This is a genomic window from Herbiconiux moechotypicola (assembly GCF_024979255.1).
Classification (GTDB): Bacteria; Actinomycetota; Actinomycetes; order Actinomycetales; family Microbacteriaceae; genus Herbiconiux; species Herbiconiux moechotypicola.
Window position 1 is genome coordinate 228,420 of sequence record NZ_JANLCN010000004.1, and the last position, 57,671, is coordinate 286,090.

A 57,671-nucleotide genomic window follows, 5' to 3' on the forward strand; every position below is an offset into this window, starting at 1 on the left:
GTGGAGCACCACGTCGTCTCCGACGCCGAGGCCGAGGCGAAGCTCGAGGCCGAGGCCACCGACGCCGAGAAGGCCCCGTCGGCCAAGTAGCCGCGACCGCCTGCCGAGCGGGCCGGTCACACCGGCCGGCCCCCGGCGAGACGCCACCCACACATCCCACAAGGAGTCAGAAACACATGGCAACAATCAGCCTGGCTGATGTCAAGGCGCTGCGCGAGCAGCTCGGCACCGGCATGGTCGACACCAAGAACGCCCTGGTCGAGGCCGACGGCGACATGGAGAAGGCGATCGAGATCCTGCGCCTCAAGGGTGCGAAGGGCAACGCGAAGCGTGCCGACCGCTCCACCAGCGAGGGCCTCGTGGCCGCGAAGCAGGCCGACGGCGCCGCCACGCTCATCGAGCTCGCCTGCGAGACCGACTTCGTCGCCAAGGGCGAGAAGTTCATCGCCCTCGCCGACGGCGTGCTCGACGCGGTCTTCGCCGCCGGTTCCTCCACCGTCGAGGAGGCCCTCGCGGCCCCCGCCGGCGACAAGACCGTGGCCGACCTCATCAACGACGAGGCCGCCATCCTGGGTGAGAAGATCGAGCTGCGCCGCATCGCGCGTCTCACCGGCGACGCCTTCGAGATCTACCTGCACAAGACCAGCAAAGACCTGCCCCCGCAGGTCGGCGTGGTCGTGGCCTACTCCGGTGCCGACGCCGAGACCGCTCGCTCCATCGCGCAGCACATCTCTTTCGCCGACCCGCAGTACCTCTCCCGCGACGACGTGCCCGCCGAGGCCGTCGAGAAGGAGCGTGCCATCGTCACCGAGATCTCGAAGAACGAGGGTAAGCCCGAGGCTGCTCTGCCCAAGATCGTCGAGGGTCGCGTCACCGCCTACTTCAAGCAGGTCGCCCTGCTCGAGCAGGACTACGCGAAGGACAACAAGCTCTCGGTCTCCAAGGTGCTCGCGGATGCGGGCATCACGGTCACCGGTTTCGCCCGCTTCAAGGTCGGCGCGTAACACACACCACGAACACGGGCTCGGGTCGAAAGACCCGGGCCCGTTTTCTCTGTAGCCTGAACGAGGGCACGACGAAGGGATGCACGACGGATGTCAGAGCCGGACGGCAAGCGCAGGGTACTTCTCAAACTCTCGGGTGAGGCGTTCGGAGGCGGCGCACTCGGGGTGAACCCGGATGTGGTCTCCGGTCTCGCGAAGGAGATCGCCGACGCGGCGAAAGAGGTCGAGGTGGCCGTGGTCGTGGGCGGCGGAAACTTCTTCCGCGGCGCCGAGCTGTCCCAGCGCGGCATGGACCGCGGTCGCGCCGACTACATGGGCATGCTGGGCACCGTCATGAACGCCCTCGCCCTGCAGGACTTCCTCGAGCAGGCCGGCGCCGAGACCCGCGTGCAGTCGGCCATCTCGATGACCCAGGTGGCCGAGCCGTACATCCCGCGCCGTGCCATCCGGCACCTCGAAAAGGGCCGCGTCGTCATCTTCGGCGCCGGCGCCGGGCTGCCCTACTTCTCCACCGACACCGTCTCCGCGCAGCGTGCGCTCGAGATCCGGGCCGACGAGGTGCTCGTGGCCAAGAACGGCGTCGACGGTGTGTACTCCGCCGACCCCCGGTTGGTTCCGGATGCGGTCAAGCTCGACACGCTCACCTACAACGACGCCCTCGTGCAGGGCCTCAAGGTGGTCGACTCGACCGCGTTCAGCCTGTGCATGGACAACGGGATGCCCATGCACGTGTTCGGCATGGAGCCGGCCGGCAACGTGGCGAAGGCCATCAGGGGCGAGCGCATCGGCACCCTGGTCGCCACCAGCCACTGACCGTCCTCGGGCGCCCGGCGCCCACTGACTACACTTGACAGCACAGATCCACCGAAGGAGTTCCCCGTGATCGCGGATGTACTGGCCGACGCCACCGAGCGCATGAACAAGACCGTCGAGGCGACGAAGGACGACTTCGCCAACGTGCGCACCGGCCGCGCGAACCCGGCGCTGTTCCAGAAGATCATGGTGCCCTACTACGGCACCCCCACCCCGCTGGCGCAGCTGGCATCGCTGCAGAACCCCGAGGCGCGGTCGCTGATCGTCACCCCTTACGACAAGGGCGCCCTGCGCGATATCGAGCAGGCGATCCGCGACATGCCGAACCTGGGCGCGAACCCCACCAACGACGGCACGATCATCCGGGTCACGCTGCCCGAGCTCACCGAGGAGCGCCGCAAGGAGTACGTCAAGATCGTGCGCACCAAGGCGGAGGACGGCAAGGTGTCCGTGCGCAACATCCGCCGCAAGGCGAAGGACGAGCTCGACGCGCTGAAGAGCGAGGTCGGCGACGACGAGGTGGCCCGTGGCGAGAAGGAGCTCGAGGCGGTCACCAAGAACCACGTCGACGCGATCGACGACGCCCTGAAGCGCAAAGAAGCCGAGCTCCTCGAGGTCTGACCTCGACGGTCTGCCATGAGCCACGACCCCGGGCCGTCCGGCGTTCCCCCGCACTCTCCCGAGCGGCGAGCCAAGCCGCTCTCGCGCGCCGACATCCAGGCGCAGGTGCGGGCCCGACGCGAGCAGTTCGAGGAGGCCAACGAGAAGATCACGGCGCGAACCGGCCGCAACCTGCTCTCGGCCATCGCGATCGGGGTGGTGCTGGCGGGGGTCATGATCCTCAGCCTGGTCGTCATCAAAGAGCTCTTCATGGTGCTCGCCGCCGTGCTCGTGGCGTTCGGCACACTGGAGCTCGCGACGGCCCTCCGGCACGCGAACATCGTGGTGCCCCGGGTTCCCGCGATGGTGGTGGGCGTGGCGATGGTGCCGGCGGCCTACTACTGGGGCGCCGAGGGCCAGTGGCTGGTGTTCGCGGCCGGGGTCGTGGTCGTGGCGCTCTGGCGGCTGGTCGACGCCCTGGTGCGCCGTCCGAGGCCGAGCGGGCTCGCTCTGCTCCGTGACCTCGGGGCGGGTGCGTTCGTGCAGGTGTACGTCTCGTTCCTCGGCAGCATCGCCGTCCTCCTGGTGTCGCACGAGGGAGGCCAGTGGTGGGTGATGTCGTTCATCGTGATCGTGGTGCTCGTCGACGTGGGCGCCTACGCCACGGGGCTCAACCTGGGCCGGCATCCGATGGCGCCGACGATCAGCCCGAAGAAGACCTGGGAGGGGCTGGCCGGTGCGGTGGTCGCGGCCCTCGTCGGAGGCGTGCTGCTGGCGGTCTTCCTCCTCGGTCAGCCCTGGTGGGTGGGCCTCGTCTTCGGCGCCGTGATCGCCGCCACCGCGACGGTGGGAGACCTCGCGGAGTCGCTCATCAAGCGCGACATCGGCATAAAGGACATGAGTTCGTGGCTCCCCGGTCACGGTGGATTCCTCGACCGGCTCGACTCGATCCTGCCCTCGGCGGCGGCCGCGTACGTGCTCTGGGTGGTGTTCGCGAGCTGACTGCCGCGACTTCACGGGAAGAGTTCGGCACAATAGAGCCGTGAGCACACCTTTCCCGCGCACCCGCAACTCCGTTCTCGGCTACGACGTCGAGGAGGTCGACGAGTTCCTCGCCCTGGCGCGCTCGGCTTACGACGGCCGTGATCCTGCGAGTGGGGGCCCTGCGCTCTCCAGTGAGGCCGTGCGCGGCACGGCGTTCACCATGCAGAAGGGCGGCTACGACGCCCGTGCGGTCGACGCGGCGCTGGAGCGGCTGGAAGACGCGTTCGCCCTGCGAGAGCGCGACCGCGCCTACCGTGCCGTCGGCGACGACGCCTGGTACCAGCAGGCACGCTCCCGGGCCGCCGAGATCCTGCAGCGGCTCGAGCGCCCCGACGGCCAGAAGTTCACCCGCGCCGGGTTCCTGCGCCTGGGCTACGACCGGCGAGACGTCGACGCCTTCTCCGACGCCCTCATCGAGTACTTCCGGGCCGGCGCCGACGTGACGGTGACGGATGTGCGCACCGCCTCGTTCAGGCCGCGCCGCGGAGGCTACAGCGAGGCGCAGGTCGATGCCGTGCTCGATGCGGTGGTCGACGTGATGCTCGCCGTGCGCTGACCCCCGGAAGGGGGGTGAATATTTCGATCGTGTAAAGAAATCCTCATTCAGCGTGTACCCCCCTTGGGGGACACGGTTCTTGTGTGTTAGCCATGTCTCCATGAATTCCGCACACATTCACGCTCGCCGGGCACTTGCCTTCTCGGCGGCAGGGGCAGCATCCGTCCTCGTCCTCGCCGGCTGCGCCGCCGGCTCCTCCGACCCCGCCTCGGGCGAGGGCATCATCATCGGCACCACCGACAAGGTCACCACCCTCGATCCCGCGGGCTCGTACGACAACGGGTCGTTCGCGGTGCAGAACCAGGTGTTCCCGTTCCTCATGAACACCCCCTACGGCAGCCCCGACGTCGAACCCGACATCGCCGAGAGCGCCGAGTTCACGAGCCCCACCGAGTACACGGTCACCCTCAAAGAGGGCCTCACCTTCGCCAACGGTCACGAGCTCACCTCCTCCGACGTGAAGTTCACCTTCGACCGCCAGCTCGCCATCGCCGACGAGAACGGCCCCTCCTCGCTGCTCTACAACCTCGACAGCGTCGCCACGCCCGACGATCTCACGGTCGTGTTCACCCTCAAGAACCCCGACGACCAGGTGTTCCCGCAGATCCTGTCGAGCCCCGCAGGCCCGATCGTCGACGAGGAGGTCTTCTCGGCCACCGAACTCACCCCCGACGACGAGATCGTCGACGGCGGGGCCTTCGCGGGCCAGTACGCGATCACCTCGTACGACTTCAACAACCTCATCTCCTACGAGCCCTTCGAGGGCTACGACGGGGTGCTCCCGCCGGCCGAGTCGGCGGTCACCGCCAAGTACTACGCCGACTCGTCGAACCTCAAGCTCGACGTGCAGGAGGGCAACATCGACGTGGCGTTCCGGAGCCTCTCAGCAACCGACGTCGACGACCTCGCGTCGAACGAGAACGTGACGGTGCACGACGGCCCGGGCGGCGAGATCCGCTACATCGTGTTCAACTTCGACACCCAGCCGTTCGGCGCCACCACGCCCGAGGCCGATGCCGCCAAGGCGCTGGCCGTGCGCCAGGCCGTGGCCGACCTGATCGACCGCGACGAGATCGCCGACCAGGTGTACAAGGGCACCTACACGCCGCTCTACTCCTTCGTGCCGGCGGGCCTCACGGGCGCCACCGAGGTGCTCAAGGAGAGCTACGGCGACGGCTCGGGCGGCCCCTCCGTCGAGAAGGCCACCGAGACGCTGACGGCGGCGGGCGTGACCACCCCGGTCGAGCTCAACCTGCAGTACAGCCCCGACCACTACGGCCCGTCCTCGGGCGACGAGTACGCGCTCATCAAAGACCAGCTCGAGGCCTCGGGACTGTTCACGGTGAACCTGCAGTCGACGGAGTGGGTGCAGTACTCCAAAGACCGCACCGCCGACGTCTACCCGGCCTACCAGCTGGGCTGGTTCCCCGACTACTCCGACGCCGACAACTACCTCACACCGTTCTTCCTCACCGAGAACTTCCTCGGCAACCACTACTCGAACCAGGAGGTCAACGACCTCATCCTGCAGCAGGCCTCCACCGCCGACCCGGCGGCGCGGCAGGCGCTGATCGAGGAGATCCAGGCCAAGGAGGCGCTCGACCTCTCCACGGTGCCCTACCTCCAGGGCGCCCAGGTCGCCGTCGCCGGAACCGACGTCGACGGGGTCACGCTGGATGCGTCGTTCAAGTTCCGCTACGCGCCGCTGACCAAGGGATGACGACGGCGCTCCTGCCGAGCGACGCACCCAGCCCGGTCGCCCCCACGCCCAAGAGCGCTGGGGGCGGCCTCGGCCGGTACCTCGTCGTGCGGTTCCTGCTGATCTTCCCGACCATCTTCATCCTGGTCACCCTCGTGTTCCTGCTCATGCGCACCGTCGGCGACCCGATCACGGCCGCCCAGGGCGGAAGGCTGACCGCCGACCAGCTGCAGGAGCGCATCCACGCCGCCGGCTACGACCGGCCGATCATCGTGCAGTACCTGGAATACCTCGGCCAGGTGTTCACCGGGAACTTCGGCACCACCATCAGCGACAACCGCCCCGTCACCGAGGTGCTGCTCACCTACGGCGGGGCCACGCTCGAGCTCGCGTTCTACGCCCTGATCGTGGCCTTCCTCGTGGGAATCCCGCTCGGTCTCGTGGCGGCGGCGTTCCGCGACCGGGTGCCCGACGCCGTGCTGCGCGTCTTCGCCATCCTCTGCTATGCCACGCCCGTGTTCTTCGCCGGCATGCTGCTGAAGCTCGTGTTCTCGGTGTGGCTGCAGTGGCTGCCGGTGGCCGGGCGCGCCTCCACCCGCACCGAGCTCGCCATGCAGACCCTCGACGGCAAGACGGGCATCTACCTCGTCGACGCCATCGCCCTCGGCAGCCCCGCCGCCATCGGAGACGTGCTCTCTCACGCGGTGCTTCCGGGCATCGCGCTCGGCCTGCTCACGGCGGGCGTCTTCCTCCGGCTGGTGCGCACCAACGTCATCGGCACCCTCGGCACCGACTACGTCGACGCCGCCCGCTCGCGGGGAGTGCGCGAGTCGAGGCTCGTGCGCACGCACGCCTACAAGCCCGCCCTCATCCCCATCATCACGGTCATCGGCCTGCAGATCGCCCTGCTGCTCGGCGGCGCGGTGCTCACCGAGACCACGTTCGAGTGGAAGGGCCTCGGCTTCCAGCTCGCCGCCTACCTCGCCGCCCGCGACTTCGTGGCGGTGCAGGGCATCGTCGCGCTGCTCGCCGTCATCGTCGCGGTGACGAACTTCATCGTCGACGTGATCGCGGCGCTGATCGACCCGAGGGTGAGGTACTGATGGCATCGCTCCTCTCGCGCCTGCCGGTGCTGAAGCAGCTCCGCCAGAGCGTGGGGCTGCAGCGCGGGATGCTCGTGACCGGCCTCGTGATCACCGGCGTCTTCGTGCTGGTCGCCGTCTTCGCGCCGGCGATCGCCCCGTACGGCTTCGCCCAGCTGCGTGGCGCTGACGGCCCCTTCGGCGCGCAGCAGCCCCCGAGCGCGGAACACATCATGGGTACCACCGTCGGCGGCTACGACGTCTACTCGCGCGTGCTCTGGGGTGCGCAGACGGCGGTGCTCGTCATCCTCGTCGCCGTGGTGTGCTCGATCTTCGTCGGCATCCTGCTGGGACTGGTGTCGGGCTACCTGGGCGGCTGGCTCGACCGCGTGCTCGTGGTGATCGGCGACGCGATCTACGCCTTCCCGTCTCTGCTGCTCGCGATCGTGCTCTCCATCGTCATCTCGGGCGGGCAGTCGAGCCTGTGGGGCGGCATCCTGGCGGCCGCGCTCTCGATCACCGTGGTCTTCATCCCGCAGTACTACCGCGTGATCAGGGCGGAGACCATCCGCATCAAGGCGGAGCCCTATGTCGAGTCCGCGAAGATGCTCGGGGCGTCTCCGCTGCGCATCATGTTCCGGCACGTGCTGCGCAACGCCACCCGCACGCTTCCGGTCATCTTCACGCTCAACTCCTCCGAGGCACTCCTCACCCTCGCCGGGCTCGGGTTCCTCGGGTTCGGCATCGAGCCGACGGCAGCTGCGGAGTGGGGCTACGACCTCAACAAAGCGCTCTCCGACGTCACGAGCGGCATCTGGTGGACGGCGCTCTACCCCGGACTCGCGATCGTACTCGCGGTGCTCGGCATCACCCTGGTGGGCGAGAGCCTCAACGATCTCGCCGATCCCCGTCTGCGCGGCCGCAAGCGGGTGAAGGCGCGCTCGGGTGCGGTGTCGATGACCTCGGTCGACACCACGTTGCCCTCCGACCTCGAGATCCGTCAGGAGAACGCATGAACCCGGCCGAGAGCGTCGTCGAGATCGACGACCTGTCCGTCTCCTTCGCCACCGACCACGGTGCCGTGAAAGCCGTCGACGGCGTGAGCCTGCGGGTCGCCCGTGGCGAGGTGCTCGCGATCGTGGGGGAGAGCGGCAGCGGCAAGACGGTGACGGCGAAGAGCATCCTGGGCCTGCTGCCCGAGACGGCCACGACGGGCGGGGCCGTCCTGCTGTCGAGCCGCTCGGGCGACGCCGTGAACGACGTGGTGGCCCTCGACGGCGCGCGGCTGCGGGCCGTGCGCGGCTCCGACGTGGCGATGGTGTTCCAGGAGCCGTCCTCGGCGCTGAACCCCGTGTTCACGGTGGGCTGGCAGATCGCCGAAGGGCTGCGGGCGCACCGCCGGCTGTCGAGGGCGGAGGCGAAGCGGGAGGCCGTCGAGATCCTCCGCACGGTGGGCATCCCCGACCCCGAGGTGCGGGTCAACCACTACCCCCACCAGTTCTCGGGCGGGCAGAAGCAGCGCGTGGTGATCGCCGCGGCGCTCGTGCTCGGCCCCGGGCTCATCGTGGCCGACGAGCCGACCACGGCCCTCGATGTGACCGTGCAGGCCGAGATCCTCGACCTGCTCCGGCGGCTCCGCGACGAATTCGGCACCGCGATCGTGCTCATCACCCACAACATGGGCGTGGTGGCCGACCTCGCCGACCGGGTCGCCGTCATGTTCCAGGGTGAAGTGGTGGAGCAGGCCGAGGCGCACGCGCTGTTCGCCCACCCACAGCACGACTACACGAAGCGACTGCTCGCGGCGGTGCCGCGACTCGGTGCCGGGCGTCTCGTCGCCCACGATCGGGTGGCTCCGGATGCGCGTGGGCGCGCGGAGCCGGCAGGCCGCCCCGTCGTCGAGGCGTCGGGCTTGGTGATCGACTATCCCGGGCGCCTGGGTCGCCGCGGTTTCAGAGCCGTCGACGAGGTGAGCTTCCGCATCGGCGCGGGGGAGGTGCTGGGGCTCGTGGGGGAGAGCGGATCTGGCAAGACCACGATCGGCCGGGCCATCGGCGGGCTCACCCGCATCACCGGTGGCTCCCTCCGGGTGCTCGGCCACGAGATGCTCGGCTTCTCGGAGCGGCGCTTCAAGCCGGCGCGCGCCGACATCGGCTTCGTCTTCCAGGACCCCGCGGCGAGCTTCAACCCGCTCCTCACCATCGCCGAGGCCGTGGCGGAGCCGCTCGTCATCCACGGTCGCGCGGCGAGTCCGGCCGCTGCGAGGCCACGCGTCGACGAACTGCTCGAAGCGGTCCAGCTGCCGAAGGGCTACGGCGACCGCTATCCGCACGAGCTGTCGGGAGGCCAGCGCCAACGGGCGAGCCTCGCGCGGGGACTCGCGCTCGACCCCACCCTGCTGATCGCCGACGAACCCACCTCGGCGCTCGACGTGTCGGTGCAGGCGCGGGTGCTCGAGCTCTTCGCCGAGCTGCAGCACGACCTCGGGTTCGCCGCCCTGTTCATCAGTCACGATCTCGCAGTGGTCGATCTGCTCGCCGACCGGATCGCGGTGCTGCATCGCGGACGCCTGGTGGAGGAGGGCCCCGGAGCCGAAGTGCTCGAGCGCCCTCGCCACGAGTACACCCGCCGGTTGATCGCCTCGCTGCCGGTCCCCGATCCCGTGGAGCAGGCGCAGCGGAGGGCGGCGCTCGCCGCCCTGGGGTGATCGCCGGCCACCGCGCCCGGACACCGCAACGGATGATGGGCTAAAATCGGTCGAATCGTGGCTAAGCACTCCCTGACCGAGGTGCGCCCGCAGACCGTCACCGGCCCGCGCGGCGCCGGTCGGCGCACCCCGAAGGCGAGCCGCATCGCCCTGCAGGTCATCGGCCTCGTCGCGGTCACCGCGTGTGCCTTCGTGACGGTGGTCGCCCCCAACCTCGACGCCGAGCCCGCCTCCGCGTCGTTCGAGGGCACCTTCGCCGAGGGGTCGGTCGTCACCCAGACCCTCGACGTGAGTGGCTCGGTCGCCGCATCGGTGTTCCGCGACGGGTACGCCGTCACCGAGGCGCCGAAGCCCGTGATCGTCGTGGAGACGAAGTCGAGCTCCTCCGACTCCGGCTGCCCCGACCCGAACGCCGCCGTCGCCGACCCCGCGGGAGCCCAGGCCGTGGCCGCTGACCTCGCCGCCGCCCGTGGGTGGACGGGTGCCCAGTTCGACGCGCTCATCGCCCTGTGGAGCCGCGAATCGGGGTGGCGCGTCAACGCGCTCAACAAGTCCAGCTGCGCCTACGGCATCCCCCAGGCCCTGCCCGGGTCGAAGATGTCGTCGGCGGGTGCCGACTGGCTCACCAACCCCGCCACGCAGATCACCTGGGGTCTCAACTACATCCAGGGCCGCTACGGCGATCCGCTCTCCGCACTTGCGCATTCCGACGCGAACCACTGGTATTGATTCGATGACCGTGCTGAAGAAGTCGACTCGCCCCGTGCTGCGCGCCGGGGTGCAGGTGCTCGCGTTCGGCGTGGCGGCCTCCTTCGTGGCGCTGTTCGCACTGCAGCCGGCGCTCACCCAGGCGAACGCCTCCGAGGCCTATGCGCCCGACATGTCCTCGAGCTACGGCAGCGTGCAGTCGCTCGAGATCTCGGGCGCCCAGGCCGCCTCGGTGCTGCGCGACGACTACACCATCACCGATCCGCCGCCTCCGCCCGCCCCCGAGCCGGTGAAGGTGGCCGTGTCGGCGAGCGCCGCGGCCGAGTCGAGCAGCGGTGGCGGCGGCTGCGAGAGCTACGTCGTGCCCACTCCCGGCGAGCCCGCCGCGGGCAGCTACCAGGACATCGCGTGGACCTCGCTCAAGGGCTACGGCTTCGGCATCCAGCAGTACTACTACCTGCTCGCACTCTGGAACCGCGAGTCGGGCTGGAACCCCGCGGCCCACAACGCCTCCTCGGGCGCCCACGGTATCCCGCAGGCGCTCCCCGGCTCGAAGATGGGCCCGGGATGGGAGTCCGACCCCAACGTGCAGATCGACTGGGGCATCCGGTACATCCTCGGCAGCTACGGCTCTCCGTGTGAGGCGTGGGCGCACTCCGAGGAGAACAACTGGTACTGACCCGCTGCGTGCACGGATGCATCCTGAGCGTTCACTAGTCTGGGGAGCATGAGACCCGAGCTCGTCGCGGTGGTGTGCCTGATCATCGTCGTCGGCGTCTCGGTGCTGGCCCCCAAGCTGCGGCTGGCCACGCCCATCCTGCTCGTCGTGATCGGCATCGGCATCTCGGTCATCCCCGGTGTGCCGCCGGTGCACGTGCCGTCGGAGTGGATCCTCGCGGGGGTGCTGCCCCCGCTGCTCTACGCTTCGGCCATCAATCTGCCGCTGGTCGATTTCCGCAAGAACCTCGGCTCCATCTCGATCCTGTCGGTGCTGCTCGTGATCGTGAGCGCGCTCATCACGGGTTTCCTGCTCTTCATGGTGCTGCCCGACCTCAACATCGCGGCCGCGATCGCGCTCGGTGCCGTCATCAGCCCCACGGATGCGGTGGCCGCCACCTCGATCGGCAAACGGCTCGGTCTCCCGCCGCGGCTCATCGCGGTGCTCGAGGGCGAGAGCCTCGTGAACGACGCCTCGGCGCTCGTGCTCCTGCGCACCTCGATCGCGGCGACGGCGGGCACCATCGCCTTCGCCGGCTTCGGCGGCTTCGCGATCGACTTCGGCTACTCCTCGGTGGCCGCGGTGGCGATGGGGCTCGTGGTCGGCGTGGTCACCGTCTTCGTGCGCTCCAAGCTCCCTGACCCGGTGCTCACCACCGCCGTGTCGTTCGTCATCCCGTTCCTGGCCTACATCCCCGCCGAGGCGATCGGCGCATCCGGGGTGCTCAGCGTGGTGGTGGCCGGCCTCTACACCGGGCACATGGGCGCCAAGCACTTCACGGCGTCGGCCCGCATCAGCGAGCGGCTGAACTGGCGCACCATCCAGTTCCTGCTCGAGAACGGCGTGTTCCTGCTGATGGGGCTCGAGATCAAAGACATCTTCCTGTCGGCGCTCAGCCCCACGGCCGAGGCCGACGGACTCGACGCGATCGGCTCGATCGGGCTCGGACTCGCCGCAGCGGCCGTGCTGTTCGTGCTGCGGTTCCTCTTCGTGGGGCCCTTGCTCGTGGTGCAGCGCGCCCGGCTGCACAAGCGCGACCCGCTCTCCACGGAGGCGCGAGAGGCCACCGGCTGGCGAGGTGGTCTCGTGGTGTCGTGGGCCGGGATGCGCGGGGTGGTCACGGTCGCGGGCGCCCAGTCGCTGCCCGAGAGCATCCCGTATCGCGACCAGCTCGTGCTCATCGCGTTCACCGTCTCGATCGCCACGCTCGTGTTCCAGGGCGGAACCCTGCCCTGGCTCATCCGTGTCACGCGGCTGAGGGGAGTCGACGAGGCGGCCGACCATGCCGAGTTCGCGACCCTGGTCGACGAGCTGCGGGCCGCCGGCCAGCAGGTGCTGGAGGAGCCCGGGCTCAGTCTGCCGAGCGGCGAGGTGATCGACGAGGGTGTGATCGACCGCGTGCGCGGAGACGCGGAACTGCGCAGCGAGTCGGCCTGGGAGCGCGCGCGTGCCGCCGACCCGGAATCGGAGGGCAGCGCCCCGCACCGGCAGTACCGGGTGCTGCGGCTCGAGGTGCTGAGGGCGGAGCGGGTGGCGCTGCTGGACGCGCGTCACCGCGGGGCATACTCATCGCGCATCCTGGTGCGGGCCCAGCTCATGCTCGACCAGGAGGAGTCGCGGTTGCAGCAGAGCGATGGATCGGGCTCGCACGGCTGAGCAGCGGGTCGACCGCTCTCGCGCCGACCGCTCTCGCGCCGACCGCTCTCGCGCCGACCGCTCTCGCGCCGACCGCTCTCGCGCCGACCGCTCTCGCGCCGACCGCTCTCGCGCCGACCGCTCTCGCGCCGACCGCTCGTAGACTGGAGCCATGCCCCGCAGCAATCGCCCCCGTCGCCGCGCCGGGGCGCAGCCGGAGGAGGAGTCGGGCCTCGAACGCCTGATGGCGGGCTGGAAGCGCACCGAACAGCGCCGCGACGGCGAGTGGAACGTGCAGCCCGTGAGCGCCGCCTCCGCCGCGAAGGAATACACCTGTCCCGGGTGCGGTCAGGTGATCTCGCCGGGCACCGCGCACCTCGTCACCTGGCGGGCCGACGGGCTGCTCGGCGACGCCAGCGACCTCGCCGCCCGCCGCCACTGGCACACCCACTGCTGGAGGATCGCCGCCTGATGACCGCCACCGAGATCCGATCGGCCACCGAGCTCCCCGCCCGTCGCGAGGAGATCGAGCTGCACACCGACGACGGGCTCACGCTCGTGGGCGAACTCGCGACCCCGCTCTCGGGCGAGCCGGTCGCCACCCTCGTCACCCTGCATCCGCTGCCCACCCACGGTGGCTTCATGGACTCCCACGTGCTGCGCAAGGCGGCCGCACGGCTCCCCGCCCTGGCCGACCTGGCGGTGCTGCGGTTCAACCTGCGCGGCGTCACCTCGCCGCGCGGCACGAGCGAGGGCGCGTTCGACGGGGGAGAGGGCGAGCGGTTCGACGTGAAGGCCGCGATGGACTTCGTCGCCCAGCGGGGGCTGCCGCATCCGTGGCTCGTGGGCTGGTCGTTCGGCACCGAGCTGGCGCTGCGCTACGGGGCGCAGTACCCGATCGAGGGGGCCATCCTGCTCTCGCCGCCCTTGCACCGCGCGAGCGACGCCGAGGTGGCGGCCTGGGAGGGCAACGGCAAGCGCCTCGTCGCGCTCGTGCCCGAGTTCGACGACTACCTCCGGCCGGCCGAGGCCCGCGAGCGCTTCGCCTCGGTGCCGAGTCTCGAGCTCGTGCCGGTGGAGGGCGGAAAGCACCTCTGGGTGGGCGAGGCGCAGGTGCGCCGCGTGCTCGACGAGATCGTCGCCCGCGTGAACGCCCCCGCCTACCCCCTGCCCACCACCTACGACGCCTAGCCGCTCATCCGTTCGCCCCTCCTCGTGAGAGGGGGTCAGCGTTCGTTCTGGATGGGGATGACGACCTGCTTGATGATGAGCAGGAACGACGCCGCGATGGGGATGGCGACCAGGGCGCCGAGCACACCGAGCAGCGTGCCGCCGGCGAGGGCCGCGATCACCACGACCGAGCCGGGCACCGAGACCGCGCGGTTCATGATGTTCGGGCTCAGCAGGTAGGCCTCCACCTGCATGTAGACGATGTAGTAAATGGCGGCCACAAGCGCGGTGAGGGGTGAGCCGAGGCCCGGGATGAGGCACACCAGCACGATGATCGTCGAGCCCGAGATGGTGCCCACGAGCGGGATGAGCGAGAGCATGCCGGCGAGGAAGGCCAACACCGCCGAGAACGGCGCCTGGATGATCGACAGGAAGATGAAGCTCAGGATGCCGTTGCAGAGAGCCAGGCTGATCTGCCCCACGACGTAGCGGCCCACCGCGCCGGTGACCTGCTCGCTGAGGTCGGCGAAGCGCTCGCGCTTGGAGGCGGGCACGAGCCGGTAGACGGCCCGCTTCATCCCGTTCAGCGACGCCGTGAAGTAGAGGGTGAGGATGAGCACGATGATCGAGCCGAACACCCCGCTGGCGATGCCGATGCCCACCTGCAGCGCGCCACCGGCCAGGGCGGTCACGTTGCCGGCGTCGGCGAAGTAGTTCACGACGGCGTTGTAGACCTCGTTGACGTCGATGAACCCGCCGAGCTGCTCGGTGAGGTTGTCGCGCCAGTTCTGGTCGAGCACCTGGTTGATGAGGGTGGGCACGAGGTCGATCAGCTGGCTGGTCTGCTCGACGATGATGGGGACGACCGCGAAGACGAGGCCGGTGAAGAGCCCGAGTACCGCGATCAGGACGGTGAGGATGGCCAGCCAGCGTGGCCAGTGCTTCTTCTCGAGCCAGCTGATGATGGGGTCGAGCCCCAGGGCGATGAAGATCGCGACGCCGATGTAGGTGAGGATGGTGGCGAGCGAGACGACGGCGCTGAGGATGAGCAGCCCCACCCCGACGCCGAGCGTGGCGACGAGCCCCAGGGTGAACGCGTTCTGGATCTTCACACTCTGAACGTAGCCTGTGCGGGCTCGCGACTGCATCGGCTATCTTTTAATGTCTTTGTCAGGAGTCCACGTGCGCTTTATCTTCGCCATTTTCGCCTTCATCATCGCCACGGCGCTGATCGGCGCCGGAGTCGCGCAGCGAACCGTGTTCCTGCCGCCGAACACGGTCACCGCCTCGGTGTCGGTGGAGGGCGGCTCTCCCTACGTCATGATCGACTCCGAGACGCTGCGTACGCACGAGGGCAAGCAGACCCTGCAGCTCAGCGGCGCCGACACGGTCTTCGCCGCCTACGGCCGCACGAGTGACGTCGAGGCCTGGCTCGACGGCTCGAGCTACGACACGGTCGGCTACGACGCCGAGACCGGCGAGCTCACCTCCACGACCGTCGAGGCCGACCCGGAGGGCGCCGACAACGTCGCCAGCGGGTCGGCGAACCCCGCGGGCAGCGATCTCTGGCTCGAGCAGTTCACGGCGGAGGGTGCGATGTACCGCACGCTCACCCTGCCGGCCGGCTACTCGGTCATCGTCGCCTCCGACGGCACCCAGCCGGCTCCCACGCAGGTGCGGCTGTCGTGGCCCATTCCGAACGCCACTCCGTGGGTGGGACCGCTGCTGGTCGCGGGTGTCGTGTTCCTGCTCGCGGGGCTCGTGCTGCTCGTGCTCGGCCTGCTCCACATGCGCCGTTCGTCGCGACCCCGTCGTAAGCCCCCGGCGCTGCCGAAGGGCAAGCGGTTCTCGCCGTCGCGCACGAACGCCATCGAGTCGGGCATGCGTCGTGGGCGCCGCTCCATCGCGCCGTTCATCGCGGCCCCGATCGCCTTGGCCTCCGTACTCGCGGTGAGCGGATGCTCGGCCGACTACTGGCCGCAGCCCGCGCCCGCGACCGATGCCGCCACTGTCGCCGCCACGAGCACCCCCGACCCGACGGCCACCCCGGGCGCCGAGGACCCGATCGAGCCGACCGAGGACATCGACACCGACACCCCGATGCCCGCGGTCACCGAGGCTCAGCTCGCGGGCATCGTCTCCACCATCTCGACGGTCACGGCCGAGGCCGACGCGGCGTCGAGCTCCGACGCGCTCGCCGCGCGGTTCACGGGGCCGGCGCTCGAGCTGCGCACCGCGACCTACGCCATCCGGGGCGGCTACCCCGAGTATCCCGCGCCCCAGGCCATCCCGGCAGGTCCGTTGCAGGTGGTGCTGCCGCAGGCCTCGAACTCGTGGCCGAAGACGGTGTTCACCGTGGTGCAGGGCACCGACACGACCGTGCCGCCGGTGGCACTCATGCTGGTGCAGGAGACCCCCCGGTCGAACTACAAGGTCTACTACGAGATCACCCTCGAGCCCGACACCACCCTGCCCCCGGTCGCGGCCGCGAGCGTCGGCACCACCCGGCTCGCGCCCGACACCAAGCTGCTCACCATGACGCCCGACGAGCTCAAGACGGCCTACGCCGACATCCTCGCCGTGGGCGACGCCAGTCAGTACATCGACCTGGTCGATGCCGACGGCGACACCCTGCGCACCCAGGTCGGCGTCGACTACAAGAACCAGAAGAAGAGCGCGCTGCCGAGCACGGCCTCGATCGACTTCGCCCAGGTGGCGGGCACGGGGCAGAACATCGCCCTGGCTACGAGCGGCTCGGGCGCTCTGGTCGCCGTCGACCTCCGCGAGTCGGAGACGGTGAAGCCCGTCGAATCGGGTGCCACGGTGAGCCCGGAGGGCGCCGTGAAGGCGCTGTCAGGGGTCACCGAGACTGCCAAGGGCGCCGAGGCCGTCTACGACTATCAGCTGCTGTTCTACATCCCGCCGTCGGGAGACACCGGCAAGGCCGAGCTGCTCGGCTTCACCCAGGGTCTCGTGCAAGCCAAGGAGTTGCCGTGAGCATGCCCCCGCCACCCGCCGGAAGCCTCCGCGGGGCCGTGGATCTGTCGTCGCTGGTGAACCGGGCGCAGTCGCCCGCGGGTGCGAGCGGCGTGGGTGGTGCGGCTGCCGGCGCGGGCGCCTCCGGGGAGCCAGGCCAGGGCGGGGCGAACCCGCTCCTGCTCGAGGGCTCCGACGCCAACTTCACGCAGATCATCGAACTGTCGAACACGGTTCCCGTGATCGTCGACCTCAAGGCCGACTGGGCCGAGGCGAGCCGCGAGCTCACCGCCGTGCTCACCGCGGTCGTCACGAGCTACGCGGGCCGACTGGTCTACGCGGGGGTCGACGCGCAGAGCAACCCCCAGCTGGCGCAGGCGTTCCAGGCGCAGTCGGTGCCCACGGTGGCCGCGATCGTCGCCGGCCGGCCGGTGTCGCTGTTCCAGGGCTCCTACCCCGAGGAGGAGGTGCGCTCGGTGCTCGAGCAGGTGCTTCAGCTCGCTGCGCAGAACGGGGTCACCGGCACGGTGCCGCTCGGCGATGTCGAGGCCGAGGGCGAGCAAGAGCCCGTCGAGGAGCCGCTGCCGCCGCACCACGCGGAGGCCTACGACGCCATCGCGCGAGGTGACTACGCGGCGGCGATCGCCGAGTACCAGACGGCCATCGCCCAGAACCCGCGCGACGCCCTCGCCGTCGCGGGTCTCGCCCAGGTGAAGCTGCTCTCCCGTCTCGACGGTCACACGCTCGACGACATCCGTGCCGCCGCGGCCACGAATCCCGACGACCTCGACGCACAGCTGCTCGTCGCCGACCTCGATCTCTCGGGCGGCCACATCGACGATTCCTTCGGCCGCCTGCTCGATCTCTTCCCGAAGGCCGCCCCCGACGAGAAGACCACCATCCGCACGCGTCTCCTCGACCTGTTCGAGGTGGTCGGTGCTGACGACCCGCGCGTGGCCGCAGCCCGCCGCCGCCTGGCCGCGCTCCTCTACTGACGGGCTGTCGGCGGGCGGCCAGCGGTCGGCGTCTCCCGCGGCTCCCGCCTGCCGCTACCGCCGCGGCCTGAGGTACAGCGCCGCCAGCGGCGGCAGCGTCAACTCCACCGACGCCGGCCGCCCTGACCACGGCACGTACTCGGCCTCCACCGATCCGTAATTGCCCACGCCCGACCCGCCGTACTCCACGGCGTCGGTGTTGACGAGCTCGTCCCATCGGCCGCCGAACGGCAGCCCCACCCGGTAGGGCCCCACCGGGTTCCCCGAGAAGTTCATCAGCACCGCGATCGGGTTGCCCTGCGAGTCCCACCGCAGGAACGACACGAGGTTCTGCGACGACGACCCGCCGTCGATCCACTCGAACCCTGCCGGCTCGTTGTCGAGCGCCCAGAGCGCCGGATTCTCCTTGTAGACCGTGTTGAGGCGTGACACGAGTCCGAGCAGCTGCCGGTGCACGGGCTGGTCGAGCATCCACCAGTCCAGCCCCCGCTCTTCGCTCCACTCCGAGAGCTGGCCGAACTCCTGCCCCATGAACAGCAGCTGCTTGCCGGGATGCGCCCACATGAACCCCAGGTAGGCCCGCAGGTTGGCGAGCTTCTGCCAGTGGTCGCCCGGCATCTTCGCCAGCAGCGACCCCTTGCCGTGCACCACCTCGTCGTGCGAGATCGGCAGCATGAAGTTCTCACTGAACGCGTAGAGGAACGAGAAGGTGATCTCGCCATGGTGGTACGACCGGTACATCGGGTCTTTCTCGATGTAGTCGAGCGAGTCGTGCATCCAGCCCATGTTCCACTTCATGCCGAAGCCGAGTCCGCCGCGGTCGGTGGGGTGGGTGACGCCGGGCCATGATGTCGACTCCTCGGCGATCATCACGATCCCGGGGGCCGACTTGTAGGCGGTGGCCGTCACCTCCTGCAGCAGGCTGATGGCCTCGAGGTTCTCGCGCCCGCCGTACTGGTTGGGAATCCACTCGCCTTCTTTGCGCGAGTAGTCGAGGTAGAGCATCGACGCCACCGCGTCGACGCGCAGGCCGTCGATGTGGAACTCCTCGAGCCAGTACAGCGCATTGGCCACGAGGAAGTTGCGCACCTTCGAGTTGCCGAAGTCGAACACCAGCGTGCCCCAGTCGGGCTGCTCGCCGCGGCGGGGGTCGGGATGCTCGTAGAGCGCCTCGCCGTCGAAGCGGGCCAGCGCCCACTCGTCTTTGGGGAAGTGCCCCGGCACCCAGTCCATGATCACGCCGATGCCCGCCTGGTGCAGCCGGTCGATGAGGTAGCGCAGGTCGTCGGGGTGCCCGAACCGCGAGGTGGGGGCGTAGTACGAGGTGACCTGGTAGCCCCACGAGCCGCCGAACGGATGCTCGGCGAGCGGCATGAACTCCACGTGCGTGAAGCCGAGCTCCTGCAGGTAGGGGATGAGCTCGTCGGGCAGGCTCCGGTAGTCGAGCCCCTGCCTCCACGAGCCGAGGTGCATCTCGTACACGCTCATGGGGTGCGTGTGAGGGTTCACCGCGGCCCGCTGGGCGAGCCACTCGGTGTCGCCCCACTCGTAGTCGCTGGTGCCGATCACCGACGCCGTGAGCGGTGGCACCTCGGTGTAGCGCGCCATCGGGTCGGCGCGCTGCACCCAGCGGCCGTCCTGCGTGAGCAGCTCGAACTTGTAGTTGCCGCCTGCACCGAGCGCGGGGATGAACAGCTCCCACACCCCCGTGCTGCCGAGGCTGCGCATCGCGTGCCGCACGCCATCCCAGCCGTTGAAGTCGCCGATCACCCGCACGGCCTGCGCGTGCGGAGCCCACACGGCGAACGCGGTGCCGGCCACGGGGGCGTCGACGCCCCACTTCTCCTCGGTTCTGGCCCCGAGCACGGTCCAGAGCTTCTCGTGCCGGCCTTCGCCGATGAGGTGCAGGTCGAGCTCGCCGAGCGTGGGGCTGAAGCGGTAGGGGTCGTCGGCCGTCCAGGTCGACCCGTCGGCGTAGGTGGCCTCCACGACGTAGTCGCCGATGCCCGTGAGGGTGAAGCCCTGCCAGATGCCGCCCCACAGGTGCGTGAGCGCCACCCGGGCGCCCGAGGCGAGCACGACGCTCACCTTCTCGGCCAGGGGACGCAGGGTGCGGATGACCGTGACGGGGTCGCTCACGCCCTCCGCCTGCACGAAATGCTGGCCGAGCACCGCGTGCGGGTCGAAGTACGATCCCGCTGAGATGCGCTGCAGCACGTCGAGCGGGATCTCGGGCAGGGTGAGGGCGTCGGATGCGTTGGGGAGGGCCATCAGGATGCTCCGCCTTCCTGTGCGGCGGCCAGGGCCGCGGGAGCCGGTGCGGTGCGCACCGGGGAGACCACGTGCAGCACGTGCGCGGGGCGGGTGAAGGCGTCGAGCCGCACGTAGTCGTGCTCCGACCACTCCCACTCGTCGTCGCCGAGCAGGTCGCGCACGGTGAAGGTGGAGCCGGGTTCGAGTCCGAGCTCCGCGAGGTCGAGGTGCACGGTGGTCTCACGCACCGAGTGCGGGTCGAGGTTCACCACGACGATGACCGTGTCGGCCACGCCGTCGGGGGTGAACTCGGCGTCGAGGTGCTTGGAGTACACCACGATCGCGTCGTCGTCGCTGCCGTGGAAGCGCAGGTTGCGCAGCTGCCCCAGAGCGGGATGCGCGGCGCGGATCGCGTTCAGCCGGGTCAGGTCGGCGGCGATCGACCGGCCCCCGGCCTCCGCGGCGGCGAAGTCGCGGGGCTTGTACTCGTACTTCTCGTTGTCGATGTTCTCCTCGGCACCCGGCCGGGCCACGTTCTCGATGAGCTCGAAACCCGAGTACACGCCCCAGGTCGGTGCTCCCGTCGCCGCCAGGACGGCCCGGATGCGGTAGGCCGGCACGCCACCGAACTGCAGGTACTCGGTGAGGATGTCGGGCGTGTTCACGAAGAGGTTGGGTCTGAAGTACGCGTCGGTCTCCTGCGCGAGGCTGGTGAAGAACTCCTCGATCTCGGTCTTGGTGTTGCGCCAGGTGAAGTAGGTGTACGACTGCTGGAACCCCACTTTCGCGAGCCCGCGCATGGGGGCGGGGCGGGTGAAGGCCTCGGCGAGGAACACCACGTCGGGATGCGCGGCGTTGACCTCGTGGATGACCCACTCCCAGAAGTCGAGCGGCTTCGTGTGAGGGTTGTCGACGCGGAAGATGCGCACGCCGAGCGCGATCCAGTGCTCGAGCACGCGCAGCGCCTCGGCCCGGATGCCGTCGGGGTCGTTGTCGAAGTTGATCGGGTAGATGTCCTGATACTTCTTCGGGGGGTTCTCGGCGTAGGCGATCGACCCGTCGGGCAGCGTGGTGAACCACTCGGGGTGCTCCTCCACCCAGGGGTGGTCGGGCGAGGCCTGCAGCGCGAAGTCGAGCGCGATCTCGAGTCCGACCTCGGTGGCGGCGGCGAGGAAGGCGCTGAAGTCGTCGAGGGTGCCGAGATCGGGATGCACGGCGTCGTGGCCGCCCGCGGCGTTGCCGATGGCCCACGGCGACCCCGGGTCGCCCGGTTGCGGGTCGAGGGTGTTGTTGCGGCCCTTGCGGAAGGCGTCGCCGATGGGGTGGATGGGCGGCAGGTACAGCACGTCGAAGCCCATCGCCGCCACCTCGGGCAGGCGGGCGGCCGCGGTGCGGAAGGTGCCGCTGGTCCAGCTGCCGTCGTCGTTCTGCACGGCGCCGATCGAGCGGGGGAAGAACTCGTACCACGAACCGGAGCCGGCCCTGGTGCGCTCCACCGTGAGCGCGTGCCAGGGGGAGTACGTGACGAGACTCTGTGCCGGCTGTCGCAGCAGCGCATCCGTCACCGCCCTCTCATAGGCGGGCGCGAGTCGCTCGGGCACCGGCCCCGCGGTCTCGCCTAAGCGCGCGGCCACGCCGGCGAACAGCTCGCGGTCGGCGGCGGTGCGGTCGCTCTCGGCGGCGAGGCGGGCGAAGAGCTGAGCCCCGATCGCGAGCATGAGCTCCACGTCGATGCCCGCCGCGATCTTCACGGTCGCGTTGTGCTCCCAGGTGGCGTAGTCGTCGGAGTAGGCCCGGATGCGGAACCGCCAGTCGCCCACGACGCCGACCTGGGCGAGGCCGCGCCACTCGTCGTCCCAGCTGCGGGTGCGGGTGAGCGGTCGGTCGATCACGCTGCCGTCGGGGGCCTCGAGCTCGAGGTGCGCGCCCACGGCGTCATGCCCCTCGCGGAAGACGGTGGCGCCGAACGGGATGACCTCGCCCACGAAGCCCTTGGCCGGCCAGCGGCCGCCATCGACCTGGGGGAAGACGTCGATGATGGGGATGCGCCCGATGGCGGGAACGAAGGCGGGGTCTGGAGCGGGTGCGGGGGCCGGAGCGGGCGCGGGTGCCGGAGCGGGCGCGGGTGCCGGCGCCTTCGGCTTCGCCGAGGCCGGCGTCGATGCGGGTCGTTTCCGAGTGGCTGCCACACTCAGACCCTACCGACTTCACCGGCCCGTGCAACGGCAGGGTGCGTGCTGTTCACCGCCCGGAAACGAGGCTGCCTTAGGCTGTCGAGGGTCGGCCGGGGGAATCCCGTCTCAGAAGGAGTGCACACGCAGTGAAGGCCATTCGTCGATTCACCGTCCGCTCGGTGCTGCCCGAGTCGCTCTCGTCGCTCGGCGAGCTCGCGGCGAACCTGAGGTGGGCCTGGCACGAGCCCACCCGGCAGATCTTCGCTCACATCTCTCCCGACGACTGGCGGGCGACGCTCGGCGACCCGGTGGCGTTGCTGGGCGCGGTGAGCCCCGAGCGCCTCGAGCAGCTCTCCCTCGACCCCGGGTTCGTGGCCTGGGCCAACAGCCTTCGAGACGACCTTCGCTCCTACCTCAGCGAGCCCCGGTGGTACCAGTCGCTCGAGGGGCCTCGCCCCGGCAGCATCGGCTACTTCTCGCCGGAGTTCGGCATCGCCGCCGCGCTCCCGCAGTACTCGGGCGGTCTCGGCATCCTGGCCGGAGACCACCTCAAGGCGGCGTCGGATCTCGGCGTGCCGATCATCGGCGTCGGTCTCTTCTACCGCTCGGGGTACTTCTCGCAGTCGATCTCGCGCGACGGCTGGCAGGAGGAGAGCTATCCGGTGCTCGACCCCGACGGCCTCCCGCTGTCGGTGCTCCGTCTGGCCGACGGCACGGCGGCCCAGATCGTGCTCGCGCTCCCGGGCGGCCGGGCTCTCCACGCGCGCATCTGGCAGGCGCAGGTGGGGCGGGTGCGGCTGCTGATGCTCGACACCGACATCCCCGACAACGACGACGATCTGCGCAGCGTCACCGACCGGCTCTATGGTGGGGGCGGTGAGCACCGGCTGCTGCAGGAGCTGCTGCTCGGCATCGGCGGCGTTCGCGCTCTCGAGGTGCTGGCCGAACTGACCGACTCCCCGCTGCCCGAGGTCTTCCACACCAACGAGGGCCACGCCGGGTTCCAGGGCCTGGAGCGCATCTCGAACCTCATCGGGGGCGGGCTCAGCTTCGACGAGGCGCTGCAGGTGGTGCGTGCGGGAACGGTGTTCACCACCCACACTCCCGTGCCCGCGGGGATCGACCGTTTCGAGCGCACGCTCGTGGAACGCTACTTCTCCACCGACATGCTCCCGGGGCTCGACGTGGCCGACGTGCTCGCGCTCGGCACCGAGGACTACGAGGGCGGTTCGCCCGAGGTGTTCAACATGGCCGTGATGGGGCTTCGGCTCGGGCAGCGGGCGAACGGCGTCTCGAAGCTGCACGGAGAGGTGAGCCGCGGCATGTTCGCCGGGCTCTGGCCGGGCTTCGACAAGGCGGATGTGCCCATCACCTCGGTGACGAACGGCGTGCACGCCCCCACCTGGACGGATCCTCTGCTGCAGGAGCTCGCCCGCACCAAGCTGGGTACCGGCGACACCACGGCCGCGGACTGGTCGTCCGACGCGGTGACCGACGCCGAGCTCTGGGCGGTGCGCGGAGATATGCGCCGGCAGCTCGTGCACGACGCCCGCCGGCGGGTGACTGAGGCCTGGCGCGAGCAGAGCCCTGACAGCATCCCGCCCGCCTGGTACCAGGGGCTGCTCGATCCGCAGGTGCTCACCATCGGATTCGCGCGGCGGGTGCCCACCTACAAGCGGCTCACCCTCATGCTGCACGATCCCGCGCGCCTGAAGTCGATCCTGCTCAACCCAGAGCGTCCGGTGCAGTTCGTCGTGGCCGGCAAGTCGCATCCCGCCGACGAGGAGGGCAAGCGCCTCATCCAGAAGCTCGTGCAGTTCGCGTCCGACCCCGAGGTGAGGCAGCGCATGGTGTTTCTGCCCAACTACGACATCGGCATGGCTCAGGTGCTCTACCCGGGCACCGACGTGTGGCTCAACAACCCGCTGCGCCCGCTGGAGGCGTGCGGCACCTCGGGCATGAAGGCGGCGCTCAACGGCGGGCTCAACCTGTCGATCCTCGACGGGTGGTGGGCCGAGTACTTCGACGGCGAGACCGGCTGGGCCATCCCCACGGCCGATTCTGCCGGCGATGCGGAGGAGCGCGACTCGCTTGAGGCGGAGGCGCTCTACGACCTGCTCGAGAACCAGGTGGCCCCGCGGTTCTATGATCGCGACGCCGACGGGGTGCCCGCGCACTGGATGCAGTCGATCCGGCACACGCTGGCGACGCTCTCGCCCGAGCTGAGCGCCGAGCGCATGGTGCGCGAGTACGTCGAGCGTCTTTACGTGCCGGCCGCAGAAGCCGAACGCGCGATGACCGCCGACGACCACCAGGCGGCGCGCGAGCTCTCCGAGTGGAAGGCCCGGGTGCGTGCGGCCTGGCCCGGCGTGACGGTGAACCACGTGGAGTCGGGCGGGCTCGACGCGACGCCCCAGGTGGGAGACGTGCTGCACGTGCGGGCGCACGTGCAGCTGGGCGGGCTCGCACCGCACGACGTGGCGGTCGAGGTGGTGTACGGGCACGCCGTGCACGGCGACGACATCTCCAACGCCTCGGTGGTGGAGCTCTCCACCCCGCACGAGCGCGAGGGCGGCGACGTCTCAGACGACCGGGTCTACTCGGGTACGGTCGAGCTCGCGCGAGCGGGTTCTTTCGGGTACACGGTGCGGGTGGTTCCGAAACACGCCCACCTCGCGTCGCCGGCCGAGCTGGGGCTGATCGCCGTCGCCCGGTAGACCTACCGAGCGGTACCGCCGCGCGGCGCGGGGTGGCTGGCCCGGATGAGCTCGAGCTTCTCGGGGAAGACGGCGCAGAGCAGTTCGCCCACGCCGGGGTCGGTGGCCTCGTCGTCGAGCAGTCTCACGCCGAGCACCACGTTCGCGAGCATGCCTCCGCTGAGGAAGGAATTGGCCTCCTCCGGGGTCATGCCGGCCTCGTCGCGCAGGAGGTGGTACACCTCCATGAAGCCCCGGCGGGCGGCGCGGCCGATGACCGGGTCGGCGCCCAGCGAGAATGCGTGCATGAGGGTGAGCAGGATGCCGCGGTCGACGATGAGCTCGAAGTAGGCCAGCCCGAGGCGGCGGCCCACCGGAACGGCGGGATCTCCGGCCAGCGCGGCGCGGAACGCTGCGAGAAGGCGCGCGAGTGCTTCGGAGAGCACCTCGAGGAAGAGCTGCTCCTTCGTGCCGAACAGGCGCACCACGTAGGGCTGGCTGACGCCGGCGGCCCGCGCGACCGCGTCGGTGGTGGTGCCGGTGTAGCCCGATTCGCCGAACACCTCGGTGGCCGCCGCGACGATGAGCGCGCGGCGTTCGTCGGAGGCCATCCGCGGCTTCTTCTCGAGGGGGTCGGTCACGCTTGACATGGTATCAGTCGATTACTTATGGTGTGTCTTGTAATCATTCGATTACCTAAATCTCATCCCAGGGAGCTCAGCATGACGCTCGTCGACACGCCGTCCCGTTCTATCGCCGAGTCGCGCGGGCGCCGCATCCCGGTCTGGCTCGCCATCGTCGCGGCCTCGGTGCCCATGTTCATGGCGACCCTCGACAATCTCGTGGTGACCAGCGCCCTGCCGGTGCTCGGCCATGAGCTCGACGCCTCCATCGAGGAGTTGCAGTGGTTCGTGAATGCCTACACGCTCAGTTTCGCCACCTTCATGCTGCTCGCGGTGGCGCTCGGTGACCGGCTCGGCCGCCGGTCGGTCTTTCTCGCGGGCATCGCCGTGTTCACCGTGGCGTCGGCGCTGTGCGCGCTCGCAGTGGAGCCCTGGATGCTCATCGCGGCACGCGCCGTGCAGGGAGTAGGGGCGGCGGCTCTGATGCCCCTGTCGCTGACGCTTCTCGTCGGGTCGGTGGGTGAGCGGCTGCGGCCGCTCGCCATCGGCGTGTGGGGTGGCATCTCCGGACTCGGTGTGGCCCTCGGACCGCTCATCGGTGGCGCCGTGATCGAAGGCTGGAGCTGGGATGCGATCTTCTGGCTCAACGTGCCCGTAGGTGTGCTGAGCGTTCCGCTGGTGCTGCTCGCACTGCCGAACACCTTCGGCGCGCGTCTGCGGGCCGACATCGTGGGAGTGCTGCTCGCGGGTCTCGGTGTGCTCGGAGTGGTGTACGGCATCGTGCGCGGCAACGACGCGGGGTGGTCGAGTGCCGAGGTGGTGGGTTCGCTCGTGGCCGGGGCGGTGCTGTTGGTGGGGTTCGTGGCGTGGGAGCGCCGGGTGCCCAACCCGCTCCTGCCGCTGCGGTTGTTCCGTGACCGGAGCTTCGCCGTGGCCAATGTGGTGGGACTCGTGTTCAGCTTCGGCATCTTCGGGGCGGTGTTCATCCTCATCCAGTACCTCCAGATCGTGGGTGGGGCGACGCCACTCGAGGCGGGCGTGATGACCATGCCGTGGACCCTGGCGCCGATGGTCGTGGCACCCTTGGCCGGACTGCTCGCCTCCCGGGTGGGAACGCGCGTGCTCATCGTGACGGGGCTCGTGCTGCAGGCCGCGGGCGTGGGCTGGTTGGCCGTCACGATGTCGGCCACGCTCGACTATCCGGCGCTCGTACCCGCGTTCGTGCTGGCCGGAGTCGGCATGGGACTCGTCTTCGCCCCGTCGTCGACCGCGGTGCTCGCGAACATGAGCGCCGCCGACAACGCGAAGGCCTCGGGCACCAACTCGACTCTGCGCGAGATCGGGGTGGCGCTCGGCATCGCCGTGCTCACGGCCGTGTTCACCGGCGCGGGCGGCTCGTTCACTCCCGACGGTTACGTCGACGCCGCCGTTCCGGCCATCGCGACGGGTGCGGTCGCCCTGCTCGCCGCGGCCGTGATCGCCCTGGCCCTGCCCGCGGGTCGGGCGCGCCGAGGCGGCGGCACCGCGGAAGTCGGCTCGGTCGTCACGAGCGGTCGGACCGCGCGAGTGAACTAGGCCGACCGGGCGAGCCTGCCCTTGCGAGTGAGCCAGCCCGCGCGGCTGAGCTAGACCGCGCGGTAGAGCTGCAGCGAGGCGGCCGCCACGTCGACCACCTGCCCGGGGAGGAACCGGGCGGGTGGTTCTTCGTGGTGGTGCACGGGAGGGACGTCGACCGAGGAGTCCCACAGCAGCTCGTAGGCGGTGACGCCGTCGTGCACGGGAAGCGTCACCTGGATCGGCGATTCCACCCCGTGGATGACGGTGAGGATGCGGTTGAACGGCTCGTGCTCCGGCGTGGAGGCCGCTACGTACTGGAGCGTGCGGTTCTCGGGGGAGTTCCAGTCCGCGATCGACATGGAATCGCCTCCGGCGTCGTACCAGTCCATCTGGCTCGCGCTGGGAGTGCGCTCGCCGAAGACGCCGTAGCGCACCGGCCGGAGTGCAGGGTTCTCGCGGCGCAGGCGCAGCAGGAGCTGCGTGGTGCGCCAGAGGTCTTTCTGCCAGGTGCGCCTGTCCCAGCTGATCCAGGTGAGCTCGGAGTCGTGGCAGTAGGCGTTGTTGTTGCCCTTCTGGCTCCGCCCGAATTCGTCTCCCGCCGTGATCATCGGGATGCCCGCGGAGAGCAGGAGGGTGCCCATGAGGTTGCGCATCGCCCGTCGGCGGGCCTGCTCGATGGTGCGCGAGGAGGTGGGCCCCTCGATGCCGTGGTTGTACGACATGTTGTTGTCGGTGCCGTCGCGGTTCGCCTCGCCGTTGCCCACGTTGTGCTTCACGTTGTAAGCGGTGAGGTCGGCCAGGGTGAAGCCGTCGTGCGCGGTGACGAAGTTCACCGAGGCCAGCGGCCCACGCTGCTGCGCGAAGGTGTTCGACGACCCCGCGATGCGGGTCGCGAGCATGCCCACACCGTCGCCGGGGTTGCCGTTCTCGCGGATCGACTTGATGTCGCGCAGCCAGAACTTGCGCATGCGGTCGCGGAAGCGGTCGTTCCACTCCGACCAGCCGAACGGGAAGTTGCCGGTCTGCCACCCGCCCATCCCCACGTCCCACGGCTCGGCGATCATCTTCACACCCGCGAGCTCCGGGTCGTTCACGAGCGCCGTGAGGAGCGGGTGCTGGTTGTCGTAGTAGTGGTCGGCGTTGCGGCCCAGAGTGGCGGCGAGATCGAAGCGGAAGCCGTCGATCTGCACCTCGTTGGCCCAGTACTTCACCGAGTCGAGCACCAATCTGGACACCGCGGGCACCGAGGTGTTGACCGAGTTGCCACAGCCGGTGACGTCGACGTAGTCGCCCTGGGCCGTCTGGCGGTAGTAGTTGGCGTTGTCGATGCCCCTGAAGCTGGTGGTCGGCCCCATCCGCCCCTCTTCGGCGGTGTGGTTGTACACCACGTCGAGAAAGACCTCCAGGCCCGCCTCGTGCAGCAGCTTCACCATGCCCTTGAACTCGCGCAGCACCGCACCGGGGCCCTCCGCCTGGGCGGCCTTCGAGGCATAGAGGCTGTGGGGCGCGAAGAAGCCCAGCGTGTTGTAGCCCCAGTAGTTGGTGAGACCCTGCTTCTGCAGGCGCTGTTCTGATACGAACGCGTGCACGGGCAGCAGTTGCACGGCCGTCACCCCGAGGCTCTTGAGATAGCCGATGCTCTTCTCGTGGGCGAGGCCGGCATAGGTGCCCCGCAGGTTCTCGGGAATGCGCGAATTGATCTTCGACAGGCCCTTCACGTGCGCCTCGTACACCACCGTGTGGTCGAGCGGGGTGTTCGGCTTGCCCACGCCGTTCCAGTTGAACTCCTCGTCGACCACGACGCTCCGCCACTGGTCGTGACCGGAGCGCACCAGGCCGCGCGCATAGGGATCCAGCAGCGCCAGGCTCGGGTCGAACGCGTCGCGGGGGCCGTCGGGGCCCGTGACACGGAGGCTGTAGCGACGGCCGGGAGTGAGGCTGCGCGTGCGCACCGACCACACGTCTGCCGCGTCTTTGACCAGTGGCACCGTCTTGTAGACCCAGTTCGGGTCTTTGTGGTCGTAGAGGCAGAGCTCGATGCTCGTCGCGCTCTGAGACCACACGCGCAGTTCTCCGCCGTGCGAGGTCACGCGAACGCCGAGCCGGGCAAGGGGGTCGGCCACAGTCATGAGACATAGAGTAGTTGCACCGTTCTTTCCGCTTGAAATCGCCCTGGAAGCCCCATGCCCGTGTACCTCGATCACGCGGCGACGACGCCCATGCTGCCGGTCGCACGCGACGCCTACATTGCCGCGCTCGACCTTGTGGGAAATCCGTCCTCCATCCACAGCCAGGGCCGGAGCAGTCAGCGTCGCCTCGAGGAGTCCCGCGAGATCATCGCGGCGTCGCTCGGGGCCGACCCGGTCGAGGTCGTGCTCACCTCGGGCGGCACGGAGTCGATCAACCTCGGAGTCAAGGGCCTCTACTGGGCCCGCCAGGCAGAGGCGACCCGACCGGTCGTGCTCGTCCCCGGTGGCGAGCATCACGCCACGGTCGATGCAGTGGAGTGGCTCGAGCGGCACGAGGGCGCGCGGGTGGAATGGCTGCCGGTGGACGAGGTGGGACGTCTCCACCCCGAGACGCTCGACGCCGCGCTCGCCGCGCACGGCGCATCCGTCGCCCTGGTGAGCGTGCTGTGGGCCAACAACGAGGTCGGCACCGTCCAGCCCGTGGCGGAACTGGTGGAGGTCGCCGAGCGGTTCGGGGTTCCGGTGCACATCGACGCGGTCGCCGCCTACGGATACCTGCCGATCGATTTCCACGCGGTGGGGGCGGCGGCGCTCAGCGTCTCGGCGCACAAGATCGGAGGCCCCGCGGGGGTGGGCGCCCTCCTGCTCGCGCGGCGCAGCTCACTCGAGCCGCTCATCCACGGCGGCAACCAGCAGCGCGTGCGCTCGGGCACGCAGGATGCGGCGGGCGCGGTCGCGTTCGCAGCGGCGGCCGCCTCCGTGCCGCGCCCTGCGAGCGCGGCCTCCGATCCTTCCGCATCAGACGACGATGATCAGACGACGGTCGACACCGCAGCCTTCCTCACCGGCCTGGCGCGCCTGCGCGACCGGCTGGTGGCAGGAGTGCGGAGCGCGGTGCCAGAAGCGGTGTTGCGAGGCGACCCCGCTCCGCAGGGGCGTCTCCCGGGGAACGCCCACTTCACCTTCCCGGGCTGCGAGGGCGACTCCCTCCTCTTCCTCCTCGACATGGCCGGTTTCTCGGTCTCCACGGGCTCGGCCTGCCAGGCCGGCGTGCCCGAGGTCTCGCACGTGCTGCTCGCGATGGGGGTGCCGGCCGACGACGCCCGTGGAGCACTGCGGTTCACCCTCGGTCACGGCACCACCGAGGGCGAGATCGACGCACTGATCGAGGCGCTCCCGGGGGCGTGCGCCGCGGCGCGGAGGGCGGGCTACTCCGACCGCGTGGTGAGTGGGCGCACGGCGCCACCCGTCTAAGATCATCCGCTCGGCGGATGCCTCCGCCGACGGCCCGGCGTAGCGTCGATGCCATCGGGAACCCTCCGTGAGTAGGGAGTACGAGATGGTTCAGCGCACGACCCGAACGGGTCTCATCGGCTCGCCCTCGGGCGGGGCGGAGTGGTATTTCATCGGGGCGACGTTCGCCTTCGCCTGGTCGACGATGGTGTTCACCCAGCAGGGCTGGGTGCTCGGCATACTGTGCTTCGCCGTGGGGGCGACCCTCATCGTGCTCGGTGCGCTCACCTGGGGGCGTGCGGCCCGGCGGGCTGCGGCCGACTCGGATGAGCATCCGTCACCCCCTGAAGGCGGTGCGCCGAGCGGTCCGCACTCTCCATGACCACCGCCGCGCGACGCCGGCCGGCCTCGCACGCCCGATGAGTCGGGTCGAGGCTCGAGCCGGGTCAGAGCTGCAGGGTCGCCACGATCGCGAGGTGGTCGGAGGCTCCCGCCGATATCGTCGTGCTGGAGACGGCCTTCATACCGCGTTGCAGAATGTGGTCGGGCCTCGTGACGGGCAGCCCGGCCGGCCACGTGAAGCCGAAGCCGCCCCCATCCTGATTCGGCTCGTCGAGCTGGGCGGCGAGAGCGCTGAAGTGCCGGTCGGAGGACCCGGCGTTGAAGTCGCCCACCATCACCAGGCGCTCGTTCTCGTCGCGTGGCACGTAGTCGGCGAGGTTGGCGAGCATCTCGTCGCGCGTCGCGTGGTCGCCGGGGCGGGCGGAGGCAGCGTGCACGACGTAGATGCTGACGAGCCCGGCCGGGGTGGAGAGGTCGGCGGCGATTCCGCGCTGCCAGCCGAGGCCGAGGTCGAGCATCTGCGCGTTCTCGATCGGATAGGTGCTCCACACTCCCACGGTGCCGATGCCGTAGGAGTAGGGGTAGCTCTCGTCGAGCACGGCCGACACCTCCTCACGTGCGGCGTCGTCCATCTCCTGCAACGCGATCACCTGGGCGCCCGTGGCGGCCAGTGCCGTGGCCGACTCGGCGGCGGTGCCCGAGTCCGCCTCCACGTTCTGGCTGGCCACCGTGAGGGTGGTCCCGGATGCGGCCGGGGCGTTCCAGCCGAGCGGCACGATCGCGGGCACGAACAACACGGCCCACACCAGCACCGACGCCACGGCCGCGCCGATGGCGGCCAGGCTGCGGCTCACCAGGGCGACCACGAGCAGCACGGGGATGAGCAGACCGAACCACGGCAGTGCGGAGTCGACGAGCAGGCCCAGCCCGAACAGGTCGGGCAGGAAGTCATGGAAGGCGAGCACGGCCATCAGCGCCAGAGCGAGCACGGTCGTGACGAGGGCGAGGCCCGGGCGGGCACGCCGCCGCCGAGGCGACGGTGCGTCGCCCGTGGAGCGGTGGGGTGCCTCGAGGAGTGCCGACATCGCACTCATTCTGCACCGCCACGCTGAACGAACTCCTCATCCACAGTGTGAATCGCCGCCGGGTCGCTGTCGGGGGTCGCACGTATGCTGGAGGGCATGAGAGTACTGGCGGCGATGAGCGGAGGAGTCGACTCCGCGGTGGCGGCGGCGCGCGCCGTCGAGGCCGGTCACGAGGTCGTGGGAGTGCACCTCGCGCTCAGCCGAATGCCGGGCACGCTCCGCACGGGCAGCCGGGGCTGCTGCACCATCGAAGATTCGATGGACGCCCGGCGGGTGGCCGACAAGATCGGCATCCCCTTCTACGTGTGGGACTTCTCCGAGCGCTTCAAGGCCGATGTCATCGACGACTTCGTGGCCGAGTACTCGGCGGGCCGCACCCCCAACCCGTGCATGCGCTGCAACGAGCGCATCAAGTTCGCCGCCCTGCTCGAGAAGGCGCTCGACCTCGGGTTCGACGCCGTGTGCACCGGTCACTACGCCGCCGTGGTGACGGATGCGCGGGGAGACGTCGAGCTGCATCGCGCCGCCACCTGGGCCAAAGACCAGTCCTACGTGCTGGGCGTGCTCACGGCCGAGCAACTGGCGCACTGCCTCTTCCCGCTCGGTGCCACCCCGTCTAAGGCCGAGATCCGTGCCGAGGCGGCCGCTCGGGGCTTCTCCGTGGCCTCGAAGCCCGACAGCCACGACATCTGCTTCATCCCCGACGGCGACACGAGCGGCTGGCTGGCCGAGCGCGTCGGCACCGCCACGGGCGAGATCGTCGACCGGTCGGGCGCCGTCGTGGGCTCGCACGAGGGCGCGCACGCGTTCACGGTGGGCCAGCGCCGAGGGCTCAACCTGGGACGGCCCGCACCCGACGGCCGGCCGCGGTTCGTGCTCGAGGTGAAGCCCTCGTCGAACCAGGTTGTGGTGGGCCCGAAGGAGGCGCTCGACATCGCCGAGATCGCGGGTTCCCGCTACACCTGGGCGGGGCGTGCCCCGGAGCAGCCCGAGCTCGACTTCGAATGCGAGGTGCAGATCCGCGCCCACGCCGACCCGGTGGAGGCCGTGGCGCGGGTGCGTGACGGTGAGCTCGTCGTCACGCCCGTTCGTCCCTTGAACGGGGTGGCGCCCGGGCAGACCGCGGTCGTCTACGTAGGCACCCGGGTGCTGGGGCAGTGCACGATCGACCGCACGGTGGCGGCAGATCTGGTGGGTGCAGGTTCCACCGCCGGCGGAGGGGCCTGATGGCGCGCGGCCGCGCTGCGGGGGCGACCGTCCCGCAGGAGACCGCGGCGGGAGTGGGCGGCCCGGCGCTGCCGGCCGAGACGCCTGACGGCCTCGAGGCGGCCCGCGACGAGGCGGCGCAGCTCACCACGCGCATCCTCGAGCTGCGCGACGAGTACTACGTCGACAACGCCTCGACGGTCACCGACCAGGAGTACGACCTCATGGTGCGCCGGCTCGGCGAACTCGAGCACCTGCACCCCGAGCTGCAGTCGCGAGACAGTCCTACCCAGACCGTGGGTGGGCGGGCGGCCACCACGCTGTTCGCACCGATCACGCACGCCGAGCGCATGCTCAGCCTCGACAACGTGTTCAGCGAGGAGGAGCTCGACGAGTGGGCCGCCAAGGTGGTGCGCGACGCCGGGGCCTCCCGGGTGCGGTTCCTCAGCGAACTGAAGATCGACGGTCTCGCCATCAACCTGCGCTATGAAGACGGCGTGCTCGTCACGGCGGCGACCCGCGGCGACGGCGTGGTGGGCGAAGACGTCACCGAGAACGTGCTGCAGATCGAGTCGATCCCCTCACGGCTCGCGGGCACCGGGCATCCGCCTCTGGTCGAGGTGAGGGGCGAGATCTTCTTTCCCGTCGCCGCCTTCGACGCCCTCAATGCGGCCCAGGAGGCCGCGGGCGAGCGGGTCTTCGCCAACCCCCGCAATGCCGCGGCCGGTTCCCTCCGCCAGAAGAGCGAGGGCAAGAACGAGAAGCAGCTCGCGCTCGTCACCACCCGCCTCACGTCTCTCCGTATGCTCGTGCACGGTGTCGGGGCGTGGCCGAACCCGCCGGTGGCGGCGCAATCAGAGGTGTACGGTCTGCTCGCCTCGTGGGGGCTGCCCACCTCCAGCCACTTCCGGGTGTTCGACACCATCGACGAGGTGGCGGAGTTCATCCGCTACTACGGCGAGCACCGGGCGGCCGTCGAGCATCAGATCGACGGCATCGTCGTGAAGGTCGACGATCTCGCGCTGCACGCCGAGCTGGGGGCCACGAGCCGTGCTCCGCGCTGGGCGACGGCCTACAAGTACCCGCCCGAAGAGGTGAACACCAAGCTCCTCGACATCGTCGTGAGCGTGGGCCGCACCGGGCGGGCCACACCGTTCGCGGTGATGGAGAAGGTCGAGGTGGCGGGCTCCGTGGTGCGCCAGGCCACCCTCCACAACCAAGACGTGGTGAAGGCCAAGGGCGTGCTCATCGGCGACACGGTGGTGCTGCGCAAGGCCGGCGACGTCATCCCCGAGGTGCTCGGGCCGGTGGTCGAGCTGCGCGACGGCAGCGAGCGTGCTTTCGTCATGCCCGAGTTCTGCCCCGAGTGCGGCACTGCGCTCGCTCCCGCCAAGGAGGGCGACATCGACCTGCGCTGCCCCAACGCGCGCAGCTGCCCGGCACAGGTGCGCGGCCGTGTCGAGCACGTGGGCTCCCGTGGCGGGCTCGACATCGAGGTGCTCGGAGAGGTGAGCGCCGCGGCGCTGACCCAGCCGCTCGAACCCGAGATCCCCCCGTTGGTCACCGAGGCGGGGCTGTTCTCGCTCACGATGGAAGACCTGTTCCCCATCAGGGTGATCGTGCGCGACGGCGAGACGGGACTGCCGAAGCTCGACAAAGACGGATCGTCGCCCAAGGTCGTCGCGCCCTTCCGGCGGTTGCGCCGCAAGACGGGGGCGAACGCCGACCCCGCCTACGACCCCTCGGCCACCGGTGCCGAGTTCTGGGGCGATGCCGATGCGGTGCCGTCCACCAATGCCGTGCGCCTGCTCGACGAGATCGAGAAGGCCAAGACCAAGCCCCTCTGGCGCATCCTGGTGTCGCTCAGCATCCGGCACGTGGGCCCGGTGGCGGCGCGAGCGCTGGCCGACTACTTCGGCTCGCTCGAGGCGATCCGCGCAGCCACTCGCGATGAGCTCGCGGCGGTCGACGGCGTGGGCGGCATCATCGCCGACGCGCTGATCGCGTGGTTCGAGGTGGACTGGCACGTCGAGATCCTCGACCGCTGGGCCGAGGCCGGGGTGCAGTTCGCCACTCCCGGCCATCCGGGGCCCGGTGCGGCCGTCGGCGCGGGAGGCGTGCTCGACGGACTCACGGTCGTGGCGACGGGTTCGCTCGAGGGCTACTCGCGCGAGGGGGCTCAAGAGGCGATCATCGCGGCCGGTGGCAAGGCCGCCTCGAGCGTGAGCAAGAAGACCGACTACGTGGCCGCGGGGCCGGGCGCCGGTTCGAAGCTCACCAAGGCGGAAGCTCTGGGGCTGCGCATCATCGATGCGGCCGAGTTCGCCCTGCTCGTGACCGAGGGACCGGCCGCTCTTGCGCTGCCCGAACCCGAACCCGAACCCGAGGCCGACCCGCAGGCCGAGCCCGTCGCCGCGGAGGAGGCTCCGCAGCCCGATCCGGCTCCGTGAGCAGATCACCGCTGAAGGCCGCACTCGGGGTGGCGGGTGCGGTCGCGGCTCTGGCGGCACTCACCACGGTCGTCGCCACCCGCGTGTCGCCCTGGCCGGCCGCCCTCCTCATCCGCGCGGTCTTCGAGCGGGGCGCACGCCAGACGATCGCCGAGATGGAGCGCCACCCCTTGCCCGCCGAAGTGACGGTGCGAAGCGCCATCCCCTACGCCCTCGCCGGCGCACCCGTGCTCGATCTGGTGCGTCTCGCATCCGAACCTCTCGAACGCCCACTGCCCGTCGTGGTCTGGATCCACGGTGGCGCGTGGATCTCGGGCAGCCGCGCCGACGTGCTTCCCTACCTCCGCCACCTCGCCGCACGGGCACCGATCGCCGCCGTGGGCCTCGACTACACGATCGCTCCCGAGGCCGTCGCCCCCACGGCGATCCGTCAGCTCGACGAGGCGCTCGGGTACCTCGTGGCCCATGCCGTGGAACTCGGCATCGACCCCGATCGGATCGTGCTCGCAGGCGACTCCGCCGGCGCTCAGCTCGCCAGCCAGCTCGCCGCGCTCACGGTCGATCCTGAGTACGCGCGCATCCTGGGCCTTCGCGCGAGCCTGCGGCCGCACCAGCTGCGAGGCGTGGTGCTGCACTGCGGAATCTACGACCTGCCCGCCATGCGGGCGGCTCGCGGCATCGTGGGGTGGGGCTTCCGGTCGGCGCTGCGCGCGGTCACCGGGTCGCGGCGGTGGCTGGAGACACCGGCCGGTGCCGCTATGTCGACCATCGAGCTGGCCGGGCCCGACGTGCACTGGCCCCCGGTGTTCGTCTCGGGAGGTGACGCCGACGGTCTCACCGCGCTGCAGTCCGTGCCGCTGGCCGACCGGCTGCGCGCCGCCGGTCACGACGTCACCGCGCTCTTCTGGCCGGGCGATCCGGGCCCGCGCCTGCCGCACGAGTACCAGTTCCACCTCGACCTCCCGGATGCGCGGAGAGCGCTGCAGCAGACCGTCGGGTTCGTCGCCCGGGTGACCGAATAGAATCGAGGGCACACCCTCGCGAACAGAACACCGGAGCACCATGTCCGAAATCACCCAGGAGCAGGTCGCCCATCTGGCGAGCCTCGCCCGGATCGCCCTCACGCCGCAGGAGATCGAGAGCCTCACCACCGAGCTCTCGTCGATCGTCGACAACGTCGCGACGGTGGCCGAGGTCGCCACGGCCGACGTGCCCGCCACGAGCCACCCCATCCCGCTGCAGAACGTCTACCGCGCCGACGTGCCGGGCACCACGCTCACTCCCGAGCAGGCGCTCGCGGGTGCACCCGACCACGACGGGTCGCGATTCCGCGTCACCGCGATCCTGGGGGAGGAGCAGTGAGCCACCACGAGCATGAGATCGTGCGCCTGTCGGCCGCCGCGCTCGCCGAGAAGCTGGGCTCGGGCGAGATCACCTCGCAGGAGGCGACCCGCGCCCACCTCGACCGCATCGCCGCGGTCGACGGCGATGTGCACGCCTTCCTCCACACCAACGCCGAGCTGAGCCTGGCCACGGCCGCGGCCATCGACGAGCGGCGGGCGAACGGCGAGCAGCTGCACCCGCTCGCCGGCGTGCCGATCGCCGTCAAAGACGTCATCGTCACGAACGACATGCCCACCACGAGCGGCTCGAAGATCCTCGAGGGGTGGCTGCCGCCCTATGACGCGACCGTGATGGTGAAGCTGCGCGCGGCCGGCCTGGTGCCGATCGGCAAGACCAACATGGACGAGTTCGCGATGGGTTCCTCCACCGAGCACTCGGCCTACGGGCCCACCCACAACCCGTGGGACCTCGAGCGCATCCCCGGCGGCTCGGGCGGTGGCTCGGCGGCGGCCGTCGCGGCCTTCGAAGCACCGCTGGCGCTCGGCAGCGACACCGGTGGCTCGATCCGCCAGCCCGCGCACGTCACCGGCACGGTCGGCGTGAAGCCCACGTACGGGGGAGTGAGCCGCTACGGCGCCATCGCGCTCGCCTCGAGCCTCGATCAGATCGGCCCGGTGAGCCGCACCGTGCTCGACTCGGCCCTGCTGCACGACGTCATCGGCGGGCACGACCCGCGCGACTCCACCTCGCTCACCGACTCCTGGCCCAGCATGGCCGACGCCGTGCGCGGCGCCGACGTCGCGGGGCTGAAGATCGGTGTCATCCGCGAACTCGACGGCGACGGCTTCCAGCCCGGAGTGCTCGCCCGCTTCCGCGAGGCGCTCGACCTGCTCGCGGCCAACGGCGCCGAGATCGTCGAGGTGAGCCTGCCGAGTCTGCAGTACGCGATCGCGGCCTATTACCTCATCATGCCCGCAGAGGCATCGTCGAACCTCGCCAAGTTCGACTCGGTGCGCTTCGGTCTGCGGGTGAACCCGCCCGGCGGCGGCACGGTCGAAGACGTCATGTCGGCCACCCGCGAGAAGGGCTTCGGTGCCGAGGCGAAGCGCCGCATCATCCTGGGCACGTACGCGCTGAGCGCCGGCTACTACGACGCCTACTACGGAAGCGCGCAGAAGGTGCGCACCCTGGTGCAGCGTGACTTCGCGGCCGCCTTCGCCGGCGTCGACGTGCTCGTCTCGCCCACCGCGCCCACCACGGCCTTCAAGCTCGGGCAGAACGACGGCGACCCGATGGCCATGTACCTCAACGACATCGCCACGATCCCGGCGAACCTCGCGGGCATCCCGGGCATCTCGCTGCCCGTGGGCCTCGCGGCCGAGGACGGCCTGCCCGTCGGCATCCAGTTCCTCGCCCCCGCCCGCGAAGACGCCCGGCTCTATCGGGTGGGCGGCGCGCTCGAGCGCCTGCTCGAGGAGCGGTGGGGCCACACGCTGATCAGTCAGGCGCCCGATCTCGCCCCCGGTGAGATGACCGCCGCGCAGGAAGGGGCCGTCTGATGGCCAAGGCCAAGCTGATGGACTTCGACAAGGCGCTCGAGCTGTTCGAGCCGGTGCTCGGCTTCGAGGTGCACGTCGAGCTCTCGACGAAGACGAAGATGTTCTCCGACGCGCCCAACTTCTTCGGCGGCGAACCCAACACGAACATCACCCCCGTCGACCTGGGGCTTCCTGGTTCGCTCCCCGTGGTGAACGGCGAGGCCGTGCGCTACTCGATCAGCCTGGGCCTCGCCCTCGGTTGCTCGATCGCGCCGTCGAGCCGGTTCGCCCGCAAGAACTACTTCTACCCCGACCTCGCGAAGAACTACCAGATCTCGCAGTTCGACGAACCGATCGCCTTCGACGGCTCGGTCGAGGTCGAGCTCGCCGACGGCCGCACCGTCACCGTGCCCATCGAGAGGGCGCACATGGAGGAGGATGCGGGCAAGCTCACGCACGTCGGAGGTGCCACCGGGCGCATCCAGGGTGCCGAGTACTCGCTGGTCGACTACAACCGCGCCGGCGTCCCCCTGGTCGAGATCGTCACCCGCCCCATCTTCGGGGCCGAGGCCGATGCCCCCGAGCTGGCGAAGGCCTACGTGGCCACCATCCGCGACATCGTGGTGGCGCTCGGCATCTCCGAGGCGCGGATGGAGCGGGGCAACCTCCGCTGCGACGCCAACGTGTCGCTGCGCCCCCGCGGCCAGGAGAAGCTCGGCACCCGCACCGAGACGAAGAACGTCAACTCGCTGCGGTCGGTGGAGCGCGCGGTGCGGTACGAGATCCAGCGCCAGGCCGCGATCCTCGCCGAGGGCGGCACGATCGTGCAGGAGACCCGGCACTGGCACGAAGACACGGGGGAGACCTCGGCCGGCCGGCCCAAGTCCGACGCCGACGACTACCGCTACTTCCCCGAGCCCGACCTGCTGCCCGTGGTGCCGTCGGCCGAGCTCATCGACGAGCTGCGCGCCGCGCTGCCCGAGCCGCCGGCTGCGCGCCGTCGACGTCTGAAGGCCGAGTGGGGCTTCACCGACCTCGAGTTCCAAGACGTGCAGAACGCCGGGCTCCTGGTGGAGGTGGCGTCGACCGTGGAGGCGGGTGCGTCGCCGCAGGCCGCGCGCAAGTGGTGGTCGGGAGAGATCTCGCGCATCGCCAACGTCCGCTCGGCCGAGGCCTCGGCTCTGGTGTCGCCCGCTGATGTGGCGGCGTTGGTCGCGCTCGTCGAGGCCGGTGCACTGAACGACAGGCTCGCCCGTCAGGTGCTCGAGGGCGTCATCGACGGTGAGGGCACGCCTCAGGAAGTCGTGGATGCGCGGGGTCTGGCGGTCGTCTCCGACGACAGCGCGCTCATCGCGGCGATCGACGAGGCGCTGGCCGCCCAGCCCGACGTGCTCGCGAAGATCAAGGACGGCAAGGTGCAGGCCGCGGGTGCCGTGATCGGTGCCGTGATGAAGGCGATGAAGGGTCAGGCCGACGCGGCGCGCGTGCGCGAACTCGTGCTGGAGCGGGCGGCCGCCGAGTAGCTGTCACCGCTCGCCTCGCCTTCACACGAACCTGGCGGGTCACAGCGCCCTGAGAGGCCTGTGACCCGCGAGGTTCGTCTGGGCGATCTGCTTCGTCTGGGCGATCTGCTCAGCGGCGGTCGTCGCGCCCGGTGAGGGCGAGCAGCCGTGACTGCAACGGGGCTTCGTCGCCGATGGGCACCGGGGAGGCGAACAGACCGCTGGCCTCGAGTGCGTCTTTCTGGGGCTCGAACACAGTCCACACCGCGGCCACGAGTTCTTCGTCGAGCTCCTCGGCCGTTCCGGTAGCGCGGGCGAGGTCCCAGGTGTGGATCGTCACGTCGGCCACCTGCTCCTTGAGGTAGTCGAGAGTGGTGACCGTGTCGTAGGAGAGGTTCACCGGGCTGTCGGGCCCGGCGTCGTGCCATGCCGTGGTGGCGGCGAGCGAGTAGCGGTGCCACTCCTGGGTGAGGTTCGGCTCGAGGGGGCGAAGGCGGCTCTTGGCCTGCTTCGTGGTGAGGCCCGAGAGCAGCCACGGCACCCACTGCTGCTCCTCGATGACGTGCGACACCAGGTCGCGCACCGTCCACTCCGTGTCGGGTGTCGCACCCTCCCAGTCGACCACCGCCGACACGCGCACGGCGAACTCGTGGTGGGCGCGCTCCTGGAGTCGCAGCCAGGTGCGGGCGTCGAGCGGGGGCAGAGTGGTCTGGGTCATCGGTGCTCCTTCACGGTCGTCTTAGTCAAGCAGGTGCCGGTGCGATGCATTCCTCCGAAAGCATGCGTTCGCAGGGAGTCCGCCGACGGCGAACAGGCCGACGGCGAACAGGATGCGCGGGGCGCGCTGTAGGGTCGGCACGTGACCGCCGAGCTCCGCCGATTGACCCACGACGACCTCCCGCGCCTGCTGGAGCTGAATCACGCCGCCGTGCCGGCCGTGAACGACATCGACGAGCGCGAGATGGCCGACCTGGTCGATCTCGCCCGGCTGGCCGTCGGCGTCGTCGACCCGGCGCATCCGCAGTCGCTGCTCGGGTTCGTTCTGGCTCTGCCTCCCGGGATGGAGTACGAGAGCGAGAACTACCGCTGGTTCTCGGCGCGATCGAACAGCTTCGTCTACGTCGACCGGATCGTGGTGGCCGACGGGCATCGCGGCGACGGGCTCGGCGCGGTGCTGTACGACGCGGTGGTGGCCGACGCCGCGCGTGAGGGAGTCGCCGAGGTGTTCTGCGAGGTCAACCTCGAGCCGCCCAACCCCGGTTCGCTCAGGTTCCACGGCCGGCTCGGTTTCGCCGAGGTCGGGCGGCAGTCGACCAAAGGCGGCAGCGTCGTGGTGGCGCTGCTGGCCCGGGCGGTCTCCGGCGGCACCGCCCCCGGTGTCGGTGGTGGCGCGTAGGCTCGAGCCATGAACCGAGCGGTGGAGGGCGCGGCGCGGGCCGGGAGCCCCGTCGCCGAGCCGAGCCCGCCCATCCTCCACGTCGATATGGATGCGTTCTTCGCCTCGGTCGAACTTCTCAGCCGGCCCGAGCTCAGGGGCAAGCCGGTGATCGTCGGCGGCAGCTCGCCGCGCAGCGTCGTGACCAGCGCCACCTACGAGGCACGAGCCTTCGGGGTGCACTCGGCCATGCCGGTCGGTGCTGCGTTGCGCCTGTGTCCGCGCGCGATCGTGGTCTCGCCCAACATGCAGAGCTACCGAGACGCGTCGAAGCGGGTGATGGGGTTGTTCCGCGAAGTGACGCCCTTGGTGGAGCCCCTCAGCATCGACGAGGCGTTTCTCGATGTGTCAGGGGCGCGGCGGCTGCTCGGCGAGTCCGACGTGATCGCGGCGCGCCTGCGGGAGCGGGTGCTGAGCGAGACGGGGCTCACCTGTTCGGTGGGCGTCGCACCCACGAAGTACATGGCGAAGCTCGCCTCGGGGCGGGCGAAACCCGACGGGATGCTCGTGATCCGCGAGTCCGAGGTGCTCGGCTACCTGCATCCGCTGCCCGTGCGCGCGCTCTGGGGCGTCGGTGCGAAGACCGCGGAGCACCTCGAGCGCTACGGTCTCATGACGGTCGGCGACCTCGCGGCCAGCCCGCTCGGCACGGTCGTCGCGGCCGTGGGGGAGGCTGCAGGCACCCGTCTGCACGAGCTCGCGAACGGCATCGACGACCGGCGGGTGGAGACGGTGTCGCAGGAGAAGAGCGTAGGGCACGAGCGCACCTTCGACCTCGACGAGACCTCCGAGCAGAGCCTGCGGCGCGAGTTGCTGCAGCAGTCGAACCGGGTGGCCGCTCGGCTCCGTGCGGCGGGGCTCAGCGGGCGCACCGTGGCGCTCAAGCTCAGGTTCTCCGACTTCACCACCATCTCCCGATCGCGCACCCTGACGGAGCCGACCGATCTCGGCAAGCGCATCTACGACGAGGCGCTCTCCATCTTCGAAGGAGCGTGGTCGGTGGGCACACCGGTGCGGCTGATCGGAGTGCGGGTGGAGCAGCTCGCGGTAGCGGGGTCGATCACGCACCAGCCGGCGCTCTGGGCCGACGAGGTGACTCCTTCGGAGGGGTGGCGCGATGCGGAGGTCACACTCGACCGCGTGGCCGCCCGATTCGGTGCCGACATGGTTCGCCCCGCGTCGCTCATGCGTGCCCCCGGTGGTGCCGAGATCGCGGAGCGCAACGGCGTTCGCGACTGAGCGGGGTGCTCCTCCGGCGGTCTCAGCCGGCGGCTGTGCCCGAGGCCCCCTGGGAGCGGGGACCGCTGCGGTCGGCACGGCCGCACCGACTCCCACCGGCTCCTTTCGGGTGAGTCAGTCGGAGGGCCGTGCGACGAGCACCGAGAGCGGGTCGACGGTTGCGGGCATCGCGCCCGTGCTCGAGGTCGGGGGCTTGCCCTCGCCCGAGTCGAGCACGGCGCGCGTGTCGAGCACCAGCGGGAGCGCGAGCACATCGGGAGCGACACGGGCGAGCTCGATCCGCTCGCCGGAGAGGTTGACCACGAGTACCGCGCCCGGTCGCCGCAGCACCAGCCAGCGCTCGGCCTCGTCGAACTCGACGACTATGTCGCTCAGTCGAATCTCGTCACCCGGAGGAAGGGTGGCCCGCACCCGGGCGAGCTCGCGGTAGAGGGCGAGAACCGAGGCGTGCTCCGGCTGGGTGGCGTCGCCGATCTCCGACCAGTCGAGCTTCGAGTTCGTGAACGTCGCAGGATCTTGCGGATCAGGGACCACCGACTCGTCCCACCCCATCCGTGCGAACTCCGCGATGCGACCTTCGGCGGTGGCCCTGCCCAGTTCCGGTTCGGGGTGGGAGGTGAAGAACTGCCACGGTGTGGAGGCCGCCCACTCCTCGCCCATGAAGAGCATCGGGGTGAACGGACCGAGATACGTGAGCGCGGCCGCGATGCCCAGTGCATCGGAGCCCAGGCTCGCCGGGAGCCGGTCGCCGATGGCGCGGTTGCCGATCTGATCGTGGTTCTGGGAGGCGACGACGAGGCGCCACGGAGCCGTCCGCGCCCGGTCGAGCTCGACTCCATGGAGGCGCCCGCGAAAGCTCGAGTAGGTGCCGTCATGGAAGAACCCTCGCGTCAGCACCTTCGCCAGCGCGGCCACGGAGTCGAAGTCGGAATAGTAACCCTGGGTCTCCCCGGTGAGGTTGACGTGCACGGCATGGTGGAAGTCATCGCTCCACTGACCATCGAGCCCGTACCCGCCGGACTCACGCTCCCGGAACATGATCGGATCGTTGAGGTCGGACTCGGCGATCAACGTCCGGCGCACGCCGGTCTCCTCCGACAGGGACTCCACCTCGGCCGCGAGTTCGGCGAGCAGGTGCACGGGCCCCTCGTCGACCAGGGCGTGCACCGCATCCAGGCGCAGACCGTCGACGTGGTAGTCGCGCAGCCACATCAGCGCGTTGTCGAGGATGAACCGCCGCACCGCGGCCGAGCCCTCCTGGTCGAGGTTGACCGAGGTGCCCCAGGTGTTGCGCGAGGCGTCGCTGAGGTAGGGGCCGAACAACGGCAGATAGTTGCCGCTCGGGCCGAGGTGGTTGTAGACGACGTCTTGGATGACCGCGAAGCCCTCCTGGTGGCATACGTCGACGAATCGCTGGTAGGCGGCGGGCCCGCCGTAGCGCTCGTGCACCGCGAACCAGTCCACGCCGTCGTACCCCCAGTTGTGCGTGCCGTTGAAGCCGTTCACGGGGAGCAGCTCGATGTGGGTCACACCGATGGACCGCAGGTGGGCCAGGTGCTCGAGTGCCGCGTCGAGAGTGCCTTCGGGCGTGAACGTTCCGACGTGCAGTTCGTAGACGACCGCGGTGTCGAGGGGATGACCGGCCCAGTCGGCGTCGTGCCAGCCATACGTCGAGGCGTCGACAGTGCGCGAAGGACCGTGGACCCCTTCGGGCTGGCGGCGCGATCTCGGATCGGGGTAGGGCCCCTCGCCGTCGAGCAGGTAGCCGTAGTCGATCCCGGGCTCCCACAGCACCGCCCCGGGCGCAGGACTCCACCACCCGTCTTCACCGGCGACGAGCGGTATCGTGCGATCGGGTTCGCGCAACACGAGGTCGACACGGGAGGGCTTCGGAGCCCAGACGGCGAAGTCGCGTTCGGTCATGGTGTCTGGTTCCCCTGTCAGGATTCGTCGTCGATGCGTTGCAGCAGGGCGACGGGATAGCGATCGAGAAGTGCCGCCACCCGCACCTCTCCAGGGGCCACGACACGGCCCGTGAGGGCATCGGCGTAGCCGGAGCGGGTGTCGGGGAGATCGAGCGTCGTGTCGTCCCAGCCACCGTGATGAGCCAGCGTGATCGGAAGTCGTGTGGCGACGGTGATCGCCCCGCCCCGGTCGAAGGCCACCACATGGTGGGAGGCCACCCCACGCCCCGGCAGCGGGCGGTAGCCCGTGAAGAGCTCCGGCCTGGCCCGCAGCAGCCTCAGGGCGGCCGACACCACGAGGAGTTTCACCGCGCCCTCGTCGTCGATGGAGGGGAGTTCGCCGGCGTCTTGGGTGCGCAGCGCCTCGCTCCGCAGATCGAAGTCGACCGGGCGTCGGTTGTCGGGGTCGACGAGTGAGAGGTCCCAGAGCTCGGTGCCCTGGTAGACGTCGGGCACGCCGGGGATCGTGAGCTGCACCAGCTTGGCCGACAGACTGTTGCTGCGGCCGGCCGCCTCGACGAGCGACAGCTGGGTCTCGACCAGTCCCCGGACGATCGGGTCGGCGTACGCCGCGTCGATCGCGCGGTGGAACCCCGCCTCGAACCCCTGGTCGGGGTCGAGCCAGCCGGTGAAATCACCGGCCTCGCGCGCTGCCTTCTCGGCGTAGGCCTGGGCCCGCTCGCGCGTGAGCGGCCAGGCGCCGACGAGAGCCTGCCAGAGGAGGTTGTCGAACGGGCCGTCGCCGGTGGGCTGCAGGGATCGCAGCTTGGTGAGGGCGCCACCCCACCCGTCGCCGAGCTCCGACAGGGCGCTGATGCGGGCCCGCACGTCTTCGGATCGCTTGGTGTCGTGTGTGGACAGCGTCGTCATCGAGTGGGGCAGCATCTCGAGCCGCCGCACCTGCTCGGCGTGAAAGTCATCCGGCGTCACCGAGAAGCGATCGGGCTCGGCACCCACCTCGGTGAGGGAGGTCAGCCTGGTGTACCGGTAGAAGGCCGTGTCCTCCACGCCCTTCGCCATCACCATGCCGGAGGTCTGCTGAAAACGTGTGGCCGCCGGATGCCCCTCGCGACCCAGCACCTCCGCCGTCTCGGTCAACAGCGGCTCGAGATCGGGTCGTGATCGCACGGCGAGCTGGAGTGCCAGCTGGAGGTGGTCGCGCCCGGCCGGGAGGTACGAGCGGTAGACCGGGAAGCTCGTGAGGAGCTCGGCGACGGCGTCGTCGAGTGCCGAGGTGGATGCGCCGGGCGGCGTGGATTCTGATCTCTCGATCTCCCGCACGATCCGGCGCACCTCTGAGCGCAGGATGCCGTCGGCGACGGCCCGCTTGGTCTCGTGGATCATCTCGCGATATCCGGTCGTCGGCAGCCCGGACTCCTCGCGCAGCTGCGCGTCGATCCGGTCGAGACCCGCCTCGCCGTCGGGATCGACGAAAAGACGATCGATGATGGCCAGGGCGTCGTACCCCGTGGTGCCCGCCGTACGCCAGTCCGGCTGCAACGCTTCTCCGCCCTCGAGGATCTTCTCGACGAGCACATACGCACCACCCGTCAGCTCCTCCAGTCGCTCGAGGTAGCCACCGGGGTCGGCGAGCCCGTCGGGATGATCGACCCGGAGTCCGTCGACGAGACCCTCTCTGAACCAGCGCCCGATCTCGGCGTGGGACTCGTCGAACACCCAGGTTTCCTCGACCCGCACGGCGGCGAGTGACGAGACGGCGAAGAACCGGCGATAGTTCAGCTCGTCGCTCTCGCGGCGCCAGTTCATCAGCTCGTAGTTCTGGCGACCATGGACGATCTGGGGAGTGGCGCCGTCGTCGGCGGTACCCGGAGCGATCGGGAAGAGGTGCTCGTAGTAAGCCAGCACAGGCTCCCCGGCCTCATGACCAGGTCCGACGGAACCGTCGGGTCTGAGTACCTGAAGCGCCTCCAGCGAGTCGTCGCCCAGTACAGGAAGCCGCACCTTGCCTGCTCCGAAATCCCAGTCGACGTCGAACGCCTCCGCGTACCGCGAGGCCGTACCGTGTTTCAGGAGGTTCCACCACCACGGGTTCTGGGCGGGCTCGGCCACGCCCACGTGGTTCGGCACGATGTCGACCAGCACCCCGAGGCCCGCGTCATGGGCCGCTTCGGAGAGCGCGGCGAGCCCCTCCGCACCGCCGCGGGCCACGTCGATGCGCGAGTGGTCGGTGACGTCGTAACCGTGGGTCGACCCCTCGGTCGACTGCAGGATCGGAGAGAGGTAGACCCAGTCGACCCCGAGTCGCTGCAAGTAGGGCACCAGCCTCGCTGCATCCCACAGCGTGAAGTCGGCCGTGAGTTGCAGGCGGTAGGTGGAACGAGGTATCCGCACGGTCACACCACCGTCGGTGTCGACGGTGCGACGACCGCGCTGCTGTCGGCCTGCGCGGTGAGCGACGCGGCGACCGAGTGGTCGGGCTCCGGGTCGGGCTCGGAGTGGAACCGCAGCACCTGTAGGGAACGGCCCACCACGGTGAGCGCGGAACCGGCCGCGAACGGCTCGGAGTCGGCCGCACCGCCCGCGGTGTCGATCACGACGTCCCACGACTCCGCATACTCCGACGACGGGAGCGTGAACTCCTGGTCTTCGTCGTGGGCGTTGAAGTAGAGCAGGAAATGCACGTCGGTCAGCACCTCACCGCGTGCCCCGCGTGCCCGGATGCCCTCGCCGTTCAAGAACACCCCGACCGCCCGGGAGAGCGGAGAGTCCCACTCCTCGGGCTGCATCTCGCTCGCGTCGGAGTTCAGCCACACGATGTCGGGCAGCGGCTGCCCCTCCTCGCGCTTGACCGGACGGCCGTCGAAGAAGCGGCTGCGGCGGAAGGTGGGGTGCTCCTTGCGCAGACGCAGCACCGCGGCGGTGAACTCGACCAGCGGGAGGTCTTCGGTGTCCCAGTGCACCCACGTGAGTGGAGAATCCTGCGCATAGGTGTTGTTGTTGCCCTCCTGGGTGCGGCCCAGCTCATCGCCGTGGAGCAGCATGGGAACCCCCTGCGAGAGAAACAGCGTGGCGAGGAAGTTTCGTTGCTGGCGCGCCCGCAGGGTCAGCACGCCCGGGTCGTCGGTGGGCCCTTCCACGCCGCAGTTCCAGGAGCGGTTGAACGACTCCCCGTCGGCGTTGTCTTCGCCGTTGGCGTCGTTGTGCTTCTCGTTGTAGCTCACCAGGTCGCGCAGGGTGAAGCCGTCATGCGCCGTGACGAAGTTGATCGATGCCACGGGCCGCCGCCCGTCGCGCTCGTACAGGTCGGCCGAGCCGGTGAACCGGCTCGCGAACTCGCCGAGGGTGGAGGGCTCGCCCCGCCAGAAGTCGCGCACCGTGTCGCGGTACTTGCCGTTCCACTCAGTCCATTGCGGTGGGAAGTTGCCGACCTGATAGCCACCCGGGCCCACATCCCAGGGCTCGGCGATGAGCTTCACCTGCGACACGATCGGGTCTTGCTGCACGAGCTCGAAGAAGCTCGACAGGCGGTCGACGTCGTAGAACTCGCGTGCGAGGGTGGACGCCAGGTCGAACCGGAAGCCGTCGACGTGCATCTCGGTGACCCAGTAGCGCAGCGAGTCCATGATGAGCTGCAGGGCGTGCGGGTGGCGTACGTTGAGCGAGTTGCCGGTGCCGGTGTAGTCCATGTAGTACCGCGGATCGTCGTCGACGAGGCGGTAGTAGGCGGCGTTGTCGATGCCCTTGAAGGAGAGGGTGGGCCCCAGGTGGTTGCCCTCGGCGGTGTGGTTGTAGACCACGTCGAGCACCACCTCGATGCCGGCCGCGTGCAGCGACTTCACCATGCCCTTGAACTCCTGCACCTGCTGCCCGCGGTCGCCGGTGGAGGAGTAGGAGCTGTGCGGGGCGAAGAAACCGATCGTGTTGTAGCCCCAGTAGTTGCTGAGGCCCTTCTCGAGCAGGGTGTTGTCGTTGACGAACTGGTGCACCGGCATCAGCTCGACGGCGGTGACACCCAGCTTGAGCAGATGCTCGATCACCTTGGGGTGCGCGATGCCGGCGTAGGTGCCCCTCTGCTCTTCGGGCACGTCGGGGTGCAGTTCGGTGAGCCCCTTCACGTGGGCCTCGTAGATGACGCTCTGGCTGTAGGGGTAGCGCAGCCGCCTGTCGCCCGACCAGTCGAAGAACGGGTTGATCACCACGGCGAGCAGCATGTGCGACGCGGAGTCGTCGTCATCGCGGGAATCCGGGTCGCCGAAGGTGTAGGAGAAGAGCGACTGGTCCCAGTCGATCACCCCGCAGGTGGCCTTCGCATACGGGTCGAGCAGCAGCTTGCTGGGGTTGCAGCGCTGCCCCTTCTCGGGGTCGTACGGCCCGTGCACCCGGTAGCCGTAACGCTGCCCCGGCTGCACCTGCGGCAGATAGGCGTGCCACACATAGGCGTCGACCTCGGTGATCTCGACTCGTGTCTCGATGCCGGCGTCGTCGATCAGGCACAGCTCGACGCGCTCGGCGACCTCGCTGAAGAGGGCGAAGTTCGTGCCGCTCCCGTCGTAGGTGGCGCCGAGCGGGTAGGCCGATCCTGGCCAGGTCTGCATCTGATCTCCTGTCATTTCTGAGCCCACCGTACCCGGTTCCGAACCGGGCGCGAGGGGCGCCGGACATCTGTGCACAACTCGCCGGGAGGGGCTGTCTGTGGAGGACCGTTCGCGGTACCCTGGCGCCATGGCTGACCTCGTGGAGACCCTGTCCGACGCGACCCGTTCGATCGGGGTGAACGCGGCGTACGGCGCCCCGGTCGAGATCGACGGCGCGACCTTCGTGCCCGTCGCGCTCGTGTGGGCGGGCTTCGGCGGCGGCAACGGCAAGGCCTCCTCGCCCGGAGCCACCGACAAGAAGATCGGCGCAGGCGACGCCGGCGGCGAGGGCTTCGGTGGCGGTGGCGTGAGCATCCCGATCGGCGCCTACGTGAGCGGCCCCGACGGCAAGGCGGCCTTCGAGCCGAACCTCATCGCCCTGCTCGCCGTCTCCATCCCCGTGATCTGCACCACGGGCTGGGCGCTCGCGCGGTTCGTGCGCGCGCTCAAGAAGTAGCGGCGGGCTATACTCGGTCGCACACGGGAGTCCGGTGAGCCGGGCTGAGAGGAAGGTTCTCAACCTTCGACCGTCGAACCTGATCTGGATCATGCCAGCGCAGGGAGGCATCTCGACGCCACGCGTGTGGCCGTCGCGACGTTCGAGCACCACGTGAACGCCGCGTCGTCCAGACCTGAGGCGAACCCGTGCCCCTTCCACCGACTGAAAGGGCACGACCAGTGCACACCACCGCATCCACCCGGGGCGCATCGCCCCGACCCACCGCCCGACGCCGCAGCTACCGCTGGAGGGTCGTCGATATCGTCGTCGCCAGCGTGATCGGCGTCGCATCCGGACTCGTCTTCTGGGTCTGGAACCTCACCTACTCACCCCTCAGCACCCCGCTCGAGGCGCTGCTGCCGGGTGCGCAGTCGCTCGTCGGCGGCGTCTGGCTGTTCGCCGGAGTGCTCGGCGGACTCATTGTGCGAAAGCCCGGTGCCGCCCTGTTCACCGAGCTCGTGGCCGCCACCGTCTCGGCGCTCGTGGGAACCCAGTGGGGCCCGCTCACCCTCGTGTCAGGGCTCGTGCAGGGCCTCGGGGCCGAGATCGTGTTCGCGGCGTTCCTCTACGCCAACTACCGCGTGTATGTGGCGGTGCTGGCGGGCGCCGGCGCGGGTCTCGCCATGGGCATCAACGACTCCATCCTCTGGTACCCGGGCGCGTCGGGCGCCTTCCACACCATCTACATCGTCTGCGGTGTCATCGGCGGGGCGATCGTGGCCGGCCTGCTCTCGTGGCTGCTGGCGCGAGCGCTGGCGCGCACCGGAGCACTCAACCGGTTCGCCTCCGGCCGAGAGGCCGCGGCGCGGTCGTGACGGCGACGGATGCGGGCACGGGCAGCGCGTCCGTGCCCGGCCTTCCGGCCACCCCGGCCCTCGGCCTCACCGCCGAGGGCTGGGGGTGGCGCCACGCCGGGCGCGCCAGCTGGGCGCAGCGCGGGCTCGATCTCGCGATCGAGCCCGGTGAGCGTGTCCTGCTGCTCGGCGCCTCCGGGGCGGGCAAGTCCACGCTCCTGCACGCCTTCGCCGGCGTGCTCGGCGGCGCCGACGAGGGCGAGGAGGAGGGGTCGCTCCGGGTGGGTGACGCCGACCCTCGTGAGGTCCGCGGGCGTACGGGCCTCGTGCTGCAGGACCCCGAGGCGCAGGTCGTGCTCGACCGTCTCGGTGACGACATCGCCTTCGGCTGCGAGAACCTCGGCGTGCCGCCCCACGAGATCTGGCCCCGGGTGACGGCGGCGCTGGCCGCCGTGGGCCTCGACCTGCCGCTCGACCGTCCCACCACGCAGCTCTCCGGTGGGCAGAAGCAGCGACTCGCGTTGGCCGGGGCGCTCGCCATGCGACCCGGCGTGCTCCTGCTCGACGAACCCACCGCGAACCTCGACCCGGCGGGGGTGCTCGAGGTGACGGATGCGGTGGGCCGGGTCGTGCGCGACACCGGCGCCACCCTCGTGGTGATCGAGCACCGTGTCGCGACCTGGCTCGACCAGATCGACCGCGTGATCGTCCTGGGGGCGGGCGGGGGACTCCTCGCCGACGGCCCCGCGGAGCAGGTGCTCCGCGAGCACGGGGACCGGCTGGCCGCGGAGGGGGTGTGGGTGCCGGGCATCGATCCGCTCCACGGGCGCCGACCGGTGCGCACCGCATCAGCACCAGGCGGGGAGACCCTCCTCACCGCGCATGACCTCGTGGTGGCTCGCGACGAGAACGCCCGCCGTTCACTGATCGGCGACCTCGAACTGACGGAGGGAGAGGCGCTCGCCGTCACCGGTGCCAACGGCGCGGGCAAGAGCACTCTGGCGCTCACCCTCGCGGGCCTCCTGCCCGTCGCCTCCGGACGGATCGAGGCGACGGACGCGCTGCGGCACGACGCGACGGCCGCCGGCCGGCCCGCTCCGGCAGATCCGGCCGCCTGGACGTCGCGCCAGGTGCTCACGCGCGTCGGCGTCGTGTTCCAAGACCCCGAGCACCAGTTCGTGGCCGGCACCGTGCGCGCCGAGCTCGAGGCGGGCCTCCGCGCGCTCGGGCTCCCCGCAGCGGAACGGGATGCCCGGGTAGCCGACGCCGCCTCCCGCCTGCGGCTCGAGCCCCTGCTCGACGTCAACCCCTACACGCTCTCCGGCGGTGAGAAACGCCGGCTCTCGGTGGCCTCGGCGCTCGTCGCCAGACCCCGCGTGCTCGTGCTCGACGAACCCACCTTCGGGCAGGACTCGCGCACCTGGGCCGAGCTCGTGCTGCTCCTCGGCGAACTGCTCGACCGGGGTACTGCGGTGGTCGCCGTCACGCACGACCGTGCCTTCCTCGACGCCGTCGCCGACCGCGAGCTGACCGTCGCCCCGCAGCAGTCAGAGGCCCCTGCCGCCGACCCCGCGCATCCTGAAACCCCCCGAGGCCGGCGGCTCAACCCGGTCGCGGCCCTGGTCGCCTCCCTCGTGGTGAGTGCGCTCCTCATCGTCACCATCGACCCCGTCTCCGCCGGCGTGGCGCTCGCGCTCGAGGCCATCGCCGCGGCGGGCATTCTCGCGTCGTCCGCCCCCGCCCGGGAGGTCGCACCCGCGCTGGCGCGGCGTACCCTCGCCATCTGGATCGCCGCCCCGCTGGCGGGAGTCACCACGCTCCTCTACGGCGCGCCGTCCGGCACCACCTACTGGCAGTTCGGACTGCTGCACGTCTCCGACGGCTCCATCGGACTCGCCGTGGCGACGACCCTCCGCATCCTGGCCATCGGCTTGCCGGCGGTGGTGCTGTTCGCCCGCACCGACCCCACCGATCTCGCCGACGGACTCGCACAGCTCTGGCGACTGCCCAGCCGGTTCGTGCTCGGTGCTCTGGCCGGTCTCAGGCTGATCGGTCTGTTCACCGACGACTGGCGTCAGCTCGCGCTGGCACGGAGGGCCCGCGGACTGGCCGACACCGGCCGGGTGCGCCGCGTCGCCGGACAGGTGTTCGCCCTGCTCGTGCTCTCGATCCGCCGCGGCAGCACGCTCGCGACCGCCATGGAGGCGCGTGGTTTCGGGGGCGGCACGCCCCGCACCTGGGCCAGGAGGTCGGAGTTCGGGATGCGCGAGTGGCTGCTCATCGCCGGGGGAGCCCTCATCGGCGGGATCGCCCTCGCCGTGTCGGTCGCGACCGGGGCGATCCGTCTGGTGGTGGGCTGACCGTGGTCGTGATCCTCGTCGACGGTCCGAGCGGGTCGGGCAAGACCGAGCTCGCGCAGCGCATCGCCGGCGGCTGGGCCGGAGCCGACGTGCCGCAGGTGGTGCACCTCGACGACATCTATCCCGGGTGGGGCGGCCTCGAGAAGGCGAGCCGTCACATCGTCGACGAGCTGTTGGGGCCGCTGCGGTCGGGAGGCGTGCCGAGGTGGCGGCGCTACGACTGGGCGGGCGCACGTCTCGCGGAGTGGCACGAGCTCGATCCCGGGCTCCCCGTGCTGATCGAGGGATGCGGGGCGCTCAGCCGCGACGCCGCGATGCTCGCCGACCTGGCGATCTGGGTGGAGACCGGCGACGCCGAGCGCAAGCGCCGAGCGCTCGAGCGCGACGGTGAGCTCTACGCCTCGCACTGGGACGAGTGGGAGCAGCAGTGGCAGGGGTTCTGCCGGCGCGAGCGTCCTCGCGAGTCGGCCACAGTGATCGTCCCGACCTGACCCCCCCCGCACCGGGTCGCGCTGCTGCTCAGTCGGTGCGTGACTCGATGAACGCGGCGATGACGGGTATCGGATGCGTGAGCCGCCACAGGGGGCCCGGGTCGCCGATCCGCGCATCCAGCTCCAGACGGGAGGTGACGGTCCCCTCGCTCGTCGTGACCGTCACCGTGCCGACCGATTCGCCGACGGATCCCGTGCTGATCGTCTGCGCGTCGACCGTGTACTCCACGGGTGTCGAGACCCAGAGCTGCTGCGTCTCCGTGCTCGCCGCCACGGCGCGTGCGGTGTCGCCCCACGGCGCGGTGTAGGTCACGAAACGCTGCCCGGCGGTCACCACCGGCGTCGCCGTCACCGCACCGCCCGCCGAGGCGGCCAGGGCGGCCAGATCGCCGTCGAGGGTGTCCCAGTCGGGCTCGCGCAGGAACGCGCCGTAGAGACGTGCATCGCTCCCGTCGGCCGCCTCTCCGGAGCCGGGAGGAACGAGCGCGAAGAGGAAGCACACACCGGCCTGATCGGTGTAGCTGCGCGAGACGCCGATGTAGCCGAGATCCTGTTCGTAGGCGGCGAGATTGTCGGTGGAGCGGCCACCCGGCAACGCGGCGTCGTCCATCGCCATGATCTCGGCGATCGAGGCCTCGGAGAACGCGAGTGCGCTGATACGGGCGAGATCGGATGCGGTGCCCACGTCGGCCTCGTCGAGTCCGGTGGCGTCGACCAGCTCGATGCTCGACAGCCCGCGTGCGGCGAGCCACTCGCCGGCCGCATCGAGGTAGGCGTCGACCGATCCGAACGCCCAGCGGGCGAGCAGGTCGGCGTGGTTGTTGCTCGAGCCGAGGAGCATCGCCTGCATGACCTCGCGCTGCGACCAGCTCTCGCCGGCCGACACCGCCACCGCCCGGGCGCTCTCGGCCACGTAGCGGGTGTAGTCGGCCGCATCCTCGGCGGTGATGGCGATCCCGGGGCCGGAGCTGCCCGCGAGCAGGGGGCGTTCGGCGAGCACGACCAGGGCGGTGATGACCTTCGCCGCCCCGGCGATCGGAACCGCCTCCGTGATTCCTCCGCTGGCCAGCACCGGGGTGGCCACGTCGGCCACGATCGCGCTCGCGCCGGTCTCGGGCACGACAGGGGTGATGCCGCCGGGCGTGGCTGCGGGCAGCTCGGCGACCACCGCGGTCGCCGCCGGAAGCGGGCCCACGAGGGTGGCCGGCCCGTAGACCCCGACCCCGAGGATGACGATCACGCCGAGAGTGATGCCCACGACCCGGAGTGCGGTGCGCGCTGCCGAGGATTTCGCCATGGGTCAAGGCTAGGCGCGCGCTCAGGCCCAGCCGAGCTCGTGCAGCCGCGCGTCGTCGATCCCGTAGAAGTGGGCGATCTCGTGTACGAGGGTGATGTGGATCTCGTCACGGAGCTCGTCGAGATCGTGGCACAGCGCCAGCAGCGGCTCGCGGTAGAGGATGATGCGGTCGGGCATCTCGCCGAAGCCGTACTGGCCGCGTTCGGTGACGGCCACGCCGTCATAGAGACCGAGAAGGTCGAGCGAGCCGTCCTCGGGTCTGTCCTCCACCACGAACACCACGTTGTCGAGACCGTCGAGCATCTCGTCAGGGAGTTCGTCGAGTTCTGCCGAGACCAGCTCTTCGAACGAGTCGGCGTCGAGTTCGAGCATCCGGCGCACCTCTACCTGACCGCCATTGGGGTGAATAACGGGACTCGAACCCGCGACATCCGGCACCACAAGCCAGCGCTCTACCAACTGAGCTATATCCACCATGTTCACCTCGCAATCGTGATTGCGGGGCAACGAGAGAACATTCTATTACATCCGCGACGCGAATTCCTCCACCACGTCGGCGGAGATGATCTTGAGCTCGGCGGAGCTCGGGCCGGGCTCGCCCACGAACACCGCTTTGCGGTAGTACTCCAGCTCGCGGATCGACTCCAGGATGTCGGCCAGCGCCCGGTGTCCGCCCGCCTTCTCGGGGGCGTTGAAGTACACCCGCGGGAACCAGCGGCGGGCGAGTTCCTTGATCGACGACACGTCGACGCTGCGGTAGTGCAGGTGGCCGTCGACCCGGGGCATGAACTTCGCGAGGAACATGCGGTCGGTGCCGATGGTGTTGCCCGCGAGGGGGGCCTGCTGCACACCGGGAACGAACTTCAGGATGTACTCGAGCACCTGGTACTCGGCGTCGGCGAGGCTCACGCCGTTCGGGATCTCGAGCGAGAGCCCGCTCGACTCGTGCATCTTGGTGACGAAGTCGTTCATGTGCTCCAGCGCCGAGTCGTCGGGCTTGATGACGATGCTGAACCCGGGGTCGAGGAGGTTCAGTTCGGAGTCGGTCACGACGACCGCCACCTCGACCAGCTCGTCGACCTCGAGATCGAGCCCCGTCATCTCGCAGTCGATCCAGACGAGGCGATCCGATGTTGAACTCATGTCCCGAGTCTAAGTCTGATGGTCGGCGAGCTGTGGCGGTGGGTCTCTAGACTGGCGGCGATGATCCTCACACTCGCCATCCTGCTCTTCGTCAACGCCGCCTGGAACTTCATCGTGTGGCCCCAGTTCTTCAAGCGCGTGAACCGCGACGAACGGGCTCGGGATGCCTCCGGCAAGCCGACGCCGTTCCTCATCGTGCACGCGGTGCTGATCGGCATCTCGCTGCTGATCGCGGTGGTGTCGGTCGTCGTGGGGATCGTGGCGCTCGCCGGAGCCTGATCCTGACGGCCACATGTCGGTGCCCCTGGCTGGATTCGAACCAGCGACAAACGGATTAGAAGGCCGGTGCTCTATCCACTGAGCTACAGGGGCGACCTGGTCAGCGTACTACGCGCGCCCGCTCGGCATCGATGGAGCGCGTCGCCGACTCGGATGGTCAGTCGTTGCTGCCGCGAGGCGGGAAGGCGTTCACCGGGGGGTGGAGCTCGCCGACGGCGCGGGCGTCGGCCGGGTCGGTGGTGAGCTCGAGGTCTCCGGCACCGGAGTGCGGGTCGCGCGCGCGGCTTCCCGTGCCCGACGCCACCTGCTGCACCGTCGGCAGCGGTTCGTGGGTGGGCGGCAGCGGAGCCGCGGGCTCCATCAGGGCGGTCGCCGTGGAGGAGGTGACCGGCGCGGTCGGTGCTCCACCGAGAGCGGCGGTCGTCGTGCCGGTGGCGGCGGGCGCTGCGAATGCAGCCGTCGAGGCCGCGGGGGCCGTGGATGCGGGCGTGGTCTCCGCCGGTGCCGCGTACTGGGCGTGGTGCTGCTGGGCGACCCACGCATCCTGCTGCGCGAGCAGCTCGGTGTCGCTCGACGCCGACTGCGCCGCCCAGCGCTCGAGGTCGGCCTGGAAGAGGCGGCGTGCGCGGCCCGGCCTGTGCTGCCACTCCACCAGGCGGTCGCGGAACTCGACGACCGCGGGCTCGACCTGGTAGCCGAAGGTGGCCGAGTTGCGCTTCATCTCGGCCAGCGCGTGTGCGGCCCAGCTCGCCGCGACGTCGGAGCCCTTGATGGGCAGGAGTCGCACCTGGATGTCGGCCTGGCCGGTGGCGCGGTCGGCGAGGATCTGCTCCTGGGGGGTGAGGGAGTTCCACACCGAGGCCTGCTCTGCGGCGTCGATGAGCGAGGCGATCGCCGACACCTTGAGCTCGCGGTCGTGCTTGGCGAGGAGGCGCTTGATCGAGGAGTGCGCGACCCAGGCCGCGATGAGTCCGGCCACGATGATCGCGGCTGCGGGCAGCACGATCCCGGAGACGACGTACTCTCCGTCGGAGGAGTACAGCCAGCGGGCGAATCCATTCCACCATTCCATGTGCGGCACCCTACCTCCGGGATGCGCGTGAGCCGTGAGGCCGCCGCCGTGTCGCACGAAGTCGCGGCGGGTTCACCGGAGGCACTCCACCGCATCGAGCGCCGAGGAGAACTCGCCGACCGGCACGACCCTGGTGGTGCGGGGCAGCAGACGGCCGGCCGAGAAGCGGGGGCCGTCGGCGGAGGGAAGTTCCTCGACGTAGCCGAGGAGGATGCCGGACGGCGCGACGACCCGCCAGTAGCCGTCGCGCACCCTGCGGAGGCCGGGATGTGCGTGAACCGTTGTCATGTCGGGAACGGTACGGTGCACCACCGACATCGATCCGCGCATCCGGCCGTAGACTCGGGGCCATGGAGACTTTCGTTCTGGCAGGCGGCTGCTTCTGGTGCCTCGATGCCGTGTACCGCACGCTCGAGGGCGTGCACGACGTGGTGTCGGGCTACACCGGCGGCACGGTGCCGAATCCGAGCTACGAGCAGGTGTGCACGGGCACCACCGGGCAGGCCGAGGCCGTCGCCGTGACCTTCGACCCCGCGGTCATCCCGGCCGAGGTGATCCTCGACGTGTTCTTCACCCTCCACGATCCCCGGCAGCTCAACCGCCA

At 70.1% G+C, this 57,671-nt stretch carries 50 protein-coding genes and 2 tRNA genes (2 of these 52 cut by a window edge); 35 read left to right on the forward strand and 17 right to left on the reverse strand.

All coding sequences use genetic code 11. From position 1 onward, the window contains the following. From rpsB to N1031_RS08335, 15 genes are all read left to right on the forward strand, one after another. A protein-coding gene (gene rpsB / locus N1031_RS08265) for a 30S ribosomal protein S2 (RefSeq protein ID WP_259479145.1) crosses the window boundary here: on the forward strand, positions 1–90 show its final stretch. Its footprint begins 933 nt before the window's first position; the window shows 90 of its 1,023 coding nt (coding positions 934–1,023); the start codon falls outside the window, past its left edge; it ends in the stop codon at positions 88–90. 86 nt (positions 91–176) lie between these two features. Then, positions 177–1,004: a translation elongation factor Ts gene (tsf, locus tag N1031_RS08270; RefSeq protein ID WP_259479146.1), complete on the forward strand. Its 828-nt coding sequence runs from the start codon at positions 177–179 to the stop codon at positions 1,002–1,004. A gap of 90 nt (positions 1,005–1,094) precedes the next feature. Beyond that, positions 1,095–1,817 carry a UMP kinase gene (pyrH, locus tag N1031_RS08275; protein ID WP_259479147.1) on the forward strand — a complete coding sequence of 241 codons (723 nt, stop codon included), beginning with the start codon at positions 1,095–1,097 and terminating at the stop codon, positions 1,815–1,817. Between the two features lie 66 nt (positions 1,818–1,883). Next, positions 1,884–2,438, forward strand: coding sequence for a ribosome recycling factor (frr, locus tag N1031_RS08280; protein ID WP_259479148.1), 555 nt, complete (start codon positions 1,884–1,886; stop codon positions 2,436–2,438). 15 nt (positions 2,439–2,453) lie between these two features. Then, the gene (locus tag N1031_RS08285) at positions 2,454–3,419 is read left to right on the forward strand and encodes a phosphatidate cytidylyltransferase (RefSeq protein ID WP_259479149.1); all 966 of its coding nucleotides are present in this window, start codon (positions 2,454–2,456) and stop codon (positions 3,417–3,419) included. A gap of 40 nt (positions 3,420–3,459) precedes the next feature. Beyond that, on the forward strand, positions 3,460–4,017 hold the full coding sequence (locus N1031_RS08290; RefSeq protein ID WP_259479150.1) for a DivIVA domain-containing protein: 558 nt from the start codon (positions 3,460–3,462) through the stop codon (positions 4,015–4,017). 100 nt (positions 4,018–4,117) lie between these two features. After that, positions 4,118–5,737: an ABC transporter substrate-binding protein gene (locus N1031_RS08295; protein WP_259479151.1), complete on the forward strand. Its 1,620-nt coding sequence runs from the start codon at positions 4,118–4,120 to the stop codon at positions 5,735–5,737. Then, positions 5,734–6,819 (forward strand): ABC transporter permease, encoded by a 1,086-nt coding sequence (locus N1031_RS08300; RefSeq protein WP_259479152.1) that lies wholly within the window; start codon positions 5,734–5,736, stop codon positions 6,817–6,819. The genes N1031_RS08295 and N1031_RS08300 overlap by 4 nt, the downstream gene beginning before the upstream one ends. Then, positions 6,819–7,814 carry an ABC transporter permease gene (locus N1031_RS08305; protein WP_259479153.1) on the forward strand — a complete coding sequence of 332 codons (996 nt, stop codon included), beginning with the start codon at positions 6,819–6,821 and terminating at the stop codon, positions 7,812–7,814. The genes N1031_RS08300 and N1031_RS08305 overlap by 1 nt, the downstream gene beginning before the upstream one ends. After that, positions 7,811–9,505: a dipeptide ABC transporter ATP-binding protein gene (locus tag N1031_RS08310; RefSeq protein WP_259479154.1), complete on the forward strand. Its 1,695-nt coding sequence runs from the start codon at positions 7,811–7,813 to the stop codon at positions 9,503–9,505. Before N1031_RS08305 ends, N1031_RS08310 begins: the two co-directional genes overlap by 4 nt. 57 nt (positions 9,506–9,562) lie before the next feature. Next, positions 9,563–10,234, forward strand: coding sequence for an aggregation-promoting factor C-terminal-like domain-containing protein (locus N1031_RS20505; protein ID WP_375163619.1), 672 nt, complete (start codon positions 9,563–9,565; stop codon positions 10,232–10,234). Between the two features lie 4 nt (positions 10,235–10,238). After that, entirely contained in the window at positions 10,239–10,892 is a 654-nt protein-coding gene (locus tag N1031_RS08320) for an aggregation-promoting factor C-terminal-like domain-containing protein (protein ID WP_259479155.1), read from the forward strand. A gap of 48 nt (positions 10,893–10,940) precedes the next feature. Further along, positions 10,941–12,587: a cation:proton antiporter gene (locus N1031_RS08325; RefSeq protein WP_259479156.1), complete on the forward strand. Its 1,647-nt coding sequence runs from the start codon at positions 10,941–10,943 to the stop codon at positions 12,585–12,587. Between the two features lie 151 nt (positions 12,588–12,738). Continuing rightward, entirely contained in the window at positions 12,739–13,038 is a 300-nt protein-coding gene (locus tag N1031_RS08330) for an Rv1322 family protein (protein WP_259479157.1), read from the forward strand. After that, positions 13,038–13,757 (forward strand): alpha/beta hydrolase, encoded by a 720-nt coding sequence (locus tag N1031_RS08335; RefSeq protein WP_259479158.1) that lies wholly within the window; start codon positions 13,038–13,040, stop codon positions 13,755–13,757. Before N1031_RS08330 ends, N1031_RS08335 begins: the two co-directional genes overlap by 1 nt. A 35-nt stretch (positions 13,758–13,792) precedes the next feature. Here N1031_RS08335 and N1031_RS08340 read toward each other — a convergent pair whose 3' ends face one another. Then, on the reverse strand, positions 13,793–14,848 hold the full coding sequence (locus N1031_RS08340) for an AI-2E family transporter (protein ID WP_259479159.1): 1,056 nt from the start codon (positions 14,846–14,848) through the stop codon (positions 13,793–13,795). Positions 14,849–14,918: 70 nt separating this feature from the next. On the opposite strand from N1031_RS08340, the gene N1031_RS08345 reads away from it, so the two are divergent. Continuing rightward, a complete protein-coding gene (locus N1031_RS08345; RefSeq protein ID WP_259479160.1) occupies positions 14,919–16,733 on the forward strand; it encodes a DUF8094 domain-containing protein in 1,815 nt (604 codons plus the stop codon). Beyond that, positions 16,730–17,707: a tetratricopeptide repeat protein gene (locus N1031_RS08350; protein ID WP_375163620.1), complete on the forward strand. Its 978-nt coding sequence runs from the start codon at positions 16,730–16,732 to the stop codon at positions 17,705–17,707. Before N1031_RS08345 ends, N1031_RS08350 begins: the two co-directional genes overlap by 4 nt. Before the next feature lie 54 nt (positions 17,708–17,761). Here the strand turns inward: N1031_RS08350 and glgB are convergent, their stop codons facing one another. Further along, positions 17,762–19,978: a 1,4-alpha-glucan branching protein GlgB gene (gene glgB, locus N1031_RS08355; RefSeq protein WP_375163621.1), complete on the reverse strand. Its 2,217-nt coding sequence runs from the start codon at positions 19,976–19,978 to the stop codon at positions 17,762–17,764. Then, complete coding sequence (locus N1031_RS08360) at positions 19,978–22,149, reverse strand: maltotransferase domain-containing protein (protein WP_375163622.1); 2,172 nt, start codon at positions 22,147–22,149, stop codon at positions 19,978–19,980. Before N1031_RS08360 ends, glgB begins: the two co-directional genes overlap by 1 nt. A 131-nt stretch (positions 22,150–22,280) precedes the next feature. On the opposite strand from N1031_RS08360, the gene glgP reads away from it, so the two are divergent. Beyond that, a complete protein-coding gene (gene glgP, locus N1031_RS08365; protein ID WP_259479161.1) occupies positions 22,281–24,851 on the forward strand; it encodes an alpha-glucan family phosphorylase in 2,571 nt (856 codons plus the stop codon). Between the two features lie 2 nt (positions 24,852–24,853). Here the strand turns inward: glgP and N1031_RS08370 are convergent, their stop codons facing one another. Then, positions 24,854–25,471 carry a TetR/AcrR family transcriptional regulator gene (locus tag N1031_RS08370; RefSeq protein WP_259479162.1) on the reverse strand — a complete coding sequence of 206 codons (618 nt, stop codon included), beginning with the start codon at positions 25,469–25,471 and terminating at the stop codon, positions 24,854–24,856. An 81-nt stretch (positions 25,472–25,552) separates the two neighbouring features. Here N1031_RS08370 and N1031_RS08375 point away from each other — a divergent pair, with 81 nt between their 5' ends. Then, positions 25,553–27,028 (forward strand): DHA2 family efflux MFS transporter permease subunit, encoded by a 1,476-nt coding sequence (locus N1031_RS08375; protein WP_259479163.1) that lies wholly within the window; start codon positions 25,553–25,555, stop codon positions 27,026–27,028. Between the two features lie 50 nt (positions 27,029–27,078). On the opposite strand, the gene glgX (N1031_RS08380) is transcribed toward N1031_RS08375, so the two are convergent. Next, positions 27,079–29,139, reverse strand: a complete 2,061-nt coding sequence (gene glgX, locus N1031_RS08380; RefSeq protein ID WP_259479164.1) for a glycogen debranching protein GlgX — start codon at positions 29,137–29,139, stop codon at positions 27,079–27,081. Positions 29,140–29,193: 54 nt separating this feature from the next. On the opposite strand from glgX (N1031_RS08380), the gene N1031_RS08385 reads away from it, so the two are divergent. Then, complete coding sequence (locus N1031_RS08385) at positions 29,194–30,453, forward strand: cysteine desulfurase family protein (protein WP_259479165.1); 1,260 nt, start codon at positions 29,194–29,196, stop codon at positions 30,451–30,453. A gap of 85 nt (positions 30,454–30,538) precedes the next feature. Further along, positions 30,539–30,814: a hypothetical protein gene (locus N1031_RS08390; protein WP_259479166.1), complete on the forward strand. Its 276-nt coding sequence runs from the start codon at positions 30,539–30,541 to the stop codon at positions 30,812–30,814. A gap of 64 nt (positions 30,815–30,878) precedes the next feature. On the opposite strand, the gene N1031_RS08395 is transcribed toward N1031_RS08390, so the two are convergent. Then, the gene (locus N1031_RS08395; RefSeq protein ID WP_259479167.1) at positions 30,879–31,859 is read right to left on the reverse strand and encodes an endonuclease/exonuclease/phosphatase family protein; all 981 of its coding nucleotides are present in this window, start codon (positions 31,857–31,859) and stop codon (positions 30,879–30,881) included. 96 nt (positions 31,860–31,955) lie between these two features. Between N1031_RS08395 and mnmA the strand changes: the two genes are divergently transcribed. The 6 genes from mnmA to gatB are packed head-to-tail and all read left to right on the forward strand — an operon-like array spanning position 31,956 to position 39,920. Next, a complete protein-coding gene (gene mnmA / locus N1031_RS08400; protein WP_259479168.1) occupies positions 31,956–33,086 on the forward strand; it encodes a tRNA 2-thiouridine(34) synthase MnmA in 1,131 nt (376 codons plus the stop codon). Beyond that, positions 33,086–35,515, forward strand: coding sequence for an NAD-dependent DNA ligase LigA (gene ligA / locus N1031_RS08405; RefSeq protein ID WP_259479169.1), 2,430 nt, complete (start codon positions 33,086–33,088; stop codon positions 35,513–35,515). The genes mnmA and ligA overlap by 1 nt, the downstream gene beginning before the upstream one ends. Continuing rightward, positions 35,512–36,537 carry an alpha/beta hydrolase gene (locus tag N1031_RS08410; protein ID WP_259479170.1) on the forward strand — a complete coding sequence of 342 codons (1,026 nt, stop codon included), beginning with the start codon at positions 35,512–35,514 and terminating at the stop codon, positions 36,535–36,537. Before ligA ends, N1031_RS08410 begins: the two co-directional genes overlap by 4 nt. Before the next feature lie 40 nt (positions 36,538–36,577). Then, entirely contained in the window at positions 36,578–36,877 is a 300-nt protein-coding gene (gene gatC, locus N1031_RS08415; RefSeq protein ID WP_259479171.1) for an Asp-tRNA(Asn)/Glu-tRNA(Gln) amidotransferase subunit GatC, read from the forward strand. Then, positions 36,874–38,418: an Asp-tRNA(Asn)/Glu-tRNA(Gln) amidotransferase subunit GatA gene (gatA, locus tag N1031_RS08420; protein WP_259479172.1), complete on the forward strand. Its 1,545-nt coding sequence runs from the start codon at positions 36,874–36,876 to the stop codon at positions 38,416–38,418. Before gatC ends, gatA begins: the two co-directional genes overlap by 4 nt. Beyond that, complete coding sequence (gatB, locus tag N1031_RS08425) at positions 38,418–39,920, forward strand: Asp-tRNA(Asn)/Glu-tRNA(Gln) amidotransferase subunit GatB (RefSeq protein WP_259479173.1); 1,503 nt, start codon at positions 38,418–38,420, stop codon at positions 39,918–39,920. The genes gatA and gatB overlap by 1 nt, the downstream gene beginning before the upstream one ends. Before the next feature lie 109 nt (positions 39,921–40,029). Here the strand turns inward: gatB and N1031_RS08430 are convergent, their stop codons facing one another. Further along, positions 40,030–40,617 carry a TIGR03086 family metal-binding protein gene (locus N1031_RS08430; protein WP_259479174.1) on the reverse strand — a complete coding sequence of 196 codons (588 nt, stop codon included), beginning with the start codon at positions 40,615–40,617 and terminating at the stop codon, positions 40,030–40,032. Between the two features lie 141 nt (positions 40,618–40,758). On the opposite strand from N1031_RS08430, the gene N1031_RS08435 reads away from it, so the two are divergent. Together N1031_RS08435 and N1031_RS08440 are read left to right on the forward strand one after the other, a co-directional pair. Next, the gene (locus N1031_RS08435) at positions 40,759–41,295 is read left to right on the forward strand and encodes a GNAT family N-acetyltransferase (protein WP_259479175.1); all 537 of its coding nucleotides are present in this window, start codon (positions 40,759–40,761) and stop codon (positions 41,293–41,295) included. Positions 41,296–41,304: 9 nt separating this feature from the next. Next, the gene (locus N1031_RS08440) at positions 41,305–42,573 is read left to right on the forward strand and encodes a DNA polymerase IV (protein ID WP_259479176.1); all 1,269 of its coding nucleotides are present in this window, start codon (positions 41,305–41,307) and stop codon (positions 42,571–42,573) included. A gap of 114 nt (positions 42,574–42,687) precedes the next feature. Here the strand turns inward: N1031_RS08440 and treZ are convergent, their stop codons facing one another. From treZ to glgX (N1031_RS08455), 3 genes are read right to left on the reverse strand one after another with little or no spacing between them, the layout of a single operon-like run. Continuing rightward, positions 42,688–44,496 (reverse strand): malto-oligosyltrehalose trehalohydrolase, encoded by a 1,809-nt coding sequence (treZ, locus tag N1031_RS08445; RefSeq protein WP_259479177.1) that lies wholly within the window; start codon positions 44,494–44,496, stop codon positions 42,688–42,690. Positions 44,497–44,513: 17 nt separating this feature from the next. Next, on the reverse strand, positions 44,514–46,889 hold the full coding sequence (gene treY / locus N1031_RS08450) for a malto-oligosyltrehalose synthase (RefSeq protein ID WP_259479304.1): 2,376 nt from the start codon (positions 46,887–46,889) through the stop codon (positions 44,514–44,516). A 2-nt stretch (positions 46,890–46,891) separates the two neighbouring features. Beyond that, positions 46,892–49,093 (reverse strand): glycogen debranching protein GlgX, encoded by a 2,202-nt coding sequence (gene glgX / locus N1031_RS08455; RefSeq protein ID WP_259479178.1) that lies wholly within the window; start codon positions 49,091–49,093, stop codon positions 46,892–46,894. A gap of 127 nt (positions 49,094–49,220) precedes the next feature. Here glgX (N1031_RS08455) and N1031_RS08460 point away from each other — a divergent pair, with 127 nt between their 5' ends. From N1031_RS08460 to N1031_RS08475, 4 genes are all read left to right on the forward strand, one after another. Further along, positions 49,221–49,589, forward strand: a complete 369-nt coding sequence (locus N1031_RS08460; RefSeq protein ID WP_259479179.1) for a hypothetical protein — start codon at positions 49,221–49,223, stop codon at positions 49,587–49,589. A 221-nt stretch (positions 49,590–49,810) separates the two neighbouring features. Continuing rightward, positions 49,811–50,446: an ECF transporter S component gene (locus tag N1031_RS08465; RefSeq protein ID WP_259479180.1), complete on the forward strand. Its 636-nt coding sequence runs from the start codon at positions 49,811–49,813 to the stop codon at positions 50,444–50,446. Next, entirely contained in the window at positions 50,443–52,785 is a 2,343-nt protein-coding gene (locus N1031_RS08470) for an ATP-binding cassette domain-containing protein (protein ID WP_375163623.1), read from the forward strand. The genes N1031_RS08465 and N1031_RS08470 overlap by 4 nt, the downstream gene beginning before the upstream one ends. 2 nt (positions 52,786–52,787) lie before the next feature. After that, complete coding sequence (locus tag N1031_RS08475) at positions 52,788–53,276, forward strand: nucleoside/nucleotide kinase family protein (RefSeq protein ID WP_259479181.1); 489 nt, start codon at positions 52,788–52,790, stop codon at positions 53,274–53,276. Between the two features lie 28 nt (positions 53,277–53,304). On the opposite strand, the gene N1031_RS08480 is transcribed toward N1031_RS08475, so the two are convergent. The 4 genes from N1031_RS08480 to orn form a co-directional block, all read right to left on the reverse strand. Then, positions 53,305–54,573 carry a D-alanyl-D-alanine carboxypeptidase family protein gene (locus N1031_RS08480; RefSeq protein WP_259479182.1) on the reverse strand — a complete coding sequence of 423 codons (1,269 nt, stop codon included), beginning with the start codon at positions 54,571–54,573 and terminating at the stop codon, positions 53,305–53,307. 21 nt (positions 54,574–54,594) lie between these two features. Further along, positions 54,595–54,945 (reverse strand): metallopeptidase family protein, encoded by a 351-nt coding sequence (locus N1031_RS08485; protein ID WP_259479183.1) that lies wholly within the window; start codon positions 54,943–54,945, stop codon positions 54,595–54,597. Between the two features lie 26 nt (positions 54,946–54,971). Next, a tRNA-His gene (locus tag N1031_RS08490) sits at positions 54,972–55,047 on the reverse strand. Between the two features lie 48 nt (positions 55,048–55,095). Next, positions 55,096–55,716 carry an oligoribonuclease gene (orn, locus tag N1031_RS08495; RefSeq protein WP_259479184.1) on the reverse strand — a complete coding sequence of 207 codons (621 nt, stop codon included), beginning with the start codon at positions 55,714–55,716 and terminating at the stop codon, positions 55,096–55,098. Between the two features lie 60 nt (positions 55,717–55,776). Here orn and N1031_RS08500 point away from each other — a divergent pair, with 60 nt between their 5' ends. Continuing rightward, complete coding sequence (locus N1031_RS08500; RefSeq protein ID WP_259479185.1) at positions 55,777–55,995, forward strand: SCO4848 family membrane protein; 219 nt, start codon at positions 55,777–55,779, stop codon at positions 55,993–55,995. Positions 55,996–56,015: 20 nt separating this feature from the next. Here the strand turns inward: N1031_RS08500 and N1031_RS08505 are convergent. The 3 genes from N1031_RS08505 to N1031_RS08515 form a co-directional block, all read right to left on the reverse strand. Beyond that, a tRNA-Arg gene (locus tag N1031_RS08505) sits at positions 56,016–56,088 on the reverse strand. Positions 56,089–56,152: 64 nt separating this feature from the next. Beyond that, on the reverse strand, positions 56,153–57,067 hold the full coding sequence (locus tag N1031_RS08510) for a hypothetical protein (RefSeq protein WP_259479186.1): 915 nt from the start codon (positions 57,065–57,067) through the stop codon (positions 56,153–56,155). Between the two features lie 72 nt (positions 57,068–57,139). Then, positions 57,140–57,355, reverse strand: coding sequence for a hypothetical protein (locus N1031_RS08515; RefSeq protein WP_259479187.1), 216 nt, complete (start codon positions 57,353–57,355; stop codon positions 57,140–57,142). A gap of 62 nt (positions 57,356–57,417) precedes the next feature. On the opposite strand from N1031_RS08515, the gene msrA reads away from it, so the two are divergent. Further along, on the forward strand, positions 57,418–57,671 hold the 5' portion of the coding sequence (msrA, locus tag N1031_RS08520) for a peptide-methionine (S)-S-oxide reductase MsrA (RefSeq protein WP_259479188.1). 274 nt of this gene lie beyond the right edge of the window; only the first 254 of its 528 coding nucleotides appear in the window; its start codon is at positions 57,418–57,420; its stop codon lies beyond the right edge, outside the window.

Coding starts and splice junctions, on each gene's coding strand:
- N1031_RS08325 (WP_259479156.1), top strand. CDS start 10,941: ATGAGACCCGAGCTCGTCGCGGTGGTGTGCCTGATCATCGTCGTCGGC.
- N1031_RS08305 (WP_259479153.1), top strand. CDS start 6,819: ATGGCATCGCTCCTCTCGCGCCTGCCGGTGCTGAAGCAGCTCCGCCAG.
- N1031_RS08385 (WP_259479165.1), top strand. CDS start 29,194: ATGCCCGTGTACCTCGATCACGCGGCGACGACGCCCATGCTGCCGGTC.
- N1031_RS08510 (WP_259479186.1), bottom strand. CDS start 57,067: ATGGAATGGTGGAATGGATTCGCCCGCTGGCTGTACTCCTCCGACGGA.
- glgX (WP_259479164.1), bottom strand. CDS start 29,139: ATGACTGTGGCCGACCCCCTTGCCCGGCTCGGCGTTCGCGTGACCTCG.
- N1031_RS08285 (WP_259479149.1), top strand. CDS start 2,454: ATGAGCCACGACCCCGGGCCGTCCGGCGTTCCCCCGCACTCTCCCGAG.
- N1031_RS08320 (WP_259479155.1), top strand. CDS start 10,239: ATGACCGTGCTGAAGAAGTCGACTCGCCCCGTGCTGCGCGCCGGGGTG.
- orn (WP_259479184.1), bottom strand. CDS start 55,716: ATGAGTTCAACATCGGATCGCCTCGTCTGGATCGACTGCGAGATGACG.
- tsf (WP_259479146.1), top strand. CDS start 177: ATGGCAACAATCAGCCTGGCTGATGTCAAGGCGCTGCGCGAGCAGCTC.
- treZ (WP_259479177.1), bottom strand. CDS start 44,496: ATGACCGAACGCGACTTCGCCGTCTGGGCTCCGAAGCCCTCCCGTGTC.
- N1031_RS08330 (WP_259479157.1), top strand. CDS start 12,739: ATGCCCCGCAGCAATCGCCCCCGTCGCCGCGCCGGGGCGCAGCCGGAG.
- N1031_RS08375 (WP_259479163.1), top strand. CDS start 25,553: ATGACGCTCGTCGACACGCCGTCCCGTTCTATCGCCGAGTCGCGCGGG.
- N1031_RS08430 (WP_259479174.1), bottom strand. CDS start 40,617: ATGACCCAGACCACTCTGCCCCCGCTCGACGCCCGCACCTGGCTGCGA.
- N1031_RS08480 (WP_259479182.1), bottom strand. CDS start 54,573: ATGGCGAAATCCTCGGCAGCGCGCACCGCACTCCGGGTCGTGGGCATC.
- glgX (WP_259479178.1), bottom strand. CDS start 49,093: ATGCAGACCTGGCCAGGATCGGCCTACCCGCTCGGCGCCACCTACGAC.
- N1031_RS08335 (WP_259479158.1), top strand. CDS start 13,038: ATGACCGCCACCGAGATCCGATCGGCCACCGAGCTCCCCGCCCGTCGC.
- pyrH (WP_259479147.1), top strand. CDS start 1,095: ATGTCAGAGCCGGACGGCAAGCGCAGGGTACTTCTCAAACTCTCGGGT.
- gatB (WP_259479173.1), top strand. CDS start 38,418: ATGGCCAAGGCCAAGCTGATGGACTTCGACAAGGCGCTCGAGCTGTTC.
- N1031_RS08515 (WP_259479187.1), bottom strand. CDS start 57,355: ATGACAACGGTTCACGCACATCCCGGCCTCCGCAGGGTGCGCGACGGC.
- N1031_RS08395 (WP_259479167.1), bottom strand. CDS start 31,859: ATGTCGGCACTCCTCGAGGCACCCCACCGCTCCACGGGCGACGCACCG.
- N1031_RS08500 (WP_259479185.1), top strand. CDS start 55,777: ATGATCCTCACACTCGCCATCCTGCTCTTCGTCAACGCCGCCTGGAAC.
- N1031_RS08440 (WP_259479176.1), top strand. CDS start 41,305: ATGAACCGAGCGGTGGAGGGCGCGGCGCGGGCCGGGAGCCCCGTCGCC.
- mnmA (WP_259479168.1), top strand. CDS start 31,956: ATGAGAGTACTGGCGGCGATGAGCGGAGGAGTCGACTCCGCGGTGGCG.
- N1031_RS08485 (WP_259479183.1), bottom strand. CDS start 54,945: ATGCTCGAACTCGACGCCGACTCGTTCGAAGAGCTGGTCTCGGCAGAA.
- gatC (WP_259479171.1), top strand. CDS start 36,578: ATGTCCGAAATCACCCAGGAGCAGGTCGCCCATCTGGCGAGCCTCGCC.
- N1031_RS08460 (WP_259479179.1), top strand. CDS start 49,221: ATGGCTGACCTCGTGGAGACCCTGTCCGACGCGACCCGTTCGATCGGG.
- N1031_RS08295 (WP_259479151.1), top strand. CDS start 4,118: ATGAATTCCGCACACATTCACGCTCGCCGGGCACTTGCCTTCTCGGCG.
- N1031_RS08310 (WP_259479154.1), top strand. CDS start 7,811: ATGAACCCGGCCGAGAGCGTCGTCGAGATCGACGACCTGTCCGTCTCC.
- glgB (WP_375163621.1), bottom strand. CDS start 19,978: ATGGCCCTCCCCAACGCATCCGACGCCCTCACCCTGCCCGAGATCCCG.
- N1031_RS08390 (WP_259479166.1), top strand. CDS start 30,539: ATGGTTCAGCGCACGACCCGAACGGGTCTCATCGGCTCGCCCTCGGGC.
- ligA (WP_259479169.1), top strand. CDS start 33,086: ATGGCGCGCGGCCGCGCTGCGGGGGCGACCGTCCCGCAGGAGACCGCG.
- N1031_RS08300 (WP_259479152.1), top strand. CDS start 5,734: ATGACGACGGCGCTCCTGCCGAGCGACGCACCCAGCCCGGTCGCCCCC.